Consider the following 55,440-nt stretch of genomic DNA (forward strand, 5'->3'; position numbering starts at 1 on the left):
GGCCGCCCTCGCGGGCTTGGCGGTCGTAGACCATGCGCACGGCACGCTCACGCAGCTCTGGACTGAACTTCTTGGGCATACTCCGATTCTCCTTGCTGAGACTCGGAACGGAACCCAGGGCGCTTCACGTTGACGGCTCGCCATTTCACTTGTGCGGCTTCGATGAGCTTGTAGGCCATCGCCAGTCCCGCGGCTCGGGAGCCGGGTCCCTTGGTCACCTTGGTCCGTAACCGCACGGTGGCGAAGGTCAACTCGATCGGGTTGGTCGTGCGCAGGTGGGTCCAGTGCTCGGCCGGGTAGTGGTAGAACTCCAGCAGCACATCAGCGTCGTCGACGATCTTGGCGACCGCTTTGGGATACTTCGCCCCGTAGGTCTTCTCGAAGGCGGCGATGGCCTTACGGGCGTAGCCGATGTCCTCGGCGTTGTAGATCTCCTGCATCGCTTTGATCGCATTCGGATGGGCCGACTTGGGCAGTGCGGCAAGCACATTGCCCTGTTTATGAAACCAGCACCGCTGCTCTCGGGTGTCCGGGAACACCTCGCGCAGCGCAGCCCAGAACCCCAGCGCCCCGTCCCCGACGGCCAGGTTCGGGGCCGCCATGCCGCGGCGTCGGCACGACCGCAATAGATCGGCCCATGATTCGGTGGATTCGCGGTACCCATCGGCCAGGGCGACGAGCTCTTTACGGCCGTCGGCACGCACGCCGATCATCACCAGCAGACACAGCTTCTCCTGCTCGAGCCGGACTTTGAGGTGGATGCCGTCGACCCAGAGGTAGACATAATCGCTGGTGATGTCGCGGTCGTCGAAGGCGGCCGCTTCCTTCTGCCACTGGCTGGCCAGTCGAGTGATCGTGGCCGCCGATAACCCCGCACCCGAGCCAAGAAACTGCTCCAGCGCCGGCCCAAAATCTCCCGACGACAACCCGTGCAGGTACAGCAGCGGCAACACCGCGCTGACCTCGGGGCTTTTACGTGCCCAGGCCGGGATGATCCCCGACGAGAACCGTTGGCGTTCACCAGTTTCAGGGTCGACCCGTTTGTCGTTGACCCTTGGTGCCCGCACCGGAACCGCACCGGCGGCGGTCATCACCTCCCGCGGGTTGTGGTAGCCGTTACGCACCACCAGCCGGCGCCCATCCTCATCGTGAATCGCCCCGGCGTGTCCGGAGACTCTGTTCGTTGGGAAGGATGGAGTCATGTCAGGAAGTGGGACGAAGAGGTACCCGGCCGAGATGCGTGAGCGGGCGATCCGGATGGTCGCTGAGATTCGGGCTGAGGATGACTCGGAGTGGGCAGCGATGGGCAAGGTCGCTGAGCTACTCGGGATAGGTACGCCAGAAACGGTCCGCAAGTGGTGTCGTCGGGCCGAGGTCGATGCTGGCCAGCGGCCGGGAACAACGACTGAGGAATCGGCCGAACTCAAGCGACTCAGACGCGAGAACACTGAATTGAAGCGGGCTAACGGGACTGCTGCACGTATAGGTGACATCTGATCTGGCTTGCCCGAGGGTGGGCCTGGAAGGATGACTATCGTGCCTAAGCCTTATCCGCAGGAGTTCCGCGACGATGTGGTCCGGGTAGCCCGAGACCGTGAACCTGGCGTGACACTCGCGCAGGTCGCGAAAGACTTCGGGATCCATGAGATGACCCTGGCCAAGTGGATGCGCCGCGTCGCCATCGACGACGGACACAAGCCTGGAACAACGTCGACCGAATCTGCCGAACTGAGAGAGCTTCGGAAGCGGAATCGGTTGTTGGAGCAGGAGAACGAGGTCCTGCGACGGGCTGCGGCATATCTGTCGCAGGCGAACCTTCCGGGAAAAGGCTCTACCCGCTCGTGAAAGAGCTCGCCGCCGACGGAATCCCCGTCACGGTGACGTGCCGGGTACTCAAGCTCTCCAGACAGCCCTACTACCGGTGGCTCAGGGACGCGGTCACCGCGGCAGACTGGGTCGAAGCGGAGCGGGCGAACGCCCTGTTCGACGCGCATCGTGATGACCCGGAATTCGGGTACCGCTTCCTCGCCGATGAAGCCGAAGCTGCTGGTCAGCCGATGAGCGGGCGGACGGCATGGCGGATCTGCTCGGCCAACCAGTGGTGGTCGAGCTTCGGCAAGAAACGTGGGAAGAACGGTAAGAAGCCGGGCCCGCCTGTGCACGACGACCTGGTCGAACGCGACTTCACCGCCGACACACCGGACCAAGTGTGGCTCACTGATATCACCGAGCATTGGACCGACGAGGGCAAGCTCTACCTCTGCGCGATCAAAGACGCCTGCTCGGGGCGGATCGTCGGCTACAGCATCGACTCCAGGATGAAGTCCCGTCTCGCCGTGACCGCTCTGGACAACGCTGTTGCCCGCCGAGAGGACGATGTTTCGGGTTGTATTGTCCATTCGGACAGGGGCTCTCAATTCCGGTCGCGGAAGTTCGTGTCCGCGCTCAACCGACACGGCCTGGTTGGGTCCATGGGCAGAGTCGGTGCCGCCGGCGACAACGCAGCGATGGAATCGTTCTTCGCGCTCCTCCAGAAGGACGTCCTGGACCGGCACCGCTGGAGCACCCGCGAGCAGTTGCGGATCGCGATCGTCACCTGGATCGAACGGACCTACCACCGACGCCGTCGTCAGGCCCGCCTCGGCCGGTTGACCCCGATCGAATACGAGACGATCATCAACACAGCCGCCTCAGCGGCATGACACCGAAACTGTCACCTGGTCGTGCAGCAGTCCCCCGGCTTTATGTTTGCTTTGCGGGGTGGGGTCGGTGGCGGCGTTGGGTGGGAGGGGTCGTTGGCTTTTGGGGCCACCAGCTTGCGTTGCCGAGGAGTGTGGCGATGGCTGGTACCACGATGGTGCGGACGATGAAGGTGTCGATGAGAAGGCCTACGCCGATGATGAGTCCGACTTGGGTCATGATGCCGATGGAACCGGCGATGAGGCCGAACATGCTGGCGGCGAAGATGAGGCCTGCTGAGGTGATAACTGAGCCGGTGTTGGTGACGGTGCGGAGCACTCCGACTCGGACGTTGTGATGTGATTCTTCGCGCAATCGTGAGACCAGCAGCATGTTGTAGTCGGCGCCGACGGCTACCAGGACGATGAACGCTAATAGGGGCACAGGCCAAGCGATGTCGGTGTGGAGTATGTGCTGAAAGATCAGGACGCCTATGCCCAATGCTGCGGTGTAGTTGAGTACGACGGTGCCGAGTAGGTAGATGGGTGCGACCAGTGAGCGCAGCAGGATGATCAGGATGATGCCGACGATGGCCAGGGTGGCCAGGGCCAGGAGGCGGAAGTCGTTGGTGAGCAGTCGTTGCAGGTCGGCGTTGATAGCGGGGAAGCCGGCGACGGAGACGGTGGAGTCGGTCAGGGTGGTGTTGGGTTTTGCGTCGTTGGCGACGGTGGCGATGGTGCTGGCCAGGCGCATGGCGTCCGCGCTGTAGGGGTCGAAGCTTGTCTGGACGGCGTAGCGCACGGTGTGTCCGTCCGGGGAGATGAATTGGCGCGCAACGTCGGCGAATTGCTGGTCAGCGAAAGCATCTTTGGGTAAGTAGAAGCCGGTGGCCGAGTCCGAGCCGCGGGTTTCGCGCGCGGTGGTCTGTAGTTGGGCGGCGAGCGTGGCCATGCCGGCGAGTTGTTGAAGGTTGCTGTCGACGAGTGCAGATACGCCTTCGGCGAGTGTTCGCGAGCCGGCGGCGAGTTGGGAGACCCCGGTCTGCAGTTGGGCGAGTTTGGTTGGCAGGTCTTGGGCCCCGATGGTTCCCAGCGTGGTCTCGAGGGTGGCGACGGTGGCGTTGAGTTGGTTGGTGACCGCGGTGAGGGGGGTGTCCATCTGCGCGAGCTGGGTGGACAGTGTCGTGATCTGGGTGAAGAACCCGCTGTCGCGGAGTGCGGCGAGATCGCGGGCTTGTTGGCGCAGGGTGCTGCATTGGGGTAGTTGAGTGCACAGCGCTGAGTTATCCAGTAACGGGAGCACTGAGGTGATTGTGGCTATGGCGGCTGATGACTGTTCGGCCAGGGCTGCTAGCTGAGGGGCGTTCTGCGCGGCTTGGTCGAGTTGGGGTGCGGCGGCGGTCAGTGTTTGTAGAAGTGGTTGGTATTGACCTATTTCGGCCCCGATGGTGGTGACTTGGTTAAGAATGCCAGCCAGTGGGGTGAGATTGGTGCGGATCTGTATGTCGAGTTGTTCGAGGCCGTCGGCGAGTTGGTCTGCACCAGAACGCAATTGTTCGAGGTCACCTTTGCGGGCTTGGCCCTCACCCACTGAGCCGGCCACCCGATCGCCGATCTGCCCGTTCTGCCAGGAGAGTTGGGCTTGTTCGAGTTTGGCTCCGGTCGGGCGAGTGACACCGACCACACGGGTGACGCCGGGGATCTGCGCAATCCGAGCTGCCATCTGATCAAGGTCGGCAAGTCCGTTGGTTGTTCTCAGATCGGTGGGCGAATCCACGACGACAAATTCCGCGATGGTGATGTCTTGCGGGAAGTGCCGGTTGAGCAGTGCGTAACCTTCGTTGCTGTCGGTGGTTGTGGGTTGACCGTCTCGGTCGTCGTAGGTGATCTGAATGCCCAGCGCGGTGACGCTCAGGATCGTCAATCCGACGAGGCTGACGGCCAGCAACGGCGCCGGGCGGCGTACGACGAGGACCGCGATGCGGTTCCAGTAGCGCCGCGTGAGGTCTTTGCGCGGGGCACCCCACCCCCATCGCGCAGCCCACAGCAGCACTGGCGGCAACAACGTGACGGTGGCGAGGAATCCGATGAGGATCGCCACTGCGCAGGCGGGGCCGAGGGTGGCGAAGACGCTGAGCTGCCCGAAGACCATGGCTAAGAACGCGAGAGCAACAGTGCTTGCCGACGCAAGGATCACCCGTCCGATGGTGGCGGTGGCATCGATGAGAGCGTCGGACGCGGCGGCGCCTTGGCGCAGCCTTTCGTGGTATCTGCTGATCACAAAGACCGAATAGTCCACACCGGCGCCGAGCAAGATGACGGTCATGAACGCAACGGTGAATTGCGAGACTGGCATGCCCAGTTCGCCTAACGCAGACATGACTCCGCGGGCTACGGCGAGACTGATACCGATGACCAGAAGCGGTAGCAACGCAGTGAACACCGACCGATAGACGATCAGCAAGATTATGGCGATCAGCACGACGGTGGCGATGGTGATGACCACCAGATCCTTTTCAGCGGTGACGATTTGGTCGCTGAAGGTCGCTGTTGGTCCGGTCACGTGGACTGTCGTGCTGGTGCCGGTAAAGACCTCTGCTGCGGTCTCGCGGATCGATTCCACAGCGTGGGCCGCCGTCGGCCCGCCGAGGCTGCCGCTGACCCCGACGGGCAAGTACCAGGCTTTGCCGTCTTCGCTGAGCGCTTGTCGGGCAGTGATCGGGTCGGCGAGCAGGTCGCGTACGGCCTGCACATCATCGCGGTCGGCGCGGAGCCGGACCACGAGGTCGTCATAGCGTTGGCGGGCGGGCTCGGTGAGTCCGGCCGGATCTTCCATTGCCACGAACACCGTGGTCTTCGCGCCCTTTTCGTCGAACGCCTCGCCCATGCGATCGAGCGCCTGAAACGACGGCACGCCCTTAGGAATTGGGTCCACCGATTGCTGGCGCACAACTGTTTCCAACTGGGGAAACAGCACAGCCAACACCACGGCAACAGCCACCCAGACGCCCGCTACCAGCGCTTTGTGCGACAAGACGAAGCGTCCCACCTGCCCCAGCGACCGGCTGTACTCACCGCGACCGGTCGATCGCCGAAGCTTCACCACTGCTCACGCATCCATCGCTGCGTTGGCATCGCACACCCTTCGACAAATGAATCAATCGGTATCACTACGCTACAGCATGTAGCGAAAGGAATGTATTGTTCGGCGACGCGGGACTATCGGATCAGCGGCGGTGGGCGGCGAGAAAGTCGTCGACAAGCTGTTCGCAGTCCGCGCCACTCATCGAGCGAAGGCCGGACAGCCGCGCGAAGACCAGCGGGCCCACGAGCTGGGTGATGGCCACGCCGGGATCGAACTCGTCGAGTTCCTTCTGGGCGGCGGCGCTCTGCAACACCTGATCGAACGGTTCCCGGTACTGCGCGATGACACGAGCGCGCAGCGGCGCGAGGGTGTTCTGCTGCTCCCCGGGCTCCTCCGGCACCATCGCCAGCCACGCCAAGGCGGTCAATTGCAGTGGCGCCTGCTCGATCAACGCAGCCTGAGCACGGACCAACCGCACCAAACTGTCGCGGATTGGTCCGTGCGCGTCAGGGACGTCGGCGTGGGGCAACAATCGTTCGAACGCCGCAGCCAACAAATCGGTGGTGCCGTCGAAATGCCGGTAAAACGTCGTTCGAGCCACCCGCGACATCCGGGAGACCGCCCCGACCGTGACTGCATCAACCCCGCCGGTCTTCAACAGGGCAGATGCCGCATCAACCAACCGGTTGCGTGAACGAACCAAACGCGGGTCTTTGTCATCCATCACGTCCTTGGACCGAGGACCCGCGCCGCGCCTGGCCGCCATCACCGCACCCACACTCCCATCCCCGAGACTGCTCTCGGGCGCCTGGCGATCTTGGTTCGCACGAAGTGCTACTGATAATAGCGAAAGTCGAGGAGTGTCCGCCGGGCTAGTCGTGCAATTCACCTGTTCGACACCCCGACCCGGCAGGAAGGTCGGCGCCACGGTGCCCGCCTCCGGGGTACCTTCGGCGAAGGGTTGGTAGATCAATTCGGGGCTTGGCGGCAGGGCTGGGGTGGGTACTGCTGAAGGGTGAATCGCCCCGGGTCTGGTGGAGGCTCTGAATCCACGGGAGGATGAGGAGCATGGCAGCACCGAGGAAGTACCCCGACGAGCTTCGGGAGAGAGTCACGAGGATGGCTGTTCAGTCACGGCGCGATCCATCGACGAGGTCGGGCACGTTCCGCCGTGTGGGCGAGCAACTGGGGATCAATCCCGAGACTTTGAGGAACTGGGTTGTGCAGGCCGAGGTCGACGAGGGGCACCGTCCCGGGACCACGACCAGCGAGTCCCAGCGCCTGGTCGAGCTGGAGAAGGAAGTGCGTGAGCTGCGCAGGGCGAACTCGATCCTGAGGTCGGCCTCGGCTTTTTTCGCGGCGGAGCTCGACCGCCCACAGCGTTGATCGTGGAATACATCGACCAGTACAAGCATGAGTTCGGCGTCGAGCCGATCTGTCGGACGCTGACCGCAGCGGGCACGCAGATCGCGCCGAGCACGTACTACGCGTTCAAGACCCGACCACCCTCGAAGCGAGCACTGCGCGACGAGGAACTGCTGATCGAGATCCACCGCGTCCACTCGGCGAACTTTGGCGTCTACGGGGCGAAGAAGGTCCACGCCCAACTGCGTCGCGAGGGCGTCGTCGTCGCGCGCTGCACGGTCGAGCGGCTCATGCGCGTTGCGGGGTTACGAGGGATTAGCCGAGCCAAGGGCCCGCGCACCACGATCTCCGGTCGCGGCCCGGATAGTCGGCCTGACCTGGTCGATCGCGACTTCACTGCAACCGCTCCGAACCAGTTGTGGGTCGCGGACATCACCTACTGCCGCACCTTCGTCGGCTGGGTGTATGCCGCGTTCGTCATCGACGTGTTCTCTCGCCGCGTGGTCGGCTGGCAGCTCTCGAAGTCGCTACGGACCGACCTTGCGCTGGACGCGTTGGAGATGGGCATCTGGACCCGCGATCGCGCAGGCCAGTCGGTCACCGGGCTCACGCACCACAGCGACAAGGGCGTTCAATACGTCGCCATCCGCTACACCGAGCGTCTTGCCGAGGCTGGCGCGGCCGCCTCGGTCGGTTCCACCGGCGACTCATACGACAATGCCCTGGCCGAGGCCTTCAACTCGCTGTTCAAGGCCGAGCTGGTCCGCAACCGCGGGCCCTGGAAGAATATCGACGACCTCGAGATCGCGACCGCGGAATACATCGACTGGTTCAATCACCGGCGATTGCACGGCGAGATCGGCATGATCCCGCCCATCGAGCTCGAGGACACCTATCATCACAACCACCCCGCACCGGTACCCGCCGACGCGGCACTTGCGAGCCTCTGACAAACCCGGGGCGATTCAGTCTTGATCGACCCGCTTGGGTTCGACACCGGAATCCATCTCTGACTCCGCACACCGGAGCACAACGGCCAAGACCTCTGCGACAGCGGGGCCGCTCTGCGCGCTGGCGGGCGGCGAGACGCCCGCCGGGGCGAACGGCAACGTCATCATGCGAATGGCCTCAAGCGTTCCCAGAGGGTCGTAGCCAGCGAACCCCTCGACGAACTGCGTCGCCGCATCATCGATGCGCCGCTCAACCTCCGCTGCAGGGTCGGTCGCTTTCGAGACGTCTGAAAGCAACCCAGCAGTATCGAAGGCGCGCTCCAGCACTACCTGAACGTGTTGGTCGGCGTGCCCGGCTTTAGTAGCGTCCTGGCGGCGCTTCTTGTTCCGCCGTTTTCGGGAGGACTTGGATGCCATCAAAACGGCGCCTTCCCTTTTGCCCACTGCTTGGACCAATCGCCTCGGATGCCGGTGGCGTTGAAGTCACCGAGGTCGGTGGTGGCGAATGGGTTGTCGAGGTAGCGGACCTCGTCGTGCTGGGCGCCACGCGGGTCGACGCGGACGAGAGCGAGGCGGTAACGCGGGGCGGCGTTCTTACCAACCATCACCTCGTTGTGGGTGACGAAGAAGTCGGTCGCTCCTTCGATACGCGCTTTGACCTCGATGCGGTAGGTGTCGCCTTTGGCGTCTGTGGAGAGGATGTCGAAACCGGGATTGTTGAAGGCCTGCTCGACGGGCTTGCGTCCGAGTTCACGTTCACGGGCCATCACCAAGTCGACACCGCGGCGTTCGACCTCTTTGGTCTCCTTCGCGTGGATGGGCGCGGTCGCGGGTAGGTCGGTCTCCAGTATCCCGACGGGGAGCACCAGTGCTGCGGTGACGATGCGTGGTGGCTTGGTCGACATAAGCTGCTGGTGGTCAAGCAGTGCGAGCCTCTTGCGTAGACGGGCGTCGAGTTCGACGGCTTTACGATTCAGGCTCTCCGATGATTCTTTCGGTTTCTCACCGGCGCGTTCCTTTTCCGCCGCGACGGCGGCATCGAGGATGAGGCGGTCGCGTTCACCTTCGAGCCGCTTGATGACCAGGTCACGTGCCTTACTCAACTCCGCGAGGCGCCTCGGCTGAACGTCGTCGAGGTAGTCGGGGAGTTGGTTGGCGATAATCCAGCTCGTGGTTTTGTCTTCAGCACCTGCCAGCCACGGGAGGGTGCGGGCTGTATCGGTGACAGCGTTCTCGGGTGCCGCCACGCAGTCCAGGTAGGGCGCGGGGCCGGCAGGCGTCACGGTGCCGAAGCTGTCGACGTATGCGTAGCCGAAGCGGCGTGCGACGGACTCTCCGGTCGCGTCGGCGACCTCTTCGATCACGCCGACGAGCAGGTGTGTCTCCTCCAGCGTCGAGGAAACCAAGATCGTGCCTCGGTTGAGGGAACCACCGAACTGTCGCACGGACTCGTCCATGACCGCGTCGTGCAGCGGATGATCCGGGGCGAGAAGGTCGGCGCGGCTGAGTTCGTCGGCGTGGACCTTGCCAAGATCGAACGTGACTCGGTCGTACTTGGTTGCGATCGGCCCTGTGCCTGCGGCGCGTATTTGCTGGGGCACGTTCGCGATCTCGTAGCGACCCTGTTCGCGCCTCACGATGCGGCCGCCGAGGCGGGCGAAGGCGGCCTTGAATGCCATCTCGATGTAGTGCGGTTGAAGGCGGCGGGCGCGTGCTTCGTCCATTGCCGCGCGCAGTGCATGCAGGTCGGCCTCGGCCAGGTTCTCCGACGCCAATGCCCGTTCGTCGAGGAGATCCTTGAGTCCATCCCCGACCGACGCGTCGATGACCTCATGCATTTTAGCCTTGACGTCGGGGCGCTCGCCGTGCTGGATGGCATCGAGCAGGAGGTTGCGCAGCGGGGTCTCGGTGAACGCCTCGCCGAGGACGTCGAAGACTTTGCCACCGTATGTCTGACGCATCTGGTCGAGCTTCTCCAGCAGGCGGGTGAAGACTTCACCCTCGCGGGTGTTGGAGGCTACGAGGTTCCAGAGTCGGCAGACCTCTTCTTGGCCGATGCGGTGGATGCGGCCGAAGCGTTGCTCGATGCGGTTGGGGTTCCACGGCAGGTCGTAGTTGACCATCAGGTGCGCGGCCTGAAGGTTAAGCCCCTCTCCAGCGGCGTCGGTTGCGATGAGGATTTGGACGTCGCGGTTCTTGGTGAACTCCTCGGTGATCACGCGCCGCTCACCTCTGCGGACGCCACCGTGGATCGCCTTGACCGAGTCGGGCTTGCCGAGCAAAGAGCCGATCTTGGACTGGAGATAGTCAAGGGTGTCGCGGTGCTCGGTGAAGATGATGAACTTCCGTGGCCAACCGTTCGAATCGGTGACCAGCGCATTGTCCTGGAGGATCGTGGAGAGTTCGGTCCACTTGCGGTCGGTGCCAGCCTCGCGGACCTTCTTGGCGGTCGCAATCAGATCGGCGAGTTCGACAAGTTCTGCGTTGAGCTCCTCGACGGTCTGGGCGGCGGTGGCCGCGTCCATCACGTCTTCCTCAAGCTGCTCCAGTTCTTCGGCGTTGTATTCATCTTCGTCGAAGTCGCCCGAGCCGATGACGTCGTCGGGTTCCTTGTAGGTGCCGTTGAGGATCTCGGTCTTCTTGCGCTCCAGCCGTTCGGTGCGGCGGACGAGGCTCTTGTAGATCGCCTCAGGGCTGGAGGCGAGTCTGCGCTGAAGGACAGTCAGGGCGAATCCGACAGTGTTCTTACGCTTGCCGCCAAGCCTGTCGGCACGGTTCATGCCCTCGCGGACGTAGCGAGTGACGTCCTCGTAGAGGCCCTTCTCCCGCTCGGTCAACTCGTAGGGCACAGTTTCGGCGATGCGTTCAGGGAAGAGCTTCTTACCTTCGAACGTCAGCAGGTCTTCCTTGACCATGCGCCGCATGATTCCGGTGACGTCGACAGACTTCTTCTGCTTGCCCTCGAACCGATCGCGGTCGAGCAAAGTGAGGAAGAGCTGAAAGTCCTCTTCCTTGCCCGAGTGTGGAGTCGCGGTCATCAGCAGGAGGTGGCGGGTAATTTGGCCGAGCAGCTCCCCCAGCAGGAAGCGTTTGGTCTTCTCCAGCTTCCCGCCGAAGTAGTGCGCTCCCATTCTGTGTGCCTCGTCGACGATGATCAGATCCCACTCCGTCTCCTTCAGTTGGGCCTGGAGTGCCTCGTTGCGGGAGAGCTGATCCATGCGTGCGATCACGAGTGGGTTCGTTTCGAAGACGTTGAGGTTGATGTTGGCATCGATGAGCTGGTTGGTCAGCAGGTCGAACCGCAGCCCAAACTTGAAGAACAGTTCGTCCTGCCACTGCTCGACCAGTCCACCGGGAGCGATGATCAGGCACTGCTTGACGTCGTCGCGGAGCAGCAGCTCCTTGATGTAGAGGCCGGCCATGATCGTCTTGCCGGCACCGGGGTCGTCGGCGAGAAGGAACCGAAGCGGGGTCCGCGGTAGGAGTTCGCCGTACACCGCGCGAATCTGGTGCGGCAGCGGCTGCACGTCGCTCGTGGCGACGGCCAGCATTGGATCGAAAAGGCCGGCCAGCGAGATACGTTGGGCCTCGGCGACGAGCTTGAAGTCGCTGGCGGTGGCGTCAAACGCGCGGCTACCGCTGGTGGCGACGCTGAGGTTGTCCTGGTCCTTGCGGAACACAACCTGTTGGCCAAGTCCACCTGAGCCGTTCTGGTAAGTGAGTGCGAGTGCGTCCGTGCCATGCCATTGAGCAGCGATGACAGTGATCACCTCTGCGGGAATGAGACCCTCGACTCGCAGACCGGGCTTCAACTCTTCAAGCTGCACGCGTGGACCTCCTCATTGCCAGCCCTCGAACGCTACCCGCCGATACTGACAGGTTCGCCATCGCCAGGAATTCAACGAGACCAAGCCGAGTGGCATTGCCAGGCCTTCGAACGCTTGCTGAGAAGCTGTCGAAGACTTCGCTGAGGTGCCGCCCGACGCCCGTCACCTCGAGTTCCCATCGGCGAGTTCGCGCAATGCTCGCCCCAACTCCTCCGGAAGCGTGTCACGAAACACCCGATAAGCCGCCTTCGATTGTCGGGTCACCGGCGGCGGCCACGCCGGGCTGGTGTCCAACCCCCCCTGAGCAACCTCGCACCACATCCATGTCACCGCGTACGGGAGTGCGGCCGCGCGCCTCCTCGGACTCGCCGACCGCGCCCAATCGGTGAACCACGTGTCGGGCGTACTCGCGAGCTCGATGACTCGTCGCTCGAGCGCCCGAAAATCCCGTCGACGCGATAGTTCCCTCGCTGCCGCGCTGGCGGCTGCCGCGATCTCTGAAGGACTCGCGGCCAGTCGCGTGCTCGCCGCTCGCGATGTCCGTCTGCCAATGTCCGGGTCGAGTTCGATACTCGCTGCAGCAGTGGACCACGTCGACCCTGGCCGTTGTGCGCGCGCAATACACAGGGAGGCGTACAGCCGCCCCGTGCTTTCCTGCGTTGTCAGCATCCCAGCGAAATGACGACGGTAGGTGTGCTCATCGAGGAGTTGAGGGATCGCAGACAGCGGCAGATCGATCAACGCGTCGTGATGATCGATCTGCAGGCCGACATGGCGGCGGGCTGAAAGCACCTGGACCACCAGCCAGCTCAACACCGGACTCTTTGCCGCGCGATTGACGATCCATCCTCTCGGGCCGCCCGGGACGTCCGGGATCAGATCGAACCACTCGGCCAACCGTGCGACGGCGTCCGCACTCTCCGGACTGGACAGAATCCCATCCGCCTCCGCCAGTGCTTCACCGCGGGTGACTGCACTTGTCGGCGGCTGAATACCCCACCGAGGCCCTCGAAGCTCAGTTGTGCGACCAGCGGCTTCGGCTTGGAGATCTCCGGCCCATTCGACGAAACCCCTTGCGCGAGACCGGGATGCGAGGTGAAGTAGAAGAGTGGTTAAGTTTCGGACTTCTGCGAGGTACGCGGGGGGCGCGAGAGCGCCATCGAGAACGCTCGTTTCTTCGCCTTGGATAGCGGCCGTAACCCGTGTTGCGGTCCGAATTGCACCTTCGGATGCAGCCGTCGGTTTCTCTCTCAGGATGGAGTGTCGGCAGGGAGCCGAGAATCCGAGCGGATTCCCGCACGGCTGGTGTTCATCGAGCCGAGGACGCAGCGGACTGTGGTGTCGCGTTCGAAAGCGCCGGCTACATCTTGAACACTCAGCGACCAGGTAGACGCCGTGGTCGGGACACACTGTCGACACCGGTAGCTTCCACGACAGCTGCCAGATTCCGTCGTGCGATAGGCAGAGTGGGCATAGTTGCGTCCCATGCTGCGGGAACCACCCCTGGCAAACGATGGCGCGGTAGCTCGCCCGATCGAGCGGGTCGAAGCCGTCGAGGTTGAGTGGCGCGCCTCCGTCGTAACGCAACAAGGTCGAATTCTCGACGGCCGATGCCCCCAGCCCAGTGAGATCCACTATTCGGCCGACGAGCTCATCGCTAGGCCGGACCAGCATGAAAGCCGTCGAGACCGACGATCCGTCCCGGTTCTCCTTGAGCATGCGGACAAGACTCTTGGTCGTCAGATCGTTCACAAGTGCAATCCGCTCGAGGTACGAATCAAGCGACTCGCGTGGATCGATTGCAACTCGAGCGGGGAGCATTAGCTCAGAGGCTCCATCGCCGTCGCGGTTTGGTAGCGCCCGCAGTGGGCGAGCGACTGGAAGTCACGCGCCCACACGAGTCCGGTCCTCTTCTGAGACTCGGTCCGAATCCACCACACCGAAGTCTCCACTCCCAACCTGACGCACAAGATCTTCGTCGGCGACGCAGATCGCTTCGGCGGCACTGCGGAGGATGAGACGGCCTTCGGGGTTGAGCGCAGCGTCAAATGCTTTCAGGTGTTCGGCGTCTGGCCATGTACGCGGGCTATCACAGGTTGCATCGAACCACATCCAAGATGCGGCGAGCCGGGCGCAGCCATCGAAGTTCCGGGCGGCTGCGGGCAGGGTGCCGACCAGGTCCGGCGGGGCGGCTTCAATCCGTCTTAACGCGTCGCGGCGCTCACGGTAGTTGACGAGCTCGTCGAGGCATAGAGCTCGCGCCAGATTCATCGCATGGGCAATGTCGCTCTCGCGGTGGAAGATCGGAGTCCATTTCGGCCACGCCCCTATGCAAATCGAGTAGCTACCAGCTTTCGTCAGACGGTAGGTCGGCTCGTCGGCAAGGCTCCAATGATCGCGCAACCGAACACATTGACTGAGAAGTAGCGCGACTCTGGAACGCCACAACCACTGGGCGGGGTCGAGCACGAACGGTTCGCCTTCTTGCCGGTAGATCCCTGGGATGTGGTCAAGCGTCAATTGCGTATGGCCAAGCGCCAGCCGCATCAGATCTTCGCCGCGTGGATGGCGGACTGAGCTCTTCGGTAACCGCATGGTCTTGACAGTCTTCGCGCCTGTGCGGAGTACCCGTCGAGTGAAGACCTGCGAATCGGGTATTTCAGAATTCTCTGGTCGGACAGGAGTGGGACGTGGATGTGGAGATACTCGTGGTGTCAGCCACGTTCGCTGTTCTTCCCAGGCCATTGCGATGGCCAGTGCACGAACGGCAGGAGATCGCGGTAGCTCTTCCTCGGACTCGTGACTCGTCGCAAGATCTGCCGTCGCAGTGGTCACCAACTGAGCATCAGCTGGGATCCAGTGTGCAGATCCTCGACTGAGCCGACGAGCCACCGAGGGTAGTTCCGCACGGAGACACTCAAGTCGGTCGAGTGCATCGAAGTCAGTCGTAGATCTGTGTGCAGCGGACGAGACCTCCTTGCAGACCGACAGAATCCGATTGGGAACTCTGGTCAACTGCGCAGTGCCACTACCGGGCATCCCGATGAGGTGCCCGCAGTAGAAGCAGACCGGAGACAGAGCCAAAGCCCACTCTCGCCGTGCCACTCCGTTTGGGGCGCAACGGCAATGCTGACCCCACTCACTTGCCAGCCAGCCTTCCTTCGCGAGCACTCGACTATGGCAGTCATCAAGGGTCATCGCCGAAATGCGCGAGAATGGCTGGCGCGTCAGCGTGGCCAGGTGCCGCAGAATCGGCTCGTAGTCAGACGCTGATCGCGATAACTGACTTCGACCAAGGATCTTGGTGACGGTGGTGCAATTCGCCGTCGCCGCGCGCAATACGAAGGACTCCAGCGATTCATCGTCGGCTGGAATCGGTCGAGCAGGCAGATAGCCGATACGAGGCTCTCGCATGGATAGCCCCCTTCCGTTGTCTGCCGGTGACATCACACCCTGCTCTGCTTGCTGCGGCGCCGAAGATCGATTTCCGCCTCTGCTGCGTGCGCTCGTTTACTGAGGCGGACTTCCTTCAGGTGTTCTGGGTTGATCGTGTGCGTGCCGTCGGCGATCGCTGCAAGTGTCGCAATGCGGAGGAGGCGTGTCGCGTCACCGACGTAGCCCTGAGATCGCTTCCAGATGGGCCCCGCGAGCTGTGAAGTGAGAAGCCCTTCGCTTGCCCGAGGGAGATGCGGAAGGAGATAACCTTCCAGCCCGTAGAGCAGTTGCTGCCACGCGTGTTGCTCCTCCGAAGTCTCGATTCCGTAAGGACTGAAGCTCATTGGCTGGAGGCGGCCGATAAGCTGGGCATCGCTCATGGCTTCACTGGATTCGAGGTCTGTCCCAACCAGAATTAAGCTGGCGTTGAATTCGCCGAGCTCGGTGTTCATGTACTTCACGTGATCGAGGACCTCCCGGCCGCCCTTCCAGTTGGTACGCAGTAGATGGAAGTCGTCGATGAGAAGGGTGCGCACGCCGTGGCGTGCCAATGCCCTGACCGCGGCGGTTGACGTCTGGTGGGCGGCGCCGCTGGCGGATAAGCGGAAGAAGTCAAGGACTTGGGAGTTGAATCCTTTGACCATCGAGCCAGATTGCAGGTTGACCCAAACGACGGGGCATAGGTCTGCGTCGATCGTTGGCTGAGGGTTCCACGTGGGCAGTTCTGCAGGGCCTTTCGGTGCGCCTACGATCCATTCCACGTATTTCCTTGTGGCCCAGCGGCGGACCGCCGTGCTCTTCCCGAGCGTGCTTGCGCCTGTGACCGACGCTATTGCCTTCGCACCGGGGCCCGTTTCAGAATTCTCCTGCACGATCTCAGTGAGTCGGTCTGCGACTGCGCGGGTCTCGGCCGTTTCGACGTAGAGTCCATTCATCCATTGACGCAGCGCATCGACCGCCCGCGAGCGGTCCTCGGATGTCATCCTGTCCCAACCAGCCGACGTGTACAGAGGTGGTTCTGGCAACTCCGTTTTGGTGCAAGCCAAATGCCAAGCGAGAGAGTCCATCAGGAGTCGGCCCGCATCGTCGGCCACGGGACGTCGAGGATGTCCAAGGGAACGTCGTCCTGGGGTGAATCGGTATGGGGCGTCTTGGTGCGTGCTTCGTTGCCGCCCGACTGAGTGGCTTCGTCGCGGGTTGCACCTTGGGCTGCCTGAGCTTCTTCGTGGTCTTTGCGCGATTGTTCAACTCTGCGGTGCGCGGCTGACAGTTTGGCAGTCCAGTCAGTTGGAACGGGCCCAGAGGTGAGTTCCGTGAGCTCGTCGAGGATCTGCCGCTGCGCTGAGCCCCGACTCAGAATGTGGTTGCCGCCGCGTTCGCGGACGCGCCGCCTAACAGCCTGAACGATCGTATCGGTCATCGGCGCGTCAGTGAAGAAAGATCCTCGCCACGCAACGGGGCGTACACGGCCGGTCTCGGGGTGCGGGAACCAGATGCTCGACAAGTCGTGCGGGTCGACAAGAAAGGGAACCTTGTTGTCGTCGTCCCTGAACTGGCCCCGTGCGACATTCCGAAAATCATCGAGCAGCTTGCCGTCGTAGACCATCTCAGCAAACTCGACACCTGCGACTCCGACTGTGCCCCACTTGACCGGAAGCATCTGATAGATCATGTCTGCACGCTGCGGTACGTCGATACGGCCGGTGACGTCGAGCATGATGTCCCAGAGCTCCAAAGGACTGGTGCGAGCGGTGGGCTCACCACCGATAACCAAGCCTGTGTGCCACGACCGGTGGTAGTCCAAGGCGACGAATCGCCGAAGGTGTTCTTCCAGTTCGGCGGCCGTGACCAATGCCTCCTCGGCGACCAATCGACCGCGCTCCGAGGTATTGCGACCTTTGTAGCCGGGGAGCTGTTGAACGGCCCGTTGTAGCGTCTCGTGCCAGCGTTCAACGTGGGGGTTGTCCGTTGGCTTCTTCCCGCGACTGAGCAACAAGTCAATCCCGAAGTCGCGCAGAATCGCGCGGAAGTGATCGGACACGAAGATCGAACCGTGGTCGGCGCGGATCGCGTCCGGCATGACGCCAGGGATGTGGTGCTCTCCTTGAAGCGTAGTGAAATCGGGTGCAACACTTCTGCGCCCAACGTTGACCGCGACATCAGAAGCGTCGACGACTTGGGGCAAACCGGCCCAGCGCCAGTGACTGATGGTGGTGCCCTCCACCATCATCGAGAACGGGCGGCAGATGTCGTAGAGAAGTAGCCCGGCATCGATTCCATCGGCGCTCTTCGGCACCACGCGCAGTGCGAGGACCACTCTGGTGGCGACGTCGATTGCAGTGAGGATTTCGACGCTGAAGGGTCGCCCGAGAAGCGGGTCGTATACGAGGTTGTCCGCCCTCGTGGCGTCGATGGCGACTATTTGCCCAGGCCTGATTGCGGGGAAGTGCTCTTTGCCCGACACGCGCTGTAGCGACCGGCTTCTCTGGGTGCGGGTTGTTGCGCCCGCGCCCCGTTTGAGGTGCGCGAGATACTCTGCCGTCAGACGCTGCGGCGTGGAGACATCCACGTGCCCTGCACGCTTGAGCTCAACCTTGATCCGCCGATCAAGCTCGCTGATGTTGGCGTCCGCCCGATCTCCGTCCAGGGTGGCGAAGACCAACTCAGCAACAGTCCGATAGCGCTCATCGATTCGCTCCCACGTCTGTTCGCGACGCAGGGATCTGGCATCGAGGAGCCCGAGTAGTCCGTCGCGTTTCCATGCACGCACCCAGTTGCGGATGGTGCTGTCGACCGGAGCCGATCGCTTGATCTCACCGTTCGCGATGCGGCGTTGTAGGGCACGATCTCCCACAGCTTCTTGCTGCAACGCGACCGCCATCGCGCGACAGCGCGCCGCCTCGGAGACGCCGAAGCCTTCGCCGAAGGGTGGGCGCGGTTCGCCATCGCGCGCGAGTTCGGCGTGACCGTCCCGGTAGCCGGTCAGTATCTCATGCACGATTTCAAGTTTGTCGAGGGCGGCTCGGCGCGTTTCCTCAGACAGGCCATCCCAGTACGGGCGGAGCGCCGGTCTGATTGGCGCTACATCGCCATCGACCACGACTCGCACCTCTGCGAGTTCGGGCCAATCGACGTGCAAGGAATCGCCGACGCTGGTGCGGAGGTCTACGCCGGCCGCTGATACCGCTGTCACCAGACCGGTTCCCCACTCAGTCAGAAGTCGGCCACCGACCTCAACCACTGTGCGACTTGTGTCCACTACGCCACCAGTCCCGCGCGCACTGGCGTTTCCATCGTCAATCGCTTCGAGAGGTTGGTATCCAGCTCACCGGACCAGACCATGTGCCAGACCACGGCGATGGCCTCCCGTTTCCGGTATCCAGACGAAATAGGGAGCCCAGAGTCGCGGCGTCGTTACTTGCTTCCTTCCCGATCTCGCCAGCCACCTGGTCATACCAGGAAGGCCTTCGGCGGTAGCCGTGCAGCCACAGAAGGTTTAGGCGTTCTACGCGGTCGAGTCCGTTGAATACCTCGTGACGCCATCCCACATTCGCGCAGGCGGCCTCGACCATTGCGACCTGAAGCTTGAATTTGTCGTCCATCTTGTGCGGCAGGCGTGCATTCCAGAGCGTTACCGCCCCGGTGTCGTCAAGGCTGAGTAAGTCGGGCGTGTTTTTCGCCGAGGACGATCCGCCCCGCTTCAGCTGACACGGTTGCGGTATCAGCGCGACGATATCGTTGAGCCGGTCCAGGCGTCGCAAGAGGTCATGCTCGAGGCCCGACTCGAGTTCTAGGTGGTCGCGCATGGTCAGTGAATACGCAGTGACAGGTATGTGCCGGTGACGTTCCGAGGATCGAGGCTTGCGAATCGGAACTACACGTGCGAGATCCGGCGGACCGTCGGACCGCCAGTTCAACACGCGGGACACCTTGTCGCCAGCGAATCGGAACCGCCACGTCACCGCCGCGCGGGAACTCTCGGTCAAGTGACACCTCCGCTTCCGCAGGAATTAGCACCAAATCTAGCAAGAAATCGAGGTCGAAGGGCTACTAAGGGAGCAAGTCGACAATCGGTCAGCGAGGCATTTCGGGTGATAGGCCGACGTCTCCTTCGCCCCATCAGCGGTCCGTGTCGGAAGGCTGCGATAGGTTGCTCCCATGGCCAAAGGCAATCAGGTCGCTCCGTCGACGAAGTTCGAGCAGACGCTGCAGGCATCGGCTCAGCTGCCGGGTGTGCAGATCAACCGGGAGGCCTTCCTCCGCAGAGAGCTGAAGCGATACTGCACCGACGAGCAGATCAAACTCGCTATCGCCACAACACCGGCCGAAGCAGGCGTAACACCTCAAGTGATCGACAAGATCGCCAACAGCGTGATCAAGTTCGAGACCGGCAAGGTGACGACACTTTCCACGGCAGCCGGCATCCCTGGAGGCCTCGCAGCGATCGGCACGGTCCCGGCTGATATCGCGCAGTACTATGGGCACCTTCTTCGCGTCGTCCAGAAGCTCGCCTACATCTACAGCTGGCCGGAGCTCTTCGACGACAGCGCCGACGGAATGGACTCCGCGACCGAAAGCATGCTCACGCTGTTCATCGGCGTGATGTTTGGCGTGAACGCGGCCCAGGCCGGCGTGGCGCAAGTCTCGAAGTTGATCGCAAGTGAAGTGGCCAGGAAGCTGCCGCAGAAGGCTCTCACCAAGGGTGCGATATATCCGGTGGTCAAGAAGGTTGCAGGGCTCCTGGGCATTCAGATGACCAAGCAGGTCTTCGCCAAGAGCGCAGCCAAGGTCGTGCCGCTGGTAGGCGCGGTTGTCTCGGGAAGCCTGACCTTCGTCACGTTCATGCCGATGTCGAAGCGGCTCCAGAAGCACCTCGCAACCCTTCCGCTGACCAAGCCCGGTCACGGAGTCACCGAGCAAGCGTCGAATCCGCCGAGCACATCCCCAAAACCAGCACCAACGTCATCTGCGAATTAGACGAGCTCATCCCACAAGCCAATCGCCGATAGCCTGCCGCCAGCCGCCGGTCACTTCAGCCCCTTCGTCGCCCGGTTTCACCCGCGCACTCGGCGATTTCCAGGAATAGATTCCCCGGCAAAATTAGCAGGAAATCATACCGAAACGCGGGCTACGGGCAACGCTCGCCTGACCATGTTTGCCCTAGTCAGGGCGATTCTTACGCCGTGATCAGGCTTGTTAAACAAGCGGGACCACCTTGCTAATCTTCGCTGCATCTCGACAATGTGTGTGCCTATCCCCGAGCCATATCCACAAACCGCGACAAATGCAGCTGGTGAGCCACAGTGATCGTCGCCGTCGGACCGTTACGGTGCTTACCGACGATGATGTCGGCTTCGCCAGCGCGGGGGTCGTCGCGCTCGATGGAGTCGGGGCGGTGCAGCAGGATAACCATGTCGGCGTCCTGCTCCAATGAGCCCGATTCACGCAGGTCCGAGACCTGTGGACGCTTGTCAGTTCGCTGTTCCGGGCCACGGTTCAGCTGGCTGATCGCGACCACGGGAACTTCGAGTTCCTTGGCGAGCAGCTTGATCGAACGCGAGAACTCCGAGACTTCCTGCTGACGCGATTCGACCTTCTTGCCCGACGTCATCAGCTGCATGTAGTCGATGACGACGAGTTTGAGGTCGTGCTTCTGCTTTAGCCGACGGGCCTTGGCGCGGATCTCCATCATCGTCAGGTTCGGCGAATCGTCGATGAACAGCGGCGCATCGGTGATCTCACCCATGCGACGAGCCAGACGACTCCAGTCGTCGTCACTCATGTTGCCCGAACGCATGTCGCCGAGCTTCACCTTCGCCTCGGCCGATAGCAGTCGCATGACGATCTCGGTCTTGTTCATTTCCAACGAGAACATCGCCGAAGTGAGGCCGTTGTGGATCGACGCCGATCGCAACCAGTCCATCGCGAGTGTGGAGTTGTGCGTCGGCACCATCGCCTCGCCAGCGAGGTAGAGGTGACTCATGTTGTCGACCTCCACGCAGCGCACGGGCACGCTTGGGATCGACCGCACCGACACCACCCGCCGCGACCGGACCGTGCCGCGCAATTCCTTATGCCGCTGAGCCTTCTCGAAAACAGTGAAGACATCTTCGGGCGCATTCAGGCGGATCCACCCGCTGCTGGCACGACGGAAGCTGTATCCGAGACCGGCGGCAAGGTCGCCCACCACGGACGACATGTGGTTGGTCGCGGCCGGAACCGTGATCCAGCCGTCGTCGTCGACGCGGGCCCGCGAATCTAGGATCCCGGCCAGGAGCGCACGACGCTGCGGCACCGAACCACGCAGGTACTCGTGCGGAATCTGACCGCCGAGGTCCGTCATCAACGTCATCACATCAACAGGGCCCTCCGCGTCGATGCGTGCACCGATCTCCGGGTCGTCGTAGGCCATGCCAGCCAACGCACCGACCGTGTACGGGCCGTACGCGAGTGGGCGATACGGGAGTTGCAGTGGTGCGGTGTTGTCGATGCTCGCACGACCGCAGATCAATTCCAGTTCATCGGTGGTGACGATGCGCTTGGCTCCGTCAACCTCAACTGCCCACTGGTGCTGCTCGTCCGCCACGATCACCGCGCCGTCGTCCAACTCCACCTCAAAGCAGTGGCGACGGGTCATCACTTCGGTCGCGGCAACGACCGTCGTCGCACGCCCATCGGGGCCCATCAATTGATCGCCCTTCGCGACGCGACCCATGGTGGTCCAGCCGGTTGGCGTCGGGAGCGGCGTGTCCAACGACAGCGCCTTTCCCACACCGGGACGGGCGGCAACGATGATCATCTGACCCGGGTGCAGACCGTTAGTCAGTTTGTCGAGGTCGGCAAAGCCGGTCGGCACACCCAACGACAGCCCACCGCGCGAGGCGATGGAATCGAGCTCATCGAGCGTGGGCTGCAAAAGTTCTTCCAGTGCCACATAGTCTTCGGTGGTGCGCCGCTCGGTGACCTCGTAAATCTCGGCCTGAGCACGGTCGACGACCTCGGCCACATCCTGACCGTCGGCACCGGCGTAGCCATACTGCACGATGCGGGTGCCAGCTTCGACGAGGCGACGCAGGATCGACTTCTCTCCAACGATCTCCGCGTAGTAGCCAGCATTCGCGGCCGTCGGAACAGTCGAAATCAGCGTGTGCAGATACGGCGCGCCGCCGACTTTGCGCAGCTCGCCCTTCCGCTCTAGCTCAGCGGCAACGGTGATGGCGTCGGCCGGCTCGCCGCGACCGTACAGCTCCAGGATCGCGTCGTAAACAGCTTGGTGCGCAGGCTTGTAGAAGTCGCCGGGGCGAATGCGCTCGAGGACGTCCGCGATCGCGTCCTTGCTGAGCAGCATGCCGCCGAGAACAGACTGTTCGGCTTGCGTGTCTTGCGGTGGCTGGCGACCGAACTCTTCAGTTGGCGGCTCCGGCGGAAGATCGGGCTCACGCCCCAGATCGGCCTCAATAGCCACTCGCCTTACCCCCGATGATGTAGATCCTGAACAATTCCCGCGAACCACAGCGGCCGTGAACCAAAGGCCGTGAACGAAACGTTGACGACTAACCACTGCGATCAACCTAGGTTTCCGCTGAGGAAACCCGACCCATCTGAAAGGTTAGGACCAGGATGCCGCCAGTACCAAACACGTCCTGTGGATAGATCTGTTGATGCCATGTGGACAATTCTGAAAATTGCAGGAGCCACTGTGCACAACCCTGTGTACGACCTGGGGAATTCTGGCCGGGTTGCGCACATAACGCCTGTTCAGCATCACTTTTCTAAATCCACAGTGAACTATCCGGACAGCGTCGGCGTGTTGCCTTTCGCCACGCCGGGACGGGCGCAAGTCACACGCTCGTAAGCACTCGTGTGAGCATCTATCCCCAGGGCACCGCGGGCGTGAAGTGAAGCAGGTCACCACAACCGGCACCACTGGTCCCCGCACCGTGGTGGAATGGCCAGGTGCGACCTTCAAACCCGGCACGAGTGGCCGCCAAAGCAACCGCCGTCCTCCTCATGCTGCTCGTCGCAGCAGTGCTGCCAGGCGTGGCCAACGCAGCCCCGTCAGCAAAATCGGCCGCCACCGCATTCGACCTCTCCCATTACAAACCCGTCAACACCGGCCCGTACCTGTCGATGTCGTACGCGAATGGCGGAGCGCACTTCTTCAAATCCGGACGCTGGCTGTGCCGACTCGGCCCCGCCGCCAACGCCGTCTCATGTCAAGGCAAACCGGGGTCAGCACCTCCCGGCACCCTTGGTGTTGCCATCGCAGGCGAAAGCCAAGGCCCGTACTGGGTGCGCCCGGGAACCAGTTTCCGGCCCGGCACCACAACACCGTTCCACGCTCCGACACTCCCCATCGGCAGTCGCATCAACGTCGCGAACGTAACCTGCGCGGTCCCCAGCGCGGGAAGCGTCGTCTGCCGGAACTGGAACCGCGGTTTCAAACTCACCCGCTACAGCCACCGTTTCCTGTACCCCAAAGGCGACACCGCGCACAGCGCCAACCCCCGCCGCTAACCACTTCGACCTGCCCGTTTTACAGCGGCAAATCTGAGCATCGCCCCTTGTCCAGGCAATACGACAAAACGTACCTTGACCAGTTGTGACCGACACAACACCCATGTCCGGCTGGTACCGGACCCGTCTCCGCCGCCTCTTCTTGGCGTTGGTCGTCGTCGTGCCACTCGTGTTCTCGGCCGTCTACATGTGGTTCATCTGGGACCCGACTGACACCGTCGACAAGATGCCGGTCGCGATCGTCAACAACGACCAGCCGTTCGGCACCGGCGCCGACCGTCTCGCCGCGGGCGAAGGCGTCCAAAAAGAACTCGTCGATTCGCAGGCACTCGACTTCTCCGTCGTCGATGCCGCGACCGCCGAAGCTGGACTCAAGCACGGTGACTACTACTTCATCATTGAAATCCCGCAGGATTTCAGCGCAGATCTGAGCCAGATTGGGTCGGCCACCACCGCCCCCGCGCTGATCAACGTCACCTACAACGACAACAACACCCTGATGGCGTCGAACATCGGCGGACAGGCCATGGCCAGCATCAACCAGGCCGTCCTCGAGGGTGTTTCGGCCACCACGGTGGGGACGCTGCTCGACGGCGTCAACAGCCTGTCGTCGGGCCTGAAAGAGGCATCGGACGGTTCAGCCCAGCTCTACGGCGGAACATCGGAACTGTCGGCCGGTGCCACGCAGCTGTCGGACGGCCTCAACAATGAACTGCTTCCGGGCATGACCGAGGCCGCCAACGGTGGCCACGAGCTCGCCAACGGTGCCGGTCAACTCGCTTCCGGAGCCGGCGAACTGCAAGCGGGCACCGCCGAACTGGGGGCCGGGGCCACCGAGCTGGCCGACGGCATCGGAAGCCTCACCGACACCATCGACATCGCCTCGTTGAAAGCCACCCTGGACCGTCTCCAAAAGACTCCGGGCATCGGGAGTGAGCTCGGCGAGATCACTGCAATTGTTCAAGGCCTCAGCGACCTGAAGTCCGGCAGCCGTGAACTCGCGCGCCAGCTCAGCGACCCGAACGCGGAGTACCGCTCGGGAGTCGACCAGCTAACAGCCGGGGCGGGCGAATTGTCCGCAGGCAGCAATGAGCTCGCCTCGGGGCTCGATCAACTGCAGAGCGGCACCGCCGAAGCAGGCTCCGGCGCCAAGGAACTCGCGGCCGGTGCCAAGCAACTAGACGATGGTGCCAAGCAACTCTCCGACGGCCTCGGAGCCGGCGCCAAGGAAGCACCCGACCTGAGCGATGCCACGCAGCGCACCAGCCTGGCCGCTCTCCTCAGCACACCGGTCACCTCGGAGGCCAGCAACGTCGCACAAGCACAGGGCTTCGGCCCCGGTGCCGCACCGGTGATCCTGGCAATCTTGCCCGCCATCATCGCGCTCGCCGTGTTGATGACCATCCGCGTGCGCGGCCGTGACGTGACCACCGGCAATCGTCGTTCCGCACGCATGTGGTGGCGTCGAGCGTCGAAGGTCGTGGCGTTCAGCATAATTGCACTCGCCGTCCTCATACCGATCCTGTGGCTGCTCCTGACGCCGAGCCCGTCGCCCGCTTCACTACTGCAAGTCGTGGTGATCGTCGTGGCGGCCACCATCATGAATGCGTCGATGATCGCGTTGCTATTCACCTGGCTGGGATACACGGCAGGTGCGGTGGCGACCTTGGCGTGGACCATGCTCCAGTTGTTCGCCTACGGCGGCGTCTGGATGGTCGAGACGGTGCCGACGCCGCTGCAGTGGCTGCATCCCATTGCGCCGATGACCTACATTCGTGAGGGATTGATTGCCGGATTCAACGGCGCTTCCGGATTCTGGTCGTCGTTGATGGTCCTGCTGGTGATCACGGCAATCACGACCGCCCTGACACTCTGGATCCGCAGCCGGGGCAGCGCACGCTACCCGGTCGCCCCGATACCCGGCGGCGCAGGTGTCGAGCCCATGCTCGACGACCCCGACCTCGGTCGCGCCGACACCGATCTCATCCCGGTCGTCACCTAGCCGGAACTTCGGACCGCCGCATTAGGCCTCCGGATCTGCCCTTTTCTGTCACATCTACGCCCAAACCGACAACCAGACCGTCGCCGATCGCAGGATTCGGTGACGGTCTGGTCGTTTTGTGACAGAAAAGGGAAAGGCGGAGGCCGAGAAAACGGCCTGGAGACAAAACAACAGTGCCGGTCACCCGCGAGGGGTAACCGGCACTGTTGGTACGAGCGCGTGTTAGCTGACGACGGCGAGGCTCAGCTTGGCCTCGACCTTCGGGTGCAGCTTGACGACGACCGGGTACTCGCCGAGAGCCTTGATGTGGCCCTTCGGGAGCTCCACGGAACGCTTGTCGACGGTGGGCCCGCCAGCGGCGCGGATAGCACCGGCAACGTCGGCGGTCGAGACCGAACCGAACAGCTTGCCCGAGTCGTGGGTCTTCACGGTCAGCGAGACACCGGCGAGACCCTCAATGGTCTGCTTGAGCTCGTTGGCGTGATCGAGGTCGCGCACAGCGCGCGCTTCCTGCGAACGACGGATTCCTTCAACCTGCTTGGTAGCACCGCGGGTGGCGACAATCGCCAGGCCGCGGGGCAGCAGGTAGTTGCGGCCGTAGCCATCGCGAACCTCAACGGTGTCGCCAGCTTCGCCGAGTTTGTCGACTGCAGCAGTCAGGATCAGTTTCATTATGTGGTCCTTCCCGCTCAGCGTCCGGTCGACGTGAACGGCAGCAGAGCCACCTCACGCGAGTTCTTCACGGCCACAGCAACGTCGCGCTGGTGCTGTACGCAGTTACCCGTGACGCGACGCGAGCGGATCTTGCCGCGGTCCGAGAGGAAGCGACGCAGAAGCGCGGTGTCCTTGTAGTCGATCTCGACCTTCTTGTTCTTCTTTGTGTCCTTGCAGAAGGTGCAGGCCTTAGCCTTCGTAACCTTCTCCACGCGGGGCTTGCGGCCCTTTTGTTTTGCCATGAATTGCTCCAGTTAATGGTCTCCGGGTAGCTCGCCCGGATCAGAAAGGTGGTTCGTCGTCCCCGCCACCGAAGCCGCCGCCCGCTGCGGGCGCACTGCCCCACGGGTCGTCGGCTGGCGCGTTAGCCGGCTGCTGGGGGCGTCCCTGCGACTGCTGGTTGTTGTAACCGCCGCCGGAGTTTCCGCCACCCTGATTGCCGCTGTTGTACCCGCCGCCACCGCCGCCGCCACCGCGCTGAGTGCGCGTGACATTGGCAGTCGCATAACGGAGCGAAGGACCGATCTCGTCCACTTCGAGCTCCACAACAGTGCGACGCTCACCCTCGCGGGTGTCGTACGACCGTTGCTTGAGCTTGCCTTGCACGATTACGCGAGTGCCCTTCTTGAGGGACTCGGTCACATTCTCTGCGACGTCGCGCCAGATACTGCAGCGGAGGAACAGCGCTTCGCCGTCTTTCCACTCGTTGGTCTGGCGGTCGAAGGTCCGCGGAGTTGAAGCCACCGTGAAGTTGGCGACCGGAGCACCGGAAGCGGTAAACCGCAGTTCCGGGTCGGCCGTCAGGTTTCCGACGACTGTAATGACCGTGTCCGTCATGAGACTCCCCTAATCGTGTTCGAGGAACGCTGCTGGGCGCGCACCTGATGAAGTTGCCTCCACCTTAAAGGTGCCCACCGACAATCCGCAGGCCCTCCTCGAGGCTGTGGATTACTTGCGCAGGACCTTGGTCCGAAGCACCGATTCGTTCAGCTTCAGCTGACGATCGAGCTCGGTCACGGTCGCGGGAGTCGCATTAAGCTGCACGACGGCGTAAATGCCTTCGCTGTGCTTGGCGATCTCGTAGGCAAAGCGGCGCTTGCCCCAGATCTCGACTTCGTCCACCTTGCCGCCATCGTTGCGAACAACGTTGAGGAAAGTATCTAGGGATGGGGCGACGGTGCGTTCGTCCAAGCTCGGATCGAGGATCACCATCAGTTCGTAATGACGCATAAGACCACATCACCTCCTATGGGCTTTCGGCCACGGACGGTCCGTGGCAGGAGGGTCGCCTGCGTCGGCAACCTTTCAAAGGTACATGAGAAGTGACTGACCTGCGAAATCACGACAACCGGGAAGCAATGTCCCGTCAGAAATATCTCAGGGTTACTGCACTAGGCTCTTCGCATGCCTTCGGTCCGCCCCGCCTTCGCCCGCAATCGAATTCACTTCGGGGAGACCGCCCTGATTTTGGTGACTGCAATGCTGCTCACGGTCGCATCTGGCGCCCTATCGTTTGCCAGCAAGACTGGCTGCACTACGCCGAAGGGCGGAGGAAGCCGCGAATGGCTCTTCGCGGGCCCGCACCAGGTGATGTCCTGCTACTCGGATCTGTTCACCATGTGGCACGAGCGCGGGCTATCCGAGCACCTGTTCCCGTACGTGCATGGCGGCATCACGCCTGACGGGCATCTGTTTGGCGGCGTTGTGGAGTACCCGGTCCTGTCGGGGCTCATCATGTGGTTCAGCGGCATCGGCGCCGACAACGACTACGAGTTCCTATGGCACAGTCTCCTGATCTTGATGCCGTTCGCGTTCATCGTGACGATCCTTTTGGCGCTGATGACCCGCTGGTGGGTCATGCTCTGGGCGGCGACGCCACCGCTGGCCCTGTACGCCCTGCACAACTGGGAGTTGCCGGTTGTGTGCGCCGCCGTAGTGGGGATCGCAGTCGTGGCGTGGGGTTGTTCAGCCAGTCCGACAACCGGCCTTCGACGGTGGTCGGTCCGCGCCACCGCGATTGTTGCGGCGATCCCGTTCGCGATCGGGTTTTCGTTAAAGATCTATCCCGGCCTGTTTGTGCTGCCGCTCATGCTCTATGTCCTGACGCGCGGGGAAAAGACCAGGGACCGTCGATCGGGCCTCGACTGGCTCGGTGCCAGCTACGTGGCCCTGTCAGCAATCGTCACCGTGTTGGTGACGCAGGTGCCGTTCATGATTGCCGGGTACGACGGCTGGAAGGCCGCGATCGACTACCAGACCCTGCGACCGGTGGGGCTCTCAACCAACTCCATTTGGTACTGGGGCCTACGACCGCTGCTCGGCGGAATCACCCCGGCCTACACCTCCATCGTCGACACCGCATCACCGCTGTTGATTGTCGCGGCGTTTGCGTTCGCGTGTTTCCTGGGCTGGCGGTCGTACATGCGCGACGGCACCTTCCCGTGGCTGGGCGTCAGTGCGGCGATGCTCGCCGGATTCATGCTGTTCCACAAGGTGCACTCACCGCAGTACACGCTGTGGATCTTGCCGTTCTTCGTGCTACTCCGGGTGCGCTGGTGGCTGATTGCGCTATATCTGCTCGGCGATCTCCTTCTGGACATCACCGTCTTCCACCTGATGATGGAACAGTCCTCGCTGACGAAAACATGGGTCACCGTCGGCCTTAACGTCGCCGTCTGGTCGCACGCAATCATCCTGGCGATCCTCGTCGTGCAGTTTGTGGACGCGCGGCCGCGCGAGCCGCTCGCCTCCTACTTGCGGGCGACGGTGCCGCCAAACGGAGCTCTTACTCGGCTGGCGGCGGCCGATTGGCGGGCAGCGCGCTCCTGGCTCGGTGCCCCCACCCTGGCCAATGAGCATGTCACTCTGCGACCGTTGGCCCTGTCGGACGGGGCGGAGCTCGCGAAAGTCCCGGGCGATCCCGCCCTCTACCGGTGGACTCCGCCGCTGCCGCGGACCACCGAGGCAGCAATCGAGTGGATTCGGCAGGCACTCGCCGATGAGGCGCGCGTACCGTTTGCCGTCATCGACCGTTCGGGCAAACTCGTCGGCACCACGAGCTTCTACGACGTCAACGAGGCCGACTTAACCTTGGCCGTTGGATACACCTACTACTCGCCGGATGCGATGGGCACCACCGTCAATCCGGCGGCCAAACTCCTCCTGTGCGAATACGCGTTCACCACGCGCGGTGCGGTGCGCGTCGTTTGGCATACCCATTCACAAAACGCCCAATCGCGGGCCGCGATCGCCAAGCTCGGTGCCGTTCCCGAAGGTGAACTGCGCAAGCACCGGCGTTTCGGCGACGGATGGCGAACCACCGCCCAGTTCGCGATTGTCGATGACGCGTGGCCCGCCTCTCGGGAGCGTTTGCGCGAGCGTCTGACCGCACTGGCGGCACGCTAACCGGCTGTAGCCCTGGCAGGCGAACGCATCAGGTGGTCGGCCACCGGTTGGTTCTCGTCGGGTTTCACCAACTGCCAGATGACGACGGCGCACAGTCCTACCAGGACCGCCCCCCGCAAAGTGTTGACGACGTAGAAAGCTTCGGGCGGCAACCATTTTCGGTCCGCGTCGAGGAATAGACCCATCCGCGGGATCCAAACGAGAGCGTCGAAGGTCATCCACGCTAGGACCACCCCCGGATAGGGGACGGCGAGGACCGCCAACGGCACCAGCCACAGCGACGACTGCGGCGTCCATTCCTTACCGAACAGCAGGAAGCCAGCGACCAGCAGGAACATCAACTGCGCAACCGTCGGCTCGGTGGAGGCGCGTAGGCCCACGTAGACGACCGTCGCGACCACCGCGATCATCAGCAGGAGCACCAAGCCGGTGATGAGTGCGGATGACGGATTCCATCCGGTGGCCAGGGAGATGAGCCGGTACAGGGTGTCCGGTTCGACACCGCGATTAAGCCACACCCGGTAGGTGGCCATAAACCCGGATGGGTAGGCGATGATGAACGGTACGTTGACGAGCAGCCATGCACCGAAGGCTCCCAGCACGACAGTCGTGAATTGGTACAGGGTTCTCCGTCGGACGCAGAGGACCGCGATTGCTGGCAGCAGCAGTAGCGGATAGACGGCGGCCGCCGCCCCCAGGCCGATGAAGATGCCCGACCACCCCGGTTTGCCGCGGGTCCAGAAGAGGATCGCCAGCGACAACATCGCAATCGCGAGGATGTCGGTTGAGGTGAAAGCGTGGAACAGAAGTAGCGGCGACAGCGCCATCAGCGCACCCAGCCACATGCGCCGCCGGTCCGTCATCATGGTGGCCCAAACGGCGAGCAGCCAGAACAACGACAGCAGCAGTGCCGTGATGTTGAAGTAGTTCACGACATCGAGGTTTTTCGGGAGTCCGACGGCCTCGGCGAACACCCCCCAACCGCGGGCCGCTTGCGCGCTCACATACATGAACATGCCGGTCAGAGCTGGTTCGGTGAGGTAGGTCTTCACCTTTTCGCCGTCAGCACCAGACTGCATCCAAAACGTGCGGTACGGGAATGCCCCACCCGCAAGGTCGTTCGGGGTGAGTTTGTTTTCCTCGTACGACGCGACAATGTCGGAGTAGCACAGGCCGACGAACTGACGTTGGTTGTCCCAGTTGAGGCGCACCTGGCCCGGCGAGTTCTCGACCGGAGCCTGCTGGATGCAGCCCGCTTTGCCAAACCAACTCAACGACAGTCCGACGAGGGCCAGCAGCAGCACCACCCGCAGCGGTGTCCACAGACGGCCGCGTCCGACGGCCGCGTGCAAGCCGACGGGCCCGCCGATCATGCCGCTAGCGGCACCGACCTGCTTGCTCGACCACGACGGCAACATGCGGCCGGTCTCCACCCGAAGATCGTCGGAGAGCGGTTCCGGTGACTCCTGCGCCCGCGGTGAGGTCACTACGTCGTTGGCACCGGTGCCGATGGTGCGAGGGTCGGCTCATCGCTTGGGTTTCGGAAGTTGTTGCCGTTTCCATTCCCGCGGTTGCCGTTACCGCCGGTACCGTCGCCACCGGTACCGTCGCCCCCGTTTCCATTGCCCCCGTTTCCGTTGCCACCGTTGCCGGGTTCACGAGTCGGCGTGTTGTTGTTGCCGCCTTCGTCGCCACCTATCGGAACGGTGATTCCGGGGGCAATCACAATGTCGCCGTTTTCATTGGTACCGGGCAATCGGGGACGCGACGTCTCACGGGTCGACTGGGGTTGGGTCGGCGTGTACGTCACGGGCGGAGGCTCGTACGGGACACCGGCCTGGCCGCCAACGGCTTCCGGAGTCGGGAATTGTTCGATCGGTTCGCCTTCCAGCGCACCGTCCATAGCGGCTTTCCAGATCTGCGCTGGCAGGCCACTGCCGTACACGGAGCCACCGGAGTAGGTCTTCAGCGGCACGCCCTTGTCGGTACCGACCCAAGTCGCAGTCGACAGCTGCGGCGTGTAGCCGGCCATCCATGCGTCCTTGTTGTAGCCGGTGTCGCCGAGCTGAGCGGTGCCGGTCTTCGCAGCCGATGGTCGTGCACCGTAGGTCGAGTCGTACAGCGAGTTGCCGTTGGAGTAACCGGCGATCGGGATCATTGCCGACGTCACGTTGTCTGCGACGGCAGCGGAAATGACCCGCTTGCCCTCGTTCTTTTCACGTTCGTACAGCACCTCGCCGGTCGAGGTCTCAACCTTTTGGATGAAGAACGGGGCGCGGTAGATGCCCGACGCGGCGAGTGTCGCGTACGCCGAAGCCATGTCGAGGACACGCGAGGGGTACTGACCGAGGACGACGCCGCCTTCGGCGTGACCGTTCTTTTCCTGCAGCGTCTTCTCGATGTCACCGAAGCTTTCCGCGATGCCCAGGCGATGGGCGGTATCGGCGACAGCGTCGGCCTGTCCGTTGAGGTCCATCATCAGGCGGTAGAACACCGTGTTGAGGGACATCTTCAGCGCGGTTGCAAGGTTGCATGTGCCGCAGGACTCGCCGTCGGAGTTCTCCACGACGAGGCCGCCGGGTGCCTGGTAGGGCGACGAACTGTAGCGCTGCGACAGCGGGATGTCCTGCTCAAGAGCGGCCACGAGGGCGAAGACCTTGAAGATCGAACCGGTCTGCAAGCCTGCGGAGGCGTAATCCCAGCCGGTACCGTCTTCGCCGCCGTAGTACCCGACAACACCGCCGGTAGCGGGGTCAACGGATACCGAAGCGGTCCGCAGGTTGCTGGGCTCGCCTTCGAGTTTGCTCCGCGAGGCCGACACGAGTGACTTCTGAACCTGGGGATCGATCGAGGTGGTGATCTTGAGCCCGGAGGTCTGCAGTTGCTGTTCGGTAATTCCCACCTTGGGGAGTTCAGCGACCACCTGCCGACGGATCAGCCCGTTGGGGCCTTCTTTGTCGACGCTGGTGTCGTTCTTGGGCTTGACGACCTTCGGGAACTTCTGGGCATCCCGGTCGGCCTTACTGATGGCACCGGTATCGACCATGCCGTTGAGCACGTAGTTCCAGCGCTCGACGGCGAGATCGGGGTTGTCAGCGGGGTCGTAAAGGGACGGCCCGCGGATCACGCCTGCCAGCAATGCCGACTGGGAAACGGTCAGCGACTTGAGCGGCCGGTTGAAGTAGGCCCGTGCTGCGGCGTCGACGCCATAGGCGCCACGGCCGAAGTAGATGGTGTTGAGGTAGGCCGCCATGATGTCTTCTTTGGTCCACTGCCGGGACATCTTGGTGGCGATGGCGAGTTCTTTGAACTTGCGCTGGTAGCTGACTTCGTCGCCGACGATCGCATTCTTGACGTACTGCTGGGTGATCGTCGAACCGCCACCGGCACCGGCACGGTTGAAGACCTTGCCGAGGACAGCGCGGGAGAAGCCGGACGTTGAGAAGCCCGCATTGGAATCGAAGTCCCGGTCTTCTGCAGCCTTGACGGCGTCGATCATCGACTGCGGGATGTCTTCGTATTTGACGTCGGTGCGGTTGCCCTGCGGGGGCACGATCTTCGCGATCGTTCCGCCCTTGCTGTCGGTGATGAGCGCGACCTGGTTTTGCTTGATGTCACCGGGTGACGGCACGTCGACTGTCAGATAGGTGAACAGGAATGCCGTCACTACGCCGATGGCGACCAGCGGTACTGCCCCAGCGAGAAGCCCCAGCACCCATGCCGCGACCTTCGTTGTCGTCGATCTGCCCGACGTCGCAGCACCTTTACTGCTGGTCATCGCTCACCTACTTCTCTGCGTTCGCACGCGGACGAATTATCGTTCTAACTGTGACGCATGGCTGCCCCGCAGCCAACTCTTGTCACTTTCTACTTTGCAACCCGCCGGCTGCGCCTTCGTGCGCCTTCGGGCAATCCGGCAACGTACGACTCGACGAGATAGTTCCATCGACAGGTTCGGCACACTTCGACGATGTGGACCGTGAACTCACCGGCACTGGCGTCGAGGGTATCGATCTCGGCCGCCGAACGCGCTGAGCCACTGACTCGACCCAAATGCTCACCAAACACCCAGGAAACCCTGGTGACCTGCTCTTTTCGGCAGACAGGGCACACTTCCTCGGCGGGAATTCCGTGGAACTTCGCGGCCCGCAGCAGATACGGATCTGCATCGCAGACTTCACTGAGTGCCGTTGACCCGGTCCGGACGCGCGCCAGGCACTCGCGTCGCGCGAGTGCATAGTTCACGATCTGCCGGTGCACGCCCCTCAGCCTAGACGTGCCGCCTGAGGACAGGCCGTGTGATGCAAATCAACCCGCTTCATTACCGACAAGTTCGAAGCAGGTTATATCGATGCGATACATTGAATGCTGCATCAGCAAGTCATAACGGATTCAGATTGGAGGTCGCAGCATGCTTGAAATGGCAATTCTCGGCCTTCTGCTCGAATCACCCATGCACGGCTACGAATTACGCAAGCGACTCACCGGTCTGCTCGGTGCGTTCCGCGCGTTTTCGTACGGCAGCCTGTATCCGACGCTGCGTCGCATGCAGGCCGATGGCTTGATCGTCGAGGATGAGCCGGAAACGCTCACCGGCGCGAAGGTCCGGCGGGCGCGGCGCGTCTACCGACTGACGCCTGCCGGACTCGACCGCTTCTCCGAGTTGGTGGCCGACACCGGTCCGCAAAATTACACGGACGACGGCTTCGGGGTGCACCTCGCGTTTTTCAGCCGCACGCCCGCCGTGGCACGGATGCGGATTCTGGAAGGACGACGCCGCCAGGTGGAGGAACGCCGCGAAGGCCTACGCGAACTGTTGGGTCGCGCGACCCGCAGCAACGACCACTACACCCGGCAGATGCACGAGCTCAGCTTGGAGACCTCCGAACGCGAGGTCCAGTGGCTCAACAAATTGATTGCCGACGAAGCTTCCGGCTCAGTCGGCACCCCAGATTTTCATCCCGCGGAGCCGACCTCGGTCACGCGTGATGAAGCAAGTAAGAACTCGGCGGCACAGCAATCCGCCGTACCGCTGCAACAAGAAGGAGATCCCGACCATGGGTGACACCAACAAAGTGCGCGTGGCCATCGTTGGCGTGGGTAACTGCGCCTCATCCTTGGTTCAGGGCGTTCAGTACTACCAAGATGCCGATGAGAACGCACACGTCCCCGGCCTGATGCACGTCAAGTTCGGCCAGTACCACGTCCGCGACGTCGAGTTCGTCGCTGCATTCGACGTTGACGCCAAGAAGGTCGGCTTCGACCTGTCCGAGGCGATCAACAACAGCGAGAACAACACCATCAAGATCGCTGATGTTCCCCCGCTGAACGTTCCTGTCCAGCGCGGCCACACCCTCGACGGCCTCGGCAAGTACTACCGCGAGACCATCGTCGAAGCTGACGGCGACGGCGTTGACGTCGTCAAGACCCTCAAGGACAACCAGGTTGACGTCCTCGTCAGCTACCTGCCGGTTGGTTCGGAGCAGGCTGATAAGTTCTACGCTCAGTGCGCTATCGACGCCGGTGTCGCGTTCGTCAACGCTCTGCCCGTCTTCATCGCCTCGGACCCCGTGTGGGCCAAGAAGTTCGCCGATGCTGGCGTCCCGATCGTCGGCGACGACATCAAGAGCCAGGTTGGCGCCACCATCACACACCGCGTCATGGCGAAGCTGTTTGAGGATCGCGGCGTCGAACTGGACCGCACCTACCAGCTCAACGTCGGCGGCAACATGGACTTCAAGAACATGCTTGAGCGCGAGCGCCTCGAGTCCAAGAAGGTCTCCAAGACGCAGGCCGTCACCTCGATCCTGGACGGTCCGCTGTCCGGCAAGGTGTACGACAAGAACGTCCACATCGGCCCGTCGGACTACGTCCAGTGGCTCGATGACCGCAAGTGGGCCTACGTCCGCCTCGAAGGTCGTGCGTTCGGCGACGTGCCGTTGAACCTGGAATACAAGCTTGAGGTTTGGGACTCCCCGAACTCGGCAGGCATCATCATCGACGCTGTTCGCGCCGCGAAGATCGCCCTGGACCGCGGCCTCGGTGGCCCGATCCTCCCGGCCTCGGCCTACCTGATGAAGAGCCCGCCGGAGCAGATCGCCGACGACATCGCTCGTCAGCAGCTCGAAGCCTTCATCATCGGTGCCGACTAGTCGTCACTGCTTGAGCCAATAACGCCCGCCCCGGTTTCCGGGGCGGGCGTTATTTGTCTTCGACTGTCACCGATTGGTGGCCAGCGGCTGCGGTGGCGGCACAAACTGCGCACCGCTGCCGCGCTCTTCCTCCTGAAGTCCGACGATGGTCTGCCAGGTGGCGAGCGCAAAGATCAGCCCGAGGACCACTGCGGGCAGGTAAAGGCCCGGCCCCACCCCCAGCGACAGGTCACTGGGGTCCAGCGATTCGGTCGGCGCCGACGGGGTATCGAACTCGCCGGATCCGCTTATCGCCATTGACGGGTTCAGCGCGGTGAATGTCAACGCGACGAGCGCACCGAGGCTGAGCAGCGATAGGAAGGCCATCACCCGGGTATCCACACGGCGCCAGGCTTGCATGGCACCAATGGCGATGGCGAGAGCAAGCGTGATCGGGAGCAGTCCCGCCGCGAAGTACGACGACCCGATGAAGTCAAAAACATTCAGCGAGACTTCGGCACCACCACCGCCCGGGCAATACTCCTGGTACACCTCGCACATGTGCTTCCAATGCTCGGCAGGCGACTCCCCGTCCGCTTCCACCAGCATCCGAAAGAAGTAGCGGCCGCTCATGATCGTCAGCATTCGTTCACTGACAGTGATGGTGATCCATGGGAGAAAGCTCAGGCCCAGCCCGATCGCTCCCAAGGCGGCGACTGCGGCCGAGATGATCCGTCCGCGGTTCACGATTGTCCCGGGTATCCGCCCGGAGCGCCGGGACCGGCCGACGGCGCGCCCGGACGGGACGTTCCTAGCTGTGTCTGGTCAAAAGCGTCCGGGCCAGCGGACGGGATGAAAGCGGTCGGTGCCGTGAACTGGCCACCCTGCGGCGGCATCGGCACAAACCCGGACTGCGGCCCCTGCGGCGGGATCGGCGCCCTCATCGGGTGCGCGAGACCCGGAGCAGCAGTCGTGCTGCGCAGGTAGATGAAGCCTGCCGCGGCCGAGGCAATGAAGCCAAAGACAACGGCAATAATCAGGCCGGCACCGGGGCCGATGTTGACCACGCGATCGACGAGTTGATTGACCGACGACACGTCCAAGTCGTCCAAGTCGCGCTGTGCTTCACGCCTGAGGTCGCCGGTCAGTTCGACGCCGGGCAACGGATTCGCAAACATCAACACCAGGCCGAGCAGGGTTGCGGCAATCGCACTGATCGCCGAAACAAGGGTGCCTTGCCGACGCCCCAGCAATCCGGGAACTGCGGTCAAGGCCGCAACGAGCATCAGGATCGGCACGGCCAAGGCAACCACCGGCGCATTAAACGGCACCACCGAGTAAAAGCCGATGCCGACGTTGACGGTGCCGTCAACGCTGTCGTCGACCTTGCCCGGGTCGACGGTGACCGAGTACAGGTCGAGCAGCGAACAGAACAGCACAACGATTCCCGCGACCACCGTGATGGCCGATGCGATCCGACCAAGGTCCAGCGGTGTCGCGGGCTGCGCAAACGCCGGAGGCGGACCTGCTGGCGCAAATCCCGGCTGTGGGCCGGGACCCATCGGACCTACCCCGGGCGGCGGCTGCATTGGCCCGCTCGGCTGTTGGTTGTACGGATTCATCCTTGCCTACCCCAGTTCTTTCACGTTCGGTTTTGACCCCCGTTGGGCCCCACGCTCGCTGCCGGTAATCGTGACATCGAAAGGTGCGCGATCAGGCTATGTCACGCTGTGTTGCCATGCCGCCTGCACCTCCCAAGTTCATTCGTGCGGATGGATTCACAGGTGTTGGCGATTTGCGAACTTTCCACAATGGTGTCGTCTAGCCTTCGCCTCATGGCAAATGAGAACACGTTCCGGTCCATCCCCGTTGTTGTCTGGGGAACCGGGAATGTGGGGCGGGCATCGATTCGGGCGGTGGCGGCTCATCCTCAATTGACTCTGTCGTCGGTGATCGTGCACGATCCCGCCAAGGTGGGTCGAGATGCGGGCGACCTCGCCGACCTGGGGCGACCGCTCGGCATCAACGCCACCGACGATATCGACGCAGCCCTGGCTACTCTCAGCGGCAGCGGTGCCGTCGCCTACGCCGCGTCCGGGGAACTGCGGCCAGACGATGCCGTAGCCGACATCGCCCGGGCACTGGCGCTAGGTGCCGTCGTGGTGACGCCGTCGGTCTACGCGCTCTACGACCATCGCAGTGCACCCGCCGAGATGCGCGCCCCAATCGAGAAGGCCTGCGCCACGGGCGAGAGCGCGCTTTTCGTCAGCGGAATTGACCCGGGGTGGGGCAACGACCTGCTTCCGGCACTGGTCAGCGGCCTCGCATCGGAGATCGACCAGGTGCGCTGCCAGGAAATTTTCGACTACTCCACCTACGACGCCGAGGACTCGGTTCGCTACATCGTGGGCATGGGCCAGCCCATGGACTACGCCCCGCCGATGGTCGCCGAGGGTGTCCCCTCCATGGTGTGGGGTGGCCAGATCCGGCTCATCGCCCGCGCGCTCGGGGTGGAGCTCGACGAGGTGCGCGAAACGTCGCAGCGACGGCCACTCGACGCGACGGTCACCACCGCGCTTGGCGATTTCGAAGCTGGCACCCAAGGTGCCCTGCGCTTTGAGGTTCAGGGCATCGTCGACGGCGAGCCCAAGATCGTCGCCGAACACGTCACGCGAATCAGCGCCGACTGCGCCGTCGACTGGCCAATGCCACCGGACGGCGGCGACGGTGCCCACCGCGTCATCATTGAGGGCCGCCCGCGCATCGAGATCAATGTTGAGGCCACGGACGAGGGAGGCAACCGCTCGGCTGGCGGCAATGCGACGGCAGCGAACCGGCTCGTCAACGCCATCCCGTGGCTCCGCAACGCGGATCCTGGAATGTACGACGGCCTCGAGGTGCCCCTCCTACCGTCCACTTACCTAAGCAATAAGGAGGCGTGATGTTCCTCGACATCCCCGATGGCAAAGATCCCATTCAATACGTGTGGGGTGAGATGGTTCCCGGCATCGGCCCCGCCGCGGCCAAACTCTCGCTCAGCGTGTACTCGGACAGCACCCTCGGACTCCGCGAATTTGAGGCAGCCCGCCTGCGCATTGCCCAAATCAACGGTTGCCTCTTCTGCCAGGACTGGCGCACCGAGCGAGAGGGTCAGAAGGTCGAGGACACCTTCCACAGCGCGGTCGAACAATGGCGAACCACCGCGGACCTCGACGATCGGGCTCGCCTGGCCGCCGAGTACGCCGAACTGTACGCGACCGACCACCACAGCATCGACGACGCATTTTGGGAACGCATGCGGCGCCATTACACCGACAAGGAGATCGTCGAACTCTCGATGTGCCTCGGTTCGTGGCTTGCTTTCGGCCGCCTAAACCGCGTGCTCGGCCTCGACTCGGTCTGCGTGTTGCCGAGTCACATGGGTCAGGGCTGACGCCCCGCTCACCACGCAGCCACCCGCGGGGCATTCGCGAGGTGATCGCCAATTCGTGGATCGAGACTCGCGGCCATTTCGCGTTGTCGCGCCAGAATTACTCTGCCGTCCCCGCCGACCAGGATGGGAGGCGGAGACAATGGCAGAACCGCACTGCCAAGCAAAGTCGCGGCACCGCCTAGGGATTCGGCGAGATCGCCCGACCGGTCGGTGGCCGACGGCTGCGAAACCGACGTCGGATCGAATGGCACAAAGTCATCGACGCCGCCATCCGAGCTTCCATAAACGCCGACGTTAATCGCCGACTCAATCAAGTCAGCCATCAGAGCCTTGGACCCCAGCTTGTAGGCGGTGAGAAAAGTCCATGTCAGCCGATGGTCCAGCTTTTGAGTCCACTCTGCCCGACGTCGCGCGTCGACATATTGAAAGCGCTGATAGTCAGCGGCGATCAACGCCGAGATTGCGGTATCGACGGCTTCTGCGGCCAGGGTCGGTTGTGCCGCGGGTTCAGCCGTCGCTTGCAGGAAAAGTCGCTTCACCCGATTCCACTGCAGGTTCGCCAATTGGTGAAACTGCCCGCTGTCGTACAACCCTTTCGCCGCGCTCTTAAAGGCGTCGTCGGACGCACCGAATGCACCTCGCAACGAATACGAAAACGCCAGGTTGTAGTCGCAGGCGGCCGCCTTCTCGGGATGACCACCCTCGAGGAAGCGCGACCGAGCCTCCTTCATCAAGGCCTCGCCACGATCAGCCTGACCAGAGTAGATCAGAACCAAACCCAGGTTCATCCGCGATTCGAGAGCCTCGTCAACCGACCCATACTGTTCGGCATCGCGAAGCGACCGCTCCAACAACGGCAACGCCAGGTGCGGCCGGCCGGTTTCGACATACAGCCCAGCCAGCGACTGATCGCACGATCGCTTTCCCAGGCTGCCCGCCCCGTGCGCGCCTACCCCCGTCGCTCCGGCACTCTCTGTGACGGCACTTTCTGCGACGAACCATGCGGAAAGTTCCTTCAATTGCTTCTCGGCGAGCTCCGGACGGCCAGACATGCGGTAAACATTCGACAGATTGACCATTGCTTCTGCGGCTTCGTTTGGCTGTGCCCGGTCTCGATAGACGTCGATCGCATCGCCCAGCGCGTCTTCGGCGGCCGCGTACTCCCCCAGCTGCAGGGCCAGCGCTCCAAAAGTGTTAGCCGCGTCGGCGAATTGTTCCATCTCCCGCAGTTCGAGGAATTCCTCGGCGGCGACGCTAAACGCGTCGAACGCCGTGTCCAAGTCGCTGGCCTGGTAGGCGACCGTGCCGATCGACACAGCGCACTTAGCTGCCTCCGCAGCATCAAACTCCTCGTAGGCTTCTCGTGCGGTCAGCAGGATGTCGATGACGACTTCACTGTCCACAATCCCGGCAATGTGCTCGGCCAAGGCCCAATGAGCATCGGCGATCTGGCGTGGATCACCCGATTCGACGGTCGCCACAGCCCGCGCGTCAAGCTCATCGAGGGTATTGCTCCAGGCCTCGACTTCGCGATCCTCCTCATCCTCAGTCATCGCTGTCTCCTGCTCCATGTGGTCGGTGCAGCGGACGCGGTGGACAGGCGTGGCACGCCATCGCCGCCCACGTCAGCGGTGATGTTGCGGGCCCCGGATCCAACTGCCACTGTGCGAACTTCGATCGCTGCCAGTCGTTGAGCGCACGGACCGGATCCGCGGCCCGGTGGGTCGCGTCGACACCGAGGGCGAGTTCGGTGGTGGGGCCGGGCGCACTATCGAGGCCGCAGTAAACACGGAAGGCTTCGTCCGACGGCAGCATCCATCGCGACGTGGTGACGATCTCTGCGCCAGCATTGAAGATGGCCATCACCAGCCCGAAGGTTTCCGAGCTTCGGTAATCGGCACCGCCCTCACAGGCGATCAGCGCCACGCGCGGCGGCATCGGCCAGAGGCTGCGTCCGGTGCGATTGGGTTCGACGGGGCTTCGGTCTGCCGGCCCAAGTTCCGGTGACGCAGTACCCAGCAGAAGATCCAGCGCAGAGAACGGCAAATGGGCGCTATTCATCACGGTTGCATAGCCCCACTCGGCCGCGTCGTCGGTGAGATGCATTGCCGCCGAACCCGGTTCGTCGAGTGTCGAGGAAATGTGACCGACGTACAGCAGCCTGCTCGGCTTGGCTACGAGATCGTCGCTCAGTTCCCACCGGCCGACGATCCGGCCGACACCGGAGTTCGCCGTATGCGGAAGCCCCGCAATATATTTGCTGAGCACCGCCGCGTTGACAGCGCCTGGACGCTGCCAATCGAGGACCTGTCCCAAACCCGAACCAGCTGGCAGTCGTGGGTCGACGATGTAGGCGACGGGACGCGAAGCGACCGCGTCGGTCCACGCCTCGGGAATCCGGGCCCGCCCGGCATGAATTGCGGCGGGTGGCTCGTAGCTGATGTCCGCGAATTCGATCAGTCGTCGAGAATCTCCAATGACCGCCAGTTCCAAGGGCATTCGTGCCAGAGTGCGGCTCGGCGTGATCCGAACCGTTACCGAACCCCGCCGTGAACGCTCAACGATCGCGGTGCGGACGACGGCCGGGAACACGGCTCGGCCAATCGCCTCGTTCAGCGCGTACTCGCTGAGTTTCCGAGTGAACGGCCCGGTTAGTGCGCTGGCGATCGCCAGCGATCCATCGCCACTGTCACTGCCCGGCAAAGCCCTGTCCAACTGCGCCACGAGTCGCCTAAGCTCGACATCTCGAATCGCGTGCACTTCCGGATGCTGGGGATCGTCGAGCCATCGGAACGAGATATACGTCGCGGGTTCGGTGTCAACAGCGCGGATCAGCAGCACGGAATGGGCGGTTGGTTCCGGCATTCGCATGAGCTAGGTGTCTCCTGCCAGGACAAGTTCGGCAAGGGTCGGGGCAAACGGCCCCACGATCACTGGCGGCGCCCCGGTCGTGTCAGCGAATCTGACCAGGGCGTCGAGATACGCCGCGAGGTCATTGGCGTTAGCTGACCCCCGAGATCGGCGGACCAACTGACGGGTCAGCGCGACCGCCGATTCGGCAGCATCGCGCGCCTCCCGGTGCGCGGCGTCGGCACGTTCCTGGGTTTCGGTCAGGAACACATCACGACTGCTTATCCCGGTGTTGGCCTGCAGCGCGCCCGCCACGCGACGCTGCGTCCACGCGTATCGGCAATACCGATCGATGCGGGTCAGGGCCGCGCCAACCGGGTCTAGGCGCAGGGCCTCCAGGTTGGTTCCGGAGCCGACCAGCGAGCAGCGCAGCGAGGCGATTGGCGCGTCGCCGACGTCTAGTTCCGCGACGATCCGACCATCGACGACAGTCGTGGGTGCGTACGCAAGGAGATCGCCGGTACTTGCCTCGGCCGCGACCGCGAATACGCTCAGCGTCTCGACCGAATCGGTGTTGGCGTCGTCGCGGATGTCGGCGGCCACTTCGATTACTGCGGGTTTGATGGTCTCCACCTGCAATTCCGGCACCTCGACGCCGACGAACTTAAGCAGTCGCGGTGGAAGAACCCGCAGATCAACGGGGAAAGCCAGCCGGACCTCAGCTAAACCCAGGTGCAGCGAATCAATCGTGTTGTAGAAGAGGTTGGACCCCTGCTCGGCCCCTAGTATCTGTACCCACTCCGCATCATGCCGCGAAAGGAGCGGAGTGAGGTCTCGAGTAATCCGCTGTCGCGTCGCGTCCGATATCGATCCCGGCGGTGCCGCCGCGACAATTTCGGCGAGACGCTCGACGGGCGGGCCCGTGATGCTCTCAAGGGTGAATTGTTCGACGAGCCGTTCGGCGACCGCGCTCGAGAGCGCATAGAGCTCGGTTGCCGACTCCGCATCTCCTGCCGCTAACGCGCCACCGGCATGGTCGAGGAGAACCACTCCTTCGTCGAGATCGCCGAGGTGAATAGCGTCGACAACGCGCACCCCCGCAGCTACCGAGAGTGCCTCCGCCAGTACGGGAGTCGAGATGATATCGCCGTCGGCCGCGGCGGCCAGCTGGGAAATCACCGTCGGGTCAGCGAACCATTGCGCTGTCGCGGCGAGAGCCGTCGAACTCGGCGCGGCGAGGTCGACGACAACGTCGGGAAAGGCCCCGTCGACCGTCAGCAAAACCCCGTTTACCTCAAAGGGAACGGGGCCCAGCACCACGGCGGTATCGGCACGCCAGGAGATGCTGCCATCCGCGCGCACGCTCACGACACCGCTCATGACCGCATCGCCCGGTTGGTCGCGGTTCGCAACAGGAGCATGACATCCATTGCAGCTTGTGCAGCCGCGACTGACCGGCCATGGGTCGGTCGGCGCTCACGCCAAGCCTTCTCGATGTAGGCGGTCACTTCGTCGACGTTCTCCAATTCGAGCGCCTTCCCCGACAGGAGTTCAATCGCCATCGCGGCCTCCCACGACAGTTGGTTGTTCAGCTGCTGCCGCGGATCTGTGTTGATCAGTTCGATCGTGCGCGTCACCAGATCGTCGAGACCAGCTGGATCTGCATCAGGCGGAAGGTCCATCCGGTCATCGGAGTGTCCAGCACCGTCCTGGTTCATAACAAACGGTGACTCTCTTTTCCGTTTGGCTTGTTGGCTGCGCCATTCGTCGATCCGAACGGCAGTGAGCCGCAACCGCAGAAAGTGTTCGGTGCCATCGAGTTGCCTGCCGCTGGCGAGGCGATTGAGATAGGTCCGGAGAACACTCTCGTAAGCCTGCGACAGGTACTTCTGCTGGTAGCGATGTTGTTTGACGAGGTCGTTGAGGACCGGATCTAAGAATGCAACGGCCTGCTGCCGGTTGGCTTCGCGCTGTTCGTCCGTCAACGCGATCCTTTGCGCTGCGCCGTACTCTTCGATGGCTCGACGCTGCTGGCAGCGCATCAGCTCAGTCTGATCGTCGGAGCCTGATCCCTGGGGCCGATTCCCGGCGCGAAGAATTGTCTCCCCCAGTTTGCTGACGAACCCATCGAGCGCGGTTTGCTGATCGCACCGGTGGCGTGTTTGTGGCCGGCGGAGGAAGTCGTCAGCCGATGCGGCGGACCGTAAGACGGGGTCGTCACCGCGGGTCATTCCCACGCGAACGCGCGTTGCTCCGTAGCGCTGTGCTTCTCGGATTGCCGATGTGACCGGATTACTTAGGCCGCCGGGTCGGAAAACGGCGAGGCTCTTGACCCACCCAGCCGAGTACCGGCTCAGCGGCTCCACCAATTCGCCGCACACGATTTCCGCCTCGTCGATGATCCGATAGTCGGCGACGACGACTTTCGGTTTAGCCAGCAGCGCACCCGCGGTCGGCGAATAGCGACGACTGAACCACTCCGCGCCGATTACTGCGGTCGACCATGCATTCATGTCGTTTGCTAGGCACTTGGAGTCCGGCTTTGGTAGTCGCATTTGGTCGCGCCAGCTCTTCAGGAAAGCCGCGCGGTCAATGCCGGACTCGGGTGCCACGATGGTCGGTCTGTCGTCGCTGGGTTCCGGAAGTACCGGTGGCACAAGCTGTTTCACCGGTCACTCCCTTTCGTCTGGCATCGATCGTAGGTCCCGCAACTGACGCGCCCACGGCGTTTGGAGTTCTTCACCAGTAACCTTCAGTCGCGCCAGCAAGGTTTCCATCTGCCCGTAGGCGGGTTCAACTTCGTAGGCGTCGAATACACCCCTCCGAGCCGATGCCGCCGCCAGAAGTGACTGACGCGCCGATTCGATCTCGCCGCAATCGTATTGGGCCTTAGCGAGATCGAACAGCAGCCGTGACTGCAGTCCGCCAAGCAACCGGCCGGGTACCAAACAGGCCGCTAGCACCTCGCGCCGTCGAATCGCGTCATCGATCCTTCGCGAGAGAATCCAGCCAACGACCGGCGGTAACCCCAATCCCAGGGTCCTGAGGTCGCAGTACTCTTCTGCAATGGCCTGCGCCCTCGCGCCCTCGCCGATTAGTTCGGCAACCAGCGCGAGAACCCACCCCGAATCCGATCCACCGTCGGGCCGCCGCGCGGGAAACTGCTCGGCGTCGTCGAACGCCGCCCGCGCGAGTTCGACGTCGTCGAGCATCAACCAATGTGCGGCGGCCAAGGCCAGCCTCTCCCGATCGGTGCAGTGCATGCCGGACACCTCCCGGTAGAGGGCCTTCACGGACTCGCGGGTGTTGGCGCCACAGGTTTCGACAAATGTTCCCGCAAGGTGAAAAGGTGATGCCGCCCGACCGACCGCCCAAATCGCTGCGTCTGTGTCCCCGGCGTTGAGTGCCGCGCTGGCCAACGTCTGGCAGCAGTAGTCACGGGTGGCCCGATCCACCGGGTCTGGCCATCGGTCCAGCATGCGGCGCATGGTTTCCGATGTCAGGAGCGACCCAGCAAACTCCTGACTACCCCGTCGACCGCGCGGACCCAATCGTCTTCCGGCAGCGTTTCTAGGACGGCCACAAACTCACCGCGCCAGTGCTCAGACGTGCTCGCAGGGGTCCCGACCAGCAAGCTCTGGACGATGACCGCAACGGCGACCGTCGGATCCCACCCCTCAACGGGATCCGACGACGCGCATTGCCACAGCGACACCAGCGGGTGCTCACCGCCCTCGGCGGCGAGACCGTCCAAGATCGCTGAACCCGCCCCGTCCACAGAGCGAATCCCGTACGTCGCTTCACCGAACGAGACGTCGCCGGAGGCCATATCCGCGCGAGCCCGGAGCAGACGTGCTGAGAGCATCCTCATCACGGAACCGGGACTGTCCATCAGACCGCTACTACTCCTCGGCCAGATGCCCGAGCTTCCCGTCGAGCGTCACCCAGCCGTCGGCAACCATCGCCAGGAGCAGCTGAGCCTTGTTCGCGACGGGCCTGCCAACTTCGTCGTACCGTCGGGTGACGCGCCGGTAGTGAGTGCGCACTGTGCATTCGGCGATGAAGTGCGTCGCAGCCGTCTCTTTGACGGTCTCACCGAGAACATAGGTGGCGAGCACTTCTTGCTCGCGGCGTGAGAGCGCCACTCGCGCACCTGGCGCTTTTCCGAGGATCTGCGCGAGGGCCCCTCTGATCTGATCGCTGGCGTTCGGAAAGTTCAGGATCACCGGGGCTTCCGCTGTCGCTGTTGCCGTATCGGCACCGTCGACAAGAGCGATGATCTGCGTCCACTGCCGAGCTGCCATGGGCAGTTGTGCCAATGTTTGTGCGCCGTGGACCACCAACACTTTCGGCAGCGCCCGCCTCACGGCAAGGCCAACGACTTCCATGGTCGTCGCGTCGTAGCCGAGCGATCGGATCCACGCCGCCGTGGTCTCGCCAACGAAGGTGTTCGGCGAAACGACCCCCACCGCATCGACAAGTTGGACGCAGGGTCCGCCGAGCCCCCGCGTGTGCGTTCGACTGAAGGGCCCCGAAGCCGGAGACTGTATGCCACCCCGGCGGTCGAGCACACTGACCGCGCTGTCAGTAATTGTCATGTGAGGTGTCCTCTTTCCTGGTGAGCCTCAGCTCGAAGCCGACATGAAGAATTCTGTCCAGGGCATTCATCCGAATCAGCGGGAGAATCCACCTTTCGACTGCCTTCCTGGGTGGTTCTGCGCATAATTTCGACAACCTCCATGCGCGATTGCGCATGATCTGACTATTACTAGTAGGATCTGACACGTGTCTACTGGCCTCCGCATCCTGATCGCCTCCCCACTCGGCCGGATTATTGCCGCACCGCTCGAGGCAAACTTCCCCGACGTCACCGTGACGGTGGCCGCCACCGAGGCCGAGTTCGACCGGGCAATCACCGGCCGGGTCCGCTATGACGTGGTCAGCGCCGATCTCATTTGGAATCAACCGCAGACCGAGTGGACATTCGACGGACTCGATGCAATCGACCGGCTCCGTGAAGTGGACCGATTGGCGCCAGTCATTTTGGCCACGCAGGGGCACAGTATGGAACGCGACCATCTCGACGAAGCCCTGCTCCGGGACGAGGTCTGGGGAGTGTTTCCCAAATCCGCAGGCCTTCACCCGTTGATGGACTCGATCAGGTCGGTGGCACTCGGCAACCGTCTGCCGACCGAAGCGCATCCGCGCTACCCCGAACCCCTGTACACCTACCTGCAGGGGCGGCGCGGTAGCACGGCCGGGCGGTTCGCTGGCGCTATCGCCGCTGGTCGGGCCAGCGACAATGCCACTCTTGCAGCAGCAACAAAGGTGGCTTCGAGCACGGCAAATAAGGTTACGAGCCACTACCTCGGGCCCATCATGATTGCCCGCGGTGAACACGATGAGTCGCAACCGCTGACCCAAGGATCGGTGTACCGGTGGTGCGGTCTGCATGCCCGCTATTTGGTCAGTTGGTGCCGCAGGAACGGGCACATCGACGTGCTGAACTAGCTTCGCCGACCGGGTGAGCAACTTTGTCACTGGCAGGTCCGCACATGGCGGCGACCGGACGGCATGTCCTCGCCCAAGACGATTCGCCTACCCACTGCGGCACCTACCGCACCAGCGAGCGTCGCCGCAGAACCCAGTTGAGGCCACGATGGAATCGTTCGACCCACCTCGGCTAGTGACATGCGCATCCGTTCGGTGACGCCATCTCCGACGATCGCCCCCGCGATCGCCACCTTGTTCGCCGGATCGTCGAGCACGTCGGCCCCCAGTTCGACGATGTCTCCAGCTCGACCGTGGAAAAGCGGATAGTCGCCGTCCAAGTCGTACCGTTCCACGTCGACGATCACGTCGTCACCGTCATCGGTCACCATCACCACGGGCAGCCGTGCTGCGCGCGCGGCGATCCGCAGTTCCACCTTCCGACGAACGTCATCCATCTCCTCGAACACGACCGCCGGAGGCGTTGCGCCGCCCAGGAATTCCGCGGCAACGGCATCGCTGTAGCCCGTCGGGAATGTTTCGACCTGCGCATACGGATCCAATTCCAGGAGTCGTCGGTGCGCCAGTTCTACCTTCGGTGCCCCGAGGTCGCACACCGACCCGGCAAGCCGATTCAGATTGCTGATCCCCAGCGTGTCAAGGTCGGCTACACGGAATCGCCGTGCGCCCGTTAGCGCACAGGTATGAAGAACCGATCCACCGACGCTGAGTCCCGCCACCGCGATCGTCGCCGCCGACCACCGGTCCTGCTCATCGTCAGTGATGAGGAATCGGTTTCGTGTGGTTCGCAACAGGTGAAACAGATGCGGAGCCGGAAGTTTTACGATCGCCGCGCGCCACGGGAACACCCCGTAGCGAACGTCGACGGTCTCGTCCGAAGTCAGGAGCTCACCACTGCCGGACAAGGCCAGAACCTGCTCGAGGTCGGTACGCGCCTCGCTCCAGGCGTCGATCAATCGCAGCCCCGATGACGGAGCAGTGAGCCTACTGATGTGGGCATCGTCGATCCCGGGAGTCAAGATGGTGATCATCGTGCACCCCCGACCCAGCGGTGCTTCACCTGGGCGTCCCCGGCGGCGAACGCGCCGTAACCGCAGAACTCGATGACCGGTAGCGCAGCGGGGCCGTGCGTGTCGAGCAGCGAACGGTATTCGCTGTTTCCGTTTGCCAATGCCGCGCTGCATGCCTGCACCAGGTGCGTTCGCAGGCACTCATCCGGGTCCGCACCGATTGCTAACTCGACACCGACCACCAGTTGTGGTGCGGCATCCGCACCGTCGGTAGAGGTGATGACGAATCGCCCGCTGACCCGCTGCGCCAGGGCCACGTCGTCGAAGACCGCGTGCAATGGTTGCGGATAGATGTTGGCCGAATAGAAGGTGGCTGCCACATCCGTGCGCCCAAAGAGCACCAAATACGCCGCGTGCGGAGGTACCGCACCCGCCAACTCATCGAAACCATTGGCACGCAAGATCTCTGCGAGCGCACCCGCGTCAAGGATGCGACCGGTGTCGTTGATGCGGTAGCGCACCAGCGGTGCCGCACCGTCGATAGTGAACAACAGGTAGCCGTCCCCACCGTCTGAGGTGTCAACCTCCACGTATCGGCGGTACGGGTCGTACTCGACGAAAGTCGGGGCGACCGATACCGCTGGACCGTAGAGGTCGTCAGCGAGCGGCGAACCGATGACGGCGAGGCGTCGAATCGTCTGGGTCAGCCGTGACTCGAATCCCATCACTCCGGCATCGGCAGTCCCGTACAGCAGGCAACTCTGCAACTCGGTATCGGCGCCCACCAACCGGTGCACACTGTCGCGCCACGCTTCGGTGATCGTTTCGCCCGCAAGCAGGATCTTGATGCCCTTCCGCAACGCCGGCGGCGATTCTTGCAGAACCTGCTTCACGAACGGCGGATAGCCAGCCAGCACCACCGAGTCGTACTGGTCACCGACCCCGGACAGCCAGGCCAGCACCGCGTCGACGTTCATACCAGGAGTGGCGACCGAAATCTGGTGGCCCAACTCGCGCAAACCTCGGACCCCCTCGTAGGTGTAGATGCCACCGACCCATTGGCCCATCGCGAAGGCATTCACCAGCAGCACTCGCTCATCGAGTGATCGGAAATGCTCGCTGAAGATCCGGTCAAAGAACTCGACCGAATCCGCGGTCGCCTGCTCATCCCTCGGCCAGAACGTCGGCATACCGCTGGAACCGGAACTCGCCGACCAGGTGGCGGCCACGGTCGGCTCACCGTGACGGAGTCGTTGCGCCGGGCTGTGCGCCGTAAGGTAATTGCCTTTCGTCATCTGCGGGAGCGCCTCGAATGAGGAGGAATCAATCCTTTCGCCGTCGGCGTGGTGAACTGCGAGCAACGCCCGATACGCGGGTACTTGCGCCGCGGCTTTACGCGCTACCGTCACTGCTTGTGCCAAGCCGGCTGGGGCGTGAAGTTGCTGTTGAGTCATGGTGGCCTCCTGATCGTGGTGTCAGGACGTACCCGTTTCCCCACGCGGCAGACGGGCGTCAACGGCCTCCGGCGTTTCGCGAGCCTCGCTCACCACCGGTACCGTTAGCTGCCATGAACACTCCGGGGCCCGCATGATTGTCCGCATCTTCGGGATCTCGGTCCTCGTCTCAATTGCCGCACTCGTGGCCGCCTACCTCTATGGCGGCACCACGGCACTGGTCTTGACCGCCATTCTCGGTATCCTCGAGGTTTCGCTGTCGTTCGACAATGCGGTCATCAACGCCACCATCCTGGCGCGGATGAGTGAGTTTTGGCAGCGGATGTTCCTGACGGTCGGCATTGTGATTGCCGTATTCGGGATGCGTCTGGCATTCCCGCTCGCTATCGTCTGGATTTCCGCGGGATTGAACCCCGTCGAAGCGCTCGAACTCGCGCTCAATCCGCCAACCGACGGTTCACCAACCTACGAGAGCATCATCACCGACGCACATACTCAGATCGCTGCGTTCGGCGGAATGTTCCTGATGATGCTGTTCCTCGGCTACTTCTTCGAACGACGCGAACTGACGTGGCTGTCGTGGATCGAGCGGCCGATGATGATGCTGGGCAGCGTCAAATCCAGTGCGGCCGCGATCGCGCTCGCAATTCTGGTGGGCACCGCGACCTTCATCGCCCCCGATGGTGAGACCGCGACCGTGATGGTCGCGGGTGCGCTCGGCATGATCACCTACATCGTCGTTGACGGCCTCGGTTCGGCCTTCCACATCGAGGACAGCGAAGGGATCGACGAGGTTGCGGGCCAGCACACCTCCGCTGGCCCGTCGGCCTTCGCGAAAGCCACCGGCAAAGCCGGCTTCTTCCTCTTCCTGTACCTCGAGGTACTCGACGCGTCCTTCTCGTTCGACGGTGTGATCGGGGCCTTCGCCATCACCGCCAACCCCATCATCATTGCCCTCGGACTGGGCTTGATCGGTGCCATGTTCGTGCGTTCGATGACCGTCTTCCTCGTCCGTCACGGCACCCTGTCCGAGTACGTGTATTTGGAACACGGCGCGCATTGGGCCATCGGCGCGCTGGCGCTCATCCTCATGTACTCGATCGGTACACCCGTCCCCGAGATTGTTACCGGCCTCGTCGGAATCGTGTTCATCGCCGCGGCTTTCATCAGCAGCCTCGCCTACCGCCGAAAGCACGCCACGCACAGCATCCACGTCTAGCTGCAGATTTCGGTCTAGCATCAGTGGGTGAACGACGCCACGAGAGCCCTCCTCGTCGTCCCCCTGCTTATCTTCGCCGCGCCGATTCTGGCGCGGCTCGTGGGCCGATGGATCAAGATTCCCGTCATTGTGTACGAGTTGATGCTGGGGATTCTTGCCGGTCCTGCCCTTCTCGGCTGGGTTGGCGAGTCCGCCTTCATAAGCCACCTGTCGAGTTTCGGCGTCACCTTGCTGTTCTTCATTGCGGGCACCGAGATCACCCGCTCCGCGATCCGCGGGCGCACCGCCAAACGGGCGTGGCTCGGCTGGTTCATCAGCATTGCAGTCGGTATTGGGGCCGGTTTCCTGGTGTCGCCCGGCTTGGGGGCGCTCATCATCGGTATTAGCTTGGCGTCGACGGCACTCGGCACGCTGCTGCCGATCCTCCGCGACGACGGTGACCTCGGCACCCCGTTCGGCAACGCGATCGGCGCCATCGGTGCCGCGGGCGAATTCGGACCGATCCTGGCGATCTCCCTGTTCCTTGGCGGCCGGTCGTTCGGGACAGCGACGGTCGTGCTGGCAATCTTCGCGGTGGTTGCGTTGACCGCGCTCTATCAAGCTGGAAGGTCGCCGCATCGGCACCTACACCGGCTCGTCGAATCGACGCTGGAGACATCGGGGCAGTTCGCGATCCGCGCCATTCTGGCGATTCTCGCAGTGCTCGTCTGGCTTGCGCTGGAGTTGGGCATCGACACCCTGCTTGGGGCGTTCACCGCCGGTATCGTCTGGAAACTACTGATGCGCGACGCCAACGAGAAGACCCAGAAATCGGTCGAAGCGAAAGTCGACGGTGTCGCCTTCGGCTTCCTGATCCCGATCTTCTTCGTTTACACCGGCGTCAAATTCGACCTTGCGTCGTTGCTCGACGACCCGAAGACCTTCGCCGCCATCCCCGTCGTACTGGTTGCATTGCTGCTGATTCGTGGAGTCCCTTCCATGCTGGCTGCGCCCGAAGACGCGAGCCGCCGCGAACTACTGGCGACCGGTTTCCTCGGTGCGACGGCCCTCCCAATCATCGTCGTTGTGACCGAGATCGGGGTTCGCGAAGGGCTCCTCACCAGTACACATTCCGCCATTCTGGTGGGTGCGGGCGTCCTGTCGGTGCTGATATTCCCGCTGGTAGCCGGAGCGCTGCGAAAGCCGGAACTAGTCGCGGCTACCGGTGACAACTAGCGGTGCACGCTCGCCAAGGTCGAGGCGTTTCCATGACCGCCGACCGGCAGCAATAGCGCTGACCGCAGGTAAGCCGTCGCGTACCGTCACCCAGTGCACCTCGAGGTCCGCGTCGCCAAGCCCATCGTCAACCTTGTCCGTGAAAGCCCTGCGGTACAACGGGTTTCCCATCAGGCCACCGCAAAGCACCATGCGTGCGGTCCCCGTGATGTCACTTTGTCGGACCCCGCGGTCAACGAGTCGCGCAAGAGTTCCGGCCTGCTCGTCAATGATCGCGCGGGCAGTCTCGTCGCCAGCTGCCACCGCGCACACGCTCCCGGCGAAGCGGGCGATGTCGGCCTTCATTGTCGGCCCCGCCACGGCTAGGGAGCGGAACTGCGCCTGCACCTCGGCGTCAGTGACTCGGTAGGTCTCGCGAAACTGTTGTCGTAGGGGCGATTGAATGCCCTGTTCCAGATCGCGAGCCACGGCGCGAATACCGTCGAGTCCCACCCAGAATCCGGAGCCATCGTCGCTGGCGACCCAGTCGTGGCCGCCATGCTGGGCGACGGTTGCACCACTGCGGATCAACACATTCGACCCGGTCCCCGCGATCACCGCGCCGTCGGCTTGATGGCCGAGGATCAGGGCCACGCCGTCGTTGACGACCAAGATTTCCGAGACTGCGCCGTCGAACATCGTCGATACCGCCGCCTCCGCGGCTTCCCGGAACGTGGTACGCAGACTGTCGACGAAGCCGGCCGCCGCGATCACGACTCTCACCGGTAAACCCCGCAGGCCACCGGCACCACAGGCCTCTTCGATAGGCTCGAGGATCTGTCTCATCGTCGCGCCGATCAGGCCGGGATCGAGGTACCCCGACAGCGTGGCTGCGTTCGTAAATTGCGCTCGCGCAGCACTTTCTCCGTCCACTCGAAGTAGCGCCTTGCTGCTTGTACCGCCGCAGTCAACGGCAATCTGCACTTGAGTCACGGCAGTTCCCCTCTGGAATCGCGCTCGCGGAGTTGGCCGCGCACGCCACGACCATAGGCCAACTACGGGGCGGGCAGTCGCTCAAAACAAACAGCCCGAACCCTTTTCGGGTCCGGGCTGCTTGCACGCGTAAAAACTAGTCGACGCCCGAATCGATTGCGGCACGGTCGAGCGACTCCGACGCCGCGTCTTCCGGATGGCCACCGGCGATGGCCTCGGCACCGCCGGCGGACAGTTCACCGACGAGGTCGGCGGTCGCGCCGCCGACAATGCCGAGCTGTGCGTACTGCTCAAGGCGGGCACGCGAGTCGGCGATGTCCAGGTTGCGCATGGTGAGCTGACCGATGCGGTCCGACGGGCCGAATGCGGCGTCGCCAACACGCTCCATCGACAGCTTGTCCGGGTGGTACGACAGTCCGGGGCCGGTGGTGTTGAGGAAGTGGTAGTCGTCGCCACGGCGGAGACGGACGGTCACTTCACCGGTGATGGCCGAAGCGACCCAGCGGACCAGTGCCTCGCGGAGCATCAGCGCCTGCGAGTCCATCCAGCGACCCTCGTACATGAGGCGACCCAGGCGACGACCCTCGTTGTGGTAGTTCGCGACGGTGTCTTCGTTGTGGATGGCGTTGACGAGCCGCTCGTAGCCGATGTGCAGCAGCGCCATGCCGGGGGCTTCGTAGATGCCGCGCGACTTGGCTTCGATGATGCGGTTCTCGATCTGGTCCGACACGCCGAGGCCGTGGCGGCCGCCGATTTCGTTGGCTTTGAGGACCAGGTCGACGGGCGAGGCGAAGGTTTCGCCGTTGATGGCCACCGGGCGACCCTGCTCGAAGCGGATCGACACGTCTTCGGTGGCGACGGGCACGTCGTCGCGCCAGGCGGCAACACCCATGATCGGTTCGACGACGTCGAGGCCATGGTCGAGGTGCTCGAGGGTCTTCGCCTCGTGGGTGGCACCCCAGATGTTGGCGTCGGTGGAGTACGCCTTCTCCTGCGAGTCGCGGTACGGGAGCTTGCGCTCGATGAGCCACTGGCTCATTTCGTGGCGGCCACCGAGTTCTTCGACGAACTGCGTGTCGAGCCACGGCTTGTAAATCCGCAGGTTGGGGTTGGCCATCAAGCCGTAGCGGTAGAACCGCTCGATGTCGTTGCCCTTGTAGGTGGAGCCATCGCCCCAGATGTCGACGTCGTCGTCTTTCATGGCGCGAACCAGCAGCATGCCGGTCACGACACGGCCGAGCGGCGTCGTGTTGAAGTACGTCTTGCCGGAGCTCCGAATGTGGAAGGCACCGCACTGCAGGGCGGCGAATCCTTCTTCGACGAGTGCGGCGCGGCAATCGACGAGGCGGGAGATCTCCGCACCGTACTGGCCGGCGCGACCGGGGACCGACGCAATGTCGGGCTCGTCGGCTTGGCCGAGGTCAGCGGTGTAAGTGCATGGGATAGCGCCCTTTTCGCGCATCCACGCAACAGCGACAGACGTATCCAGACCACCCGAGAACGCGATTCCGACGCGCTCTCCCTTCGGCAATGAGCTCAGCACTTTCGACATATGTCCAGCTTAAAGGCCACAGGATACTCGGGGCCAATCACCGCCCGATTACGTGACGAACTCACCCCGCCCCGCTGTTCCCGCATGATGCGTCGATTCCCGCACTATGTCAGAC

The 55,440-nt window shown here is 63.1% G+C and carries 43 protein-coding genes, 4 pseudogenes and 1 other annotated feature; of the genes and pseudogenes, 14 read left to right on the top strand and 33 right to left on the bottom strand.

Going from position 1 to position 55,440, the window contains the following annotated elements; translation table 11 throughout:
* Nucleotides 1-128: 128 nt before the first annotated feature.
* Nucleotides 129-1,175 (bottom strand): annotated as a pseudogene (locus WBA38_RS14635) (IS256 family transposase); the annotation flags it as partial.
* A gap of 25 nt (nucleotides 1,176-1,200) precedes the next feature.
* On the opposite strand from WBA38_RS14635, the pseudogene WBA38_RS14640 reads away from it, so the two are divergent.
* Together WBA38_RS14640 and WBA38_RS14645 are read left to right on the top strand one after the other, a co-directional pair.
* Nucleotides 1,201-1,467, top strand: a pseudogene (locus WBA38_RS14640) (transposase); the annotation flags it as partial.
* A gap of 69 nt (nucleotides 1,468-1,536) precedes the next feature.
* A protein-coding gene (locus tag WBA38_RS14645; protein WP_371308121.1) for an IS3 family transposase occupies nucleotides 1,537-2,702 on the top strand; the annotation gives its coding sequence in 2 pieces (ribosomal slippage) (nucleotides 1,537-1,821 and nucleotides 1,824-2,702; 1,164 coding nt in all).
* 40 nt (nucleotides 2,703-2,742) lie between these two features.
* Here the strand turns inward: WBA38_RS14645 and WBA38_RS14650 are convergent.
* Together WBA38_RS14650 and WBA38_RS14655 are read right to left on the bottom strand one after the other, a co-directional pair.
* Nucleotides 2,743-5,784, bottom strand: coding sequence for an RND family transporter (locus WBA38_RS14650; protein WP_006896682.1), 3,042 nt, complete (start codon nucleotides 5,782-5,784; stop codon nucleotides 2,743-2,745).
* A 121-nt stretch (nucleotides 5,785-5,905) separates the two neighbouring features.
* Nucleotides 5,906-6,487: a TetR/AcrR family transcriptional regulator gene (locus tag WBA38_RS14655; RefSeq protein WP_020173037.1), complete on the bottom strand. Its 582-nt coding sequence runs from the start codon at nucleotides 6,485-6,487 to the stop codon at nucleotides 5,906-5,908.
* A gap of 344 nt (nucleotides 6,488-6,831) precedes the next feature.
* On the opposite strand from WBA38_RS14655, the gene WBA38_RS14660 reads away from it, so the two are divergent.
* Nucleotides 6,832-8,078, top strand: a protein-coding gene (locus WBA38_RS14660) for an IS3 family transposase (RefSeq protein WP_223291304.1) whose coding sequence is annotated in 2 segments (ribosomal slippage) — nucleotides 6,832-7,117 and nucleotides 7,117-8,078 — 1,248 coding nt in all. Because the reading frame shifts where the segments join, the coding sequence is not laid out codon by codon here.
* Nucleotides 7,110-7,238, top strand: a sequence feature (AL1L pseudoknot). Its footprint overlaps the gene before it by 129 nt.
* 15 nt (nucleotides 8,079-8,093) lie before the next feature.
* Here WBA38_RS14660 and WBA38_RS14665 read toward each other — a convergent pair.
* The 9 genes and pseudogenes from WBA38_RS14665 to WBA38_RS14705 form a co-directional block, all read right to left on the bottom strand.
* Nucleotides 8,094-8,495: a hypothetical protein gene (locus WBA38_RS14665; RefSeq protein WP_006896686.1), complete on the bottom strand. Its 402-nt coding sequence runs from the start codon at nucleotides 8,493-8,495 to the stop codon at nucleotides 8,094-8,096.
* Nucleotides 8,495-11,905, bottom strand: a complete 3,411-nt coding sequence (locus WBA38_RS14670; protein ID WP_006896687.1) for a helicase-related protein — start codon at nucleotides 11,903-11,905, stop codon at nucleotides 8,495-8,497. Before WBA38_RS14670 ends, WBA38_RS14665 begins: the two co-directional genes overlap by 1 nt.
* Nucleotides 11,906-12,067: 162 nt before the next feature.
* A complete protein-coding gene (locus tag WBA38_RS14675) occupies nucleotides 12,068-12,718 on the bottom strand; it encodes a hypothetical protein (RefSeq protein WP_424323020.1) in 651 nt (216 codons plus the stop codon).
* A 630-nt stretch (nucleotides 12,719-13,348) separates the two neighbouring features.
* Nucleotides 13,349-13,726, bottom strand: a pseudogene (locus WBA38_RS14680) (TniQ family protein); the annotation flags it as partial.
* Nucleotides 13,727-13,789: 63 nt separating this feature from the next.
* Nucleotides 13,790-14,500 carry a hypothetical protein gene (locus WBA38_RS14685; protein WP_223291355.1) on the bottom strand — a complete coding sequence of 237 codons (711 nt, stop codon included), beginning with the start codon at nucleotides 14,498-14,500 and terminating at the stop codon, nucleotides 13,790-13,792.
* Nucleotides 14,501-14,980: 480 nt separating this feature from the next.
* Nucleotides 14,981-15,352 (bottom strand): annotated as a pseudogene (locus tag WBA38_RS14690) (TniQ family protein); the annotation flags it as partial.
* The gene (locus tag WBA38_RS14695; protein WP_223259049.1) at nucleotides 15,352-16,323 is read right to left on the bottom strand and encodes a TniB family NTP-binding protein; all 972 of its coding nucleotides are present in this window, start codon (nucleotides 16,321-16,323) and stop codon (nucleotides 15,352-15,354) included. The pseudogene WBA38_RS14690 and the gene WBA38_RS14695, both read right to left, overlap by 1 nt.
* A gap of 83 nt (nucleotides 16,324-16,406) precedes the next feature.
* A complete protein-coding gene (locus WBA38_RS14700; RefSeq protein ID WP_020173033.1) occupies nucleotides 16,407-18,221 on the bottom strand; it encodes a DDE-type integrase/transposase/recombinase in 1,815 nt (604 codons plus the stop codon).
* Between the two features lie 415 nt (nucleotides 18,222-18,636).
* A complete protein-coding gene (locus WBA38_RS14705) occupies nucleotides 18,637-19,146 on the bottom strand; it encodes a hypothetical protein (RefSeq protein WP_424323001.1) in 510 nt (169 codons plus the stop codon).
* A gap of 352 nt (nucleotides 19,147-19,498) precedes the next feature.
* Between WBA38_RS14705 and WBA38_RS14710 the strand changes: the two genes are divergently transcribed.
* A complete protein-coding gene (locus WBA38_RS14710) occupies nucleotides 19,499-20,317 on the top strand; it encodes a hypothetical protein (protein ID WP_006896694.1) in 819 nt (272 codons plus the stop codon).
* Nucleotides 20,318-20,591: 274 nt separating this feature from the next.
* On the opposite strand, the gene dnaB is transcribed toward WBA38_RS14710, so the two are convergent.
* On the bottom strand, nucleotides 20,592-22,805 hold the full coding sequence (gene dnaB / locus WBA38_RS14715) for a replicative DNA helicase (protein ID WP_424293106.1): 2,214 nt from the start codon (nucleotides 22,803-22,805) through the stop codon (nucleotides 20,592-20,594).
* Nucleotides 22,806-23,296: 491 nt separating this feature from the next.
* Between dnaB and WBA38_RS14720 the strand changes: the two genes are divergently transcribed.
* Together WBA38_RS14720 and WBA38_RS14725 are read left to right on the top strand one after the other, a co-directional pair.
* Nucleotides 23,297-23,857, top strand: a complete 561-nt coding sequence (locus tag WBA38_RS14720; protein ID WP_424323002.1) for a hypothetical protein — start codon at nucleotides 23,297-23,299, stop codon at nucleotides 23,855-23,857.
* Nucleotides 23,858-23,942: 85 nt separating this feature from the next.
* Entirely contained in the window at nucleotides 23,943-25,859 is a 1,917-nt protein-coding gene (locus WBA38_RS14725) for a YhgE/Pip family protein (protein WP_424323003.1), read from the top strand.
* A gap of 222 nt (nucleotides 25,860-26,081) precedes the next feature.
* On the opposite strand, the gene rplI is transcribed toward WBA38_RS14725, so the two are convergent.
* The 4 genes from rplI to rpsF all read right to left on the bottom strand — a co-directional run bounded on the left by rplI (nucleotide 26,082) and on the right by rpsF (nucleotide 27,803).
* Entirely contained in the window at nucleotides 26,082-26,531 is a 450-nt protein-coding gene (rplI, locus tag WBA38_RS14730) for a 50S ribosomal protein L9 (protein WP_424293103.1), read from the bottom strand.
* 17 nt (nucleotides 26,532-26,548) lie between these two features.
* Nucleotides 26,549-26,815, bottom strand: a complete 267-nt coding sequence (gene rpsR / locus WBA38_RS14735) for a 30S ribosomal protein S18 (protein WP_290851906.1) — start codon at nucleotides 26,813-26,815, stop codon at nucleotides 26,549-26,551.
* A 40-nt stretch (nucleotides 26,816-26,855) separates the two neighbouring features.
* Nucleotides 26,856-27,410 carry a single-stranded DNA-binding protein gene (locus tag WBA38_RS14740; RefSeq protein ID WP_424323004.1) on the bottom strand — a complete coding sequence of 185 codons (555 nt, stop codon included), beginning with the start codon at nucleotides 27,408-27,410 and terminating at the stop codon, nucleotides 26,856-26,858.
* Between the two features lie 111 nt (nucleotides 27,411-27,521).
* Complete coding sequence (gene rpsF / locus WBA38_RS14745; protein ID WP_424293188.1) at nucleotides 27,522-27,803, bottom strand: 30S ribosomal protein S6; 282 nt, start codon at nucleotides 27,801-27,803, stop codon at nucleotides 27,522-27,524.
* Nucleotides 27,804-27,977: 174 nt separating this feature from the next.
* Between rpsF and WBA38_RS14750 the strand changes: the two genes are divergently transcribed.
* Complete coding sequence (locus WBA38_RS14750) at nucleotides 27,978-29,978, top strand: GNAT family N-acetyltransferase (RefSeq protein WP_424323005.1); 2,001 nt, start codon at nucleotides 27,978-27,980, stop codon at nucleotides 29,976-29,978.
* Here the strand turns inward: WBA38_RS14750 and WBA38_RS14755 are convergent.
* The 3 genes from WBA38_RS14755 to WBA38_RS14765 all read right to left on the bottom strand — a co-directional run bounded on the left by WBA38_RS14755 (nucleotide 29,975) and on the right by WBA38_RS14765 (nucleotide 34,238).
* On the bottom strand, nucleotides 29,975-31,465 hold the full coding sequence (locus WBA38_RS14755; protein ID WP_424323006.1) for a glycosyltransferase family 87 protein: 1,491 nt from the start codon (nucleotides 31,463-31,465) through the stop codon (nucleotides 29,975-29,977). The genes WBA38_RS14750 and WBA38_RS14755 overlap by 4 nt on opposite strands.
* The gene (locus WBA38_RS14760; protein WP_424323007.1) at nucleotides 31,465-33,756 is read right to left on the bottom strand and encodes a transglycosylase domain-containing protein; all 2,292 of its coding nucleotides are present in this window, start codon (nucleotides 33,754-33,756) and stop codon (nucleotides 31,465-31,467) included. Before WBA38_RS14760 ends, WBA38_RS14755 begins: the two co-directional genes overlap by 1 nt.
* Before the next feature lie 89 nt (nucleotides 33,757-33,845).
* Nucleotides 33,846-34,238 carry a DUF5318 family protein gene (locus WBA38_RS14765; RefSeq protein WP_424293184.1) on the bottom strand — a complete coding sequence of 131 codons (393 nt, stop codon included), beginning with the start codon at nucleotides 34,236-34,238 and terminating at the stop codon, nucleotides 33,846-33,848.
* 151 nt (nucleotides 34,239-34,389) lie between these two features.
* Between WBA38_RS14765 and WBA38_RS14770 the strand changes: the two genes are divergently transcribed.
* A complete protein-coding gene (locus tag WBA38_RS14770; protein ID WP_424293183.1) occupies nucleotides 34,390-35,043 on the top strand; it encodes a PadR family transcriptional regulator in 654 nt (217 codons plus the stop codon).
* Entirely contained in the window at nucleotides 35,036-36,130 is a 1,095-nt protein-coding gene (locus WBA38_RS14775) for an inositol-3-phosphate synthase (protein ID WP_424323008.1), read from the top strand. Before WBA38_RS14770 ends, WBA38_RS14775 begins: the two co-directional genes overlap by 8 nt.
* A 66-nt stretch (nucleotides 36,131-36,196) precedes the next feature.
* Here WBA38_RS14775 and WBA38_RS14780 read toward each other — a convergent pair whose 3' ends face one another.
* The gene (locus WBA38_RS14780; RefSeq protein WP_424294334.1) at nucleotides 36,197-36,856 is read right to left on the bottom strand and encodes a hypothetical protein; all 660 of its coding nucleotides are present in this window, start codon (nucleotides 36,854-36,856) and stop codon (nucleotides 36,197-36,199) included.
* On the bottom strand, nucleotides 36,853-37,671 hold the full coding sequence (locus WBA38_RS14785) for a hypothetical protein (RefSeq protein WP_424294333.1): 819 nt from the start codon (nucleotides 37,669-37,671) through the stop codon (nucleotides 36,853-36,855). The genes WBA38_RS14780 and WBA38_RS14785 overlap by 4 nt, the downstream gene beginning before the upstream one ends.
* Before the next feature lie 273 nt (nucleotides 37,672-37,944).
* On the opposite strand from WBA38_RS14785, the gene WBA38_RS14790 reads away from it, so the two are divergent.
* Together WBA38_RS14790 and WBA38_RS14795 are read left to right on the top strand one after the other, a co-directional pair.
* Nucleotides 37,945-39,051 carry a dihydrodipicolinate reductase gene (locus WBA38_RS14790; protein WP_424323009.1) on the top strand — a complete coding sequence of 369 codons (1,107 nt, stop codon included), beginning with the start codon at nucleotides 37,945-37,947 and terminating at the stop codon, nucleotides 39,049-39,051.
* Nucleotides 39,051-39,542 carry a carboxymuconolactone decarboxylase family protein gene (locus tag WBA38_RS14795; protein ID WP_424294852.1) on the top strand — a complete coding sequence of 164 codons (492 nt, stop codon included), beginning with the start codon at nucleotides 39,051-39,053 and terminating at the stop codon, nucleotides 39,540-39,542. The genes WBA38_RS14790 and WBA38_RS14795 overlap by 1 nt, the downstream gene beginning before the upstream one ends.
* An 8-nt stretch (nucleotides 39,543-39,550) precedes the next feature.
* Here WBA38_RS14795 and WBA38_RS14800 read toward each other — a convergent pair whose 3' ends face one another.
* The 7 genes from WBA38_RS14800 to WBA38_RS14830 are packed head-to-tail and all read right to left on the bottom strand — an operon-like array spanning nucleotide 39,551 to nucleotide 46,990.
* The gene (locus WBA38_RS14800; protein ID WP_424323010.1) at nucleotides 39,551-41,095 is read right to left on the bottom strand and encodes a tetratricopeptide repeat protein; all 1,545 of its coding nucleotides are present in this window, start codon (nucleotides 41,093-41,095) and stop codon (nucleotides 39,551-39,553) included.
* The gene (locus WBA38_RS14805; RefSeq protein WP_424323011.1) at nucleotides 41,088-42,413 is read right to left on the bottom strand and encodes a hypothetical protein; all 1,326 of its coding nucleotides are present in this window, start codon (nucleotides 42,411-42,413) and stop codon (nucleotides 41,088-41,090) included. The genes WBA38_RS14800 and WBA38_RS14805 overlap by 8 nt, the downstream gene beginning before the upstream one ends.
* 3 nt (nucleotides 42,414-42,416) lie before the next feature.
* Nucleotides 42,417-43,772 (bottom strand): hypothetical protein, encoded by a 1,356-nt coding sequence (locus WBA38_RS14810; RefSeq protein WP_424323012.1) that lies wholly within the window; start codon nucleotides 43,770-43,772, stop codon nucleotides 42,417-42,419.
* A complete protein-coding gene (locus WBA38_RS14815) occupies nucleotides 43,769-45,061 on the bottom strand; it encodes a hypothetical protein (RefSeq protein ID WP_424323013.1) in 1,293 nt (430 codons plus the stop codon). Before WBA38_RS14815 ends, WBA38_RS14810 begins: the two co-directional genes overlap by 4 nt.
* Before the next feature lie 3 nt (nucleotides 45,062-45,064).
* Nucleotides 45,065-45,871: a hypothetical protein gene (locus WBA38_RS14820; RefSeq protein WP_424323014.1), complete on the bottom strand. Its 807-nt coding sequence runs from the start codon at nucleotides 45,869-45,871 to the stop codon at nucleotides 45,065-45,067.
* Between the two features lie 20 nt (nucleotides 45,872-45,891).
* On the bottom strand, nucleotides 45,892-46,257 hold the full coding sequence (locus WBA38_RS14825) for a hypothetical protein (protein WP_424323015.1): 366 nt from the start codon (nucleotides 46,255-46,257) through the stop codon (nucleotides 45,892-45,894).
* Between the two features lie 37 nt (nucleotides 46,258-46,294).
* A complete protein-coding gene (locus tag WBA38_RS14830) occupies nucleotides 46,295-46,990 on the bottom strand; it encodes a LuxR C-terminal-related transcriptional regulator (RefSeq protein ID WP_424294843.1) in 696 nt (231 codons plus the stop codon).
* Nucleotides 46,991-47,177: 187 nt separating this feature from the next.
* Between WBA38_RS14830 and WBA38_RS14835 the strand changes: the two genes are divergently transcribed.
* Nucleotides 47,178-47,903, top strand: a complete 726-nt coding sequence (locus tag WBA38_RS14835) for a response regulator (RefSeq protein ID WP_424294842.1) — start codon at nucleotides 47,178-47,180, stop codon at nucleotides 47,901-47,903.
* A 26-nt stretch (nucleotides 47,904-47,929) separates the two neighbouring features.
* On the opposite strand, the gene WBA38_RS14840 is transcribed toward WBA38_RS14835, so the two are convergent.
* Both WBA38_RS14840 and WBA38_RS14845 read right to left on the bottom strand, forming a co-directional pair.
* Nucleotides 47,930-48,934, bottom strand: a complete 1,005-nt coding sequence (locus WBA38_RS14840) for a ThiF family adenylyltransferase (protein ID WP_424323016.1) — start codon at nucleotides 48,932-48,934, stop codon at nucleotides 47,930-47,932.
* Nucleotides 48,931-50,367 carry a hypothetical protein gene (locus tag WBA38_RS14845; protein WP_424323017.1) on the bottom strand — a complete coding sequence of 479 codons (1,437 nt, stop codon included), beginning with the start codon at nucleotides 50,365-50,367 and terminating at the stop codon, nucleotides 48,931-48,933. The genes WBA38_RS14840 and WBA38_RS14845 overlap by 4 nt, the downstream gene beginning before the upstream one ends.
* Nucleotides 50,368-50,500: 133 nt before the next feature.
* On the opposite strand from WBA38_RS14845, the gene WBA38_RS14850 reads away from it, so the two are divergent.
* Both WBA38_RS14850 and WBA38_RS14855 read left to right on the top strand, forming a co-directional pair.
* A complete protein-coding gene (locus tag WBA38_RS14850) occupies nucleotides 50,501-51,586 on the top strand; it encodes a DUF475 domain-containing protein (RefSeq protein WP_424323018.1) in 1,086 nt (361 codons plus the stop codon).
* 27 nt (nucleotides 51,587-51,613) lie between these two features.
* Entirely contained in the window at nucleotides 51,614-52,801 is a 1,188-nt protein-coding gene (locus tag WBA38_RS14855) for a cation:proton antiporter (protein ID WP_424294836.1), read from the top strand.
* Here WBA38_RS14855 and WBA38_RS14860 read toward each other — a convergent pair.
* Together WBA38_RS14860 and argG are read right to left on the bottom strand one after the other, a co-directional pair.
* The gene (locus WBA38_RS14860; RefSeq protein ID WP_424323019.1) at nucleotides 52,775-53,773 is read right to left on the bottom strand and encodes a BadF/BadG/BcrA/BcrD ATPase family protein; all 999 of its coding nucleotides are present in this window, start codon (nucleotides 53,771-53,773) and stop codon (nucleotides 52,775-52,777) included. The genes WBA38_RS14855 and WBA38_RS14860 overlap by 27 nt on opposite strands.
* Before the next feature lie 136 nt (nucleotides 53,774-53,909).
* The gene (gene argG, locus WBA38_RS14865) at nucleotides 53,910-55,325 is read right to left on the bottom strand and encodes an argininosuccinate synthase (protein ID WP_424294072.1); all 1,416 of its coding nucleotides are present in this window, start codon (nucleotides 55,323-55,325) and stop codon (nucleotides 53,910-53,912) included.
* Nucleotides 55,326-55,440: the final 115 nt, after the last annotated feature.

Source organism: Gordonia sp. (in: high G+C Gram-positive bacteria), assembly GCF_049647785.1.
GTDB lineage: Bacteria > Actinomycetota > Actinomycetes > Mycobacteriales > Mycobacteriaceae > Gordonia.

Coding starts and splice junctions, on each gene's coding strand:
- WBA38_RS14655 (WP_020173037.1), bottom strand. CDS start 6,487: ATGGATGACAAAGACCCGCGTTTGGTTCGTTCACGCAACCGGTTGGTT.
- WBA38_RS14665 (WP_006896686.1), bottom strand. CDS start 8,495: ATGGCATCCAAGTCCTCCCGAAAACGGCGGAACAAGAAGCGCCGCCAG.
- WBA38_RS14685 (WP_223291355.1), bottom strand. CDS start 14,500: ATGCGGTTACCGAAGAGCTCAGTCCGCCATCCACGCGGCGAAGATCTG.
- WBA38_RS14695 (WP_223259049.1), bottom strand. CDS start 16,323: ATGACATCCGAGGACCGCTCGCGGGCGGTCGATGCGCTGCGTCAATGG.
- WBA38_RS14700 (WP_020173033.1), bottom strand. CDS start 18,221: ATGGCGGTCGCGTTGCAGCAAGAAGCTGTGGGAGATCGTGCCCTACAA.
- WBA38_RS14705 (WP_424323001.1), bottom strand. CDS start 19,146: ATGCGCGACCACCTAGAACTCGAGTCGGGCCTCGAGCATGACCTCTTG.
- WBA38_RS14710 (WP_006896694.1), top strand. CDS start 19,499: ATGGCCAAAGGCAATCAGGTCGCTCCGTCGACGAAGTTCGAGCAGACG.
- rplI (WP_424293103.1), bottom strand. CDS start 26,531: ATGAAACTGATCCTGACTGCTGCAGTCGACAAACTCGGCGAAGCTGGC.
- rpsR (WP_290851906.1), bottom strand. CDS start 26,815: ATGGCAAAACAAAAGGGCCGCAAGCCCCGCGTGGAGAAGGTTACGAAG.
- WBA38_RS14740 (WP_424323004.1), bottom strand. CDS start 27,410: ATGACGGACACGGTCATTACAGTCGTCGGAAACCTGACGGCCGACCCG.
- rpsF (WP_424293188.1), bottom strand. CDS start 27,803: ATGCGTCATTACGAACTGATGGTGATCCTCGATCCGAGCTTGGACGAA.
- WBA38_RS14750 (WP_424323005.1), top strand. CDS start 27,978: ATGCCTTCGGTCCGCCCCGCCTTCGCCCGCAATCGAATTCACTTCGGG.
- WBA38_RS14760 (WP_424323007.1), bottom strand. CDS start 33,756: ATGACCAGCAGTAAAGGTGCTGCGACGTCGGGCAGATCGACGACAACG.
- WBA38_RS14770 (WP_424293183.1), top strand. CDS start 34,390: ATGCTTGAAATGGCAATTCTCGGCCTTCTGCTCGAATCACCCATGCAC.
- WBA38_RS14775 (WP_424323008.1), top strand. CDS start 35,036: ATGGGTGACACCAACAAAGTGCGCGTGGCCATCGTTGGCGTGGGTAAC.
- WBA38_RS14785 (WP_424294333.1), bottom strand. CDS start 37,671: ATGGGTCCCGGCCCACAGCCGGGATTTGCGCCAGCAGGTCCGCCTCCG.
- WBA38_RS14790 (WP_424323009.1), top strand. CDS start 37,945: ATGGCAAATGAGAACACGTTCCGGTCCATCCCCGTTGTTGTCTGGGGA.
- WBA38_RS14795 (WP_424294852.1), top strand. CDS start 39,051: ATGTTCCTCGACATCCCCGATGGCAAAGATCCCATTCAATACGTGTGG.
- WBA38_RS14800 (WP_424323010.1), bottom strand. CDS start 41,095: ATGACTGAGGATGAGGAGGATCGCGAAGTCGAGGCCTGGAGCAATACC.
- WBA38_RS14805 (WP_424323011.1), bottom strand. CDS start 42,413: ATGCGAATGCCGGAACCAACCGCCCATTCCGTGCTGCTGATCCGCGCT.
- WBA38_RS14810 (WP_424323012.1), bottom strand. CDS start 43,772: ATGAGCGGTGTCGTGAGCGTGCGCGCGGATGGCAGCATCTCCTGGCGT.
- WBA38_RS14820 (WP_424323014.1), bottom strand. CDS start 45,871: ATGCTGGACCGATGGCCAGACCCGGTGGATCGGGCCACCCGTGACTAC.
- WBA38_RS14825 (WP_424323015.1), bottom strand. CDS start 46,257: ATGCTCTCAGCACGTCTGCTCCGGGCTCGCGCGGATATGGCCTCCGGC.
- WBA38_RS14830 (WP_424294843.1), bottom strand. CDS start 46,990: ATGACAATTACTGACAGCGCGGTCAGTGTGCTCGACCGCCGGGGTGGC.
- WBA38_RS14840 (WP_424323016.1), bottom strand. CDS start 48,934: ATGATCACCATCTTGACTCCCGGGATCGACGATGCCCACATCAGTAGG.
- WBA38_RS14845 (WP_424323017.1), bottom strand. CDS start 50,367: ATGACTCAACAGCAACTTCACGCCCCAGCCGGCTTGGCACAAGCAGTG.
- WBA38_RS14850 (WP_424323018.1), top strand. CDS start 50,501: ATGATTGTCCGCATCTTCGGGATCTCGGTCCTCGTCTCAATTGCCGCA.
- argG (WP_424294072.1), bottom strand. CDS start 55,325: ATGTCGAAAGTGCTGAGCTCATTGCCGAAGGGAGAGCGCGTCGGAATC.